Here is a 56,073-nt window from a genome sequence, read left to right as displayed (position 1 = left end):
GCGTGCTTTGCTGGCACGGTTAGAGCAGGAGCTTGCAGATCGGGGATGCCTGCAGGCTTCCTTGGAGGCCACGCATACCGCGCGCGCGTTTTATCTGCGCGATGGTTGGGCGCAGACCGGCGCACCCGAAGAATGGCATGGGATGACCCAATTCCCGATGCGCAAATCGTTGCACCACGCCAAGAAGGGTTGAGACCTGCTGGCCCCAGCGATATGTCCGCTTGGAACGTTTCGGAGTGCCAGATCATGCCCGTTTTCCTTGAGACCACATCGCCCGAGTTTGAAGCCGCCTTTCAAACTCTGCTGTCTGCCAAGCGCGAAGACAGCCCGGACGTGGACGCGGTTGTGGCCGAAATCATCGAAGATGTACGAGCGCGCGGTGATGCAGCGATCATTGAACTGACCGCCAAGTTCGACCGGTTGGACCTGACACCAGATACGCTGGCGTTCAGCGCGGCTAAGATCGCGGACGCTGTAGAACAGGTCTCTGCCGAAGATCGAGCCGCGCTGGAATTGGCTGCGGCTCGTATCCGGGCCTATCACGAGCGGCAGATGCCGTCTGATCAAAGTTGGACGGATGAAAGCGGTGCGACGCTGGGTTGGCGTTGGTCCGCGGTCTCTGCGGCGGGCCTCTATGTGCCGGGTGGGCTGGCATCCTACCCGTCATCCGTGCTGATGAACGCGATTCCGGCCAAGGTGGCGGGTGTTGATCGGTTGGCGATTGCAGTGCCCACGCCGGATGGGCAGGTCAATCCGCTTGTCCTGCTGGCTGCGCAATTGTCAGGTGTGGATGAGATCTACCGGATTGGTGGCGCACAGGCCATCGCCGCGCTGGCCTACGGGACGCAGACCATTGCTGCTGTGGACAAGATAACGGGGCCTGGAAACGCATTCGTTGCTGCCGCCAAACGGAGGGTGTTCGGCAAGGTTGGCATCGACATGATTGCGGGACCATCGGAGATTCTGGTGATCGCAGACAAGGACAATGATCCGGATTGGATCGCCTTGGACCTGCTCAGCCAAGCGGAACACGACGAAAGCGCCCAGTCGATCTTGATCACAGATGATGCCGCCTTTGGTCAGGCCGTTGCGCAGGCGGTTGAAAAACGTCTGGAAACCTTGCAGCGGCGTGAGATTGCGGGGGTCAGCTGGCGGGATTTCGGGGCTGTCATTACCGTGCGCGATTTGACTGAGGCTGCGACCTTGTCAAACCGCATCGCACCCGAACACCTTGAGCTTTGCGTGGCAGACCCGGTGGCGCTGAGCGAAAAGACCATCCACGCCGGAGCGATTTTCCTGGGGCAATACACGCCCGAAGCCATTGGCGACTATGTCGGTGGGCCGAACCACGTTTTGCCCACGGCACGCTCGGCACGGTTTTCATCGGGTCTGAGCGTCATGGACTTTCTCAAGCGAACGACGCTCAGCCAGATGACACCCGCAGCCCTGCGTGCCATCGGCCCGGCGGCTGAGCAACTGGCACAGTCTGAAAGCCTTGAGGCGCATGGGCTGTCTGTCAGCGCGCGTTTGAATCGGTTGAATGGATGAGGTGACGCAAAGGCGTATCGAAAGCGTAGCGTGGATACATTGCCGAACGATATCGCTTGTTATAGGTCTGGGCGGACGACAAGGAATGTGACCGTAAAGATGACCCGTATTTCGCATATCGAACTGGATGACCGTAACCTGCCCCCGCCGACCCCAGAGATCGAGCAGGAGCGTAAGGTTGCCATCTTTGATCTGCTGGAAGACAACAGCTTTGCCCTGCCCGCACGTGACGATCGTGCTGTTCCAGACGGACCATACCATCTGCACTTATCGATCCGTGACAAACGTCTGGTTTTCGACATCGCCACCGAAGGCAGCGAGAAAGCGGCCGAGTTCCACCTATCGCTTGGACCCTTTCGACAGGTGGTCAAAGACTACTTCCAGATCTGCGAGAGCTATTTCAACGCGGTTAAGACCTTGCCACCTAGCCAGATCGAGACCATCGACATGGCCCGGCGCGGTATCCACAACGAAGGCAGCCGCGTTTTGCAGGAGCGGCTTGAAGGTAAGGCCGATGTGGACACCGACACTGCCCGCCGCCTGTTCACGCTGATCTGCGTGTTGCATTTCGGGGGGTAACGCGTGAAGCCTCTGCCGCAGTCGGTCCTGTTTTGTTGCGACCACAACTCGGTTCGGTCCCCGATGGCCGAAGGCATCATGAAGAAATTTTACGGCACCGGCACATACGTACAATCCGCTGGGGTCTACAATGATCTGGAAATCGACGGTTTCTGCATTTCGGTCTGTCATGAGATAGATGTTGAGCTATCGCGCCATCGCTCGCGGTCGTTTGATGAGATGCAGGAATGGGGTGATGACCTCAGTTCCTTTGATCTGATTGTCGCTCTGTCGCCCGCAAGCCAGCGCAAAGCGCTGGAACTAACGCGGGTTTTTCATTTGGATGTCGATTATTGGCCAATAATGGACCCTACCGGGATGGGTGAGACGCGCGAGACCAAGCTACACCACTACCGACAGACCCGCGATCAGATCATCAAACATCTGAAGGACCGCTGGGGTGAACCTACGGAGTGACCCATGAACCAGACCGTCAAAACCTATTTCGATGCCTTCAACGCGGGGGAAGTGGACGGCATGCTCGCCTGCTTGTCCGATGATGTGGCCCATCACGTGAACGAAGGCCAAATCCGTGTGGGCAAAGAAAAGTTTGCGGCTTTCTGCGCCCATATGAATCGCTGCTACAAGGAAAACCTGACCGATATCGTGGTCTTCGAGGCCGAAGGCGGCACGCGCGCGGCGGCAGAGTTCATCGTAAACGGCACCTATCTGGAAACCGACGCAGGGTTGCCGGATGCCCACGGTCAGACCTATCGCCTGCCGGCCGGGTCGTTCTTCGATCTGAAAGACGGTAAAATCACGCGCGTCACTACTTTCTACAACCTTGCGGATTGGACCAAGCAGGTCTCGAGTGGCTGAGGTCACCGCGGTCCGCGCCCTGACCGGAGCGGCGCTTGAGGCTGCTCTGGACGACGTGGCACGCCTGCGGATCGAGGTGTTTCGGGCTTGGCCGTACTTGTACGACGGTGATCTGGAGTATGAGCGGACGTATCTGCAATCCTACCGCGACAGTGACAGGGCCATCGTTGTTGGCGCGTTTGATGAGGATCGTCTGGTTGGTGCGTCAACCGGCGCACCGTTGATGGATCACGCCGACGATTTCGCGGCGGCATTCGATGGCACGGCTCTGGACTTGTCGCAGATCTTCTATTGTGCGGAATCTGTCCTGTTATCTGACTATCGCGGGCAGGGCGTCGGGCATAAATTCTTTGATTTGCGCGAAGCTCATGCCCGGGAACTGGGCTTCGCCAAATGCGCTTTTTGTGGTGTGCAACGCCCAGCGGATCATCCGCTCAGACCCAAAAACTACCGACCGCTAGATGGGTTCTGGCGCGCGCGAGGATATGAGCCTTTGCAGGGTGTAATCGCGCAGTTTTCGTGGAAGGATATCGGGGAAGAGGGCGAAACGCTCAAGCCGTTGCAGTTTTGGATCAAACGTCTTTGAGACGATTGCGGATCACGTTTATGTCCTTGGATGATGATACGCTACCGTCCGGTATCTGGTTTCTTTTAGGATATGAGTAACAAAGCCCATGATGGGTCTGTCTCAGGTTCTTTGTCGTGTCTTTGTGCGAGAGGTTCGTAATGAAAGTCGCCACTGCTGCATATAACCTTGAATGGCTCGATAGCTGGGCGCAATACGAGGATAAGCTGGATCGTTGGGTTTCGGATGCCGCTGAGCAGGGCGCTGAGTTACTGGTGTTCCCAGAATACGGCGCGATGGAGCTGTCTACGTTGGATGGTGCGGACGTCGCCGCTGACCTCGAACGATCAATTCGCGCGGTCTCGGACCGGGTGCAAGAGGTGCAGGCCCTGCATCAGCGTCTCTCTCAGGCGTACAATACTCATATACTGGGCGCGTCAGCCCCGGTTGCGAGTAACGCAGGTCGCCCCGTGAACCGCGCGGTGCTTTATACGCCAAACGGTCGGCATGATCATCAGGACAAGCAGATCATGACCCGGTTCGAGCGCGAAGAGTGGGACATCGCCCCCGGTGGACCGCTCAAACTGTTCGATACCGCGCTGGGCAAGATCGGCATTCTGATCTGCTATGACAGTGAGTTTCCTTTGCTGGGCCGCGTCCTGAAAGAAGCGGATATTATCCTGGTCCCCTCCTGCACCGAGGCGCTTTCGGGGTACTGGCGGGTCCGCATCGGGGCGATGTCGCGTGCATTGGAAAACCAATGCGTGACGGTGATGGCCTCGTTGGTTGGTAACAATGACTGGTCCGAAGCAGTGGATATGAACACCGGCACAGGCGGCATCTTCGGCCCGCCCGACAAAGGGTTTCCGCAGACCGGCGTTCTGGCCGAGGGTACTCTGAACCAGCCCGGCTGGACCTACGCCGACATCAATCTGGGCGCCATCGCCAACGTCCGCGAGGATGGGCATGTCCTAAACCGCGCGCATTGGGACGAGCAAAACCCTCGAGCCGAAACGGTCACAATCTCAACGCTTTAATGATTCTGGCCTTGAAATAAGGCCGAAATAGGCTCATTTAGGCGCACATCCTCGCAGATTCTGCGAGTGCAACCTAACGATGGAGACAACATGGCCAAGGAAGATACGCTCGAATTTCCCGGTGTCGTGAAGGAACTCCTGCCTAATGCGACGTTTCGGGTCGAGCTGGAAAACGGCCATGAGATCATCGCACATACGGCAGGAAAGATGCGCAAGAACCGCATCCGTGTTCTGGCTGGCGACAAGGTTCAGGTCGAGATGACCCCCTATGATCTGACCAAGGGTCGGATCAATTATCGCTTCAAGTAACGCTCTAACCAATGGCGTTTATCCTCGGATCGGGCAGCCCAAGGCGGCTGGACCTGCTGGCGCAGCTTGGCGTACGGCCCGATGCGGTCAGACCACCTGATATCGATGAAACGCCGCTTAAGGGGGAACTACCTGTTCCCTATTGCCGCCGCATCGCCCGGGAAAAGGTCAACGCGGTTGCGGCGGGTGATGATGATGTCGTGCTGTGCGCTGACACAACTGTCGCCCTGGGCCGTCGCATTCTAGGCAAGCCAGAGGATGCTGGCGAGGCCGCGGCGTTTTTATATGCCCTGTCCGGTCGACGCCACCGTGTAATCACTTCTGTTGCTGTAAGGCGCGGGGATCGCGTTCTGCAACGCGATGTGGTCTCGCAGGTGCGGCTCAAGCGCCTGTCGGATATTGAAGTGAACGCCTACCTGAATACCGGGGATTGGCAAGGCAAAGCCGGTGCCTATGCTATTCAAGGACCCGCAGGCGCGTTCATCCCGTGGATCTCCGGTTCATTCACTGGCATTGTTGGACTACCCTTGGCCGAGACATCGGGATTGTTGCAAGCCATCGGATACCCGCTTTATCGAGGGACGCCATGAAGGGTCGCACGATTGTTCTAGACCATGTTGAAGGCCGCGAAGCTGCAGCCTTGATGGTGGATGGTAAGCTGGATGACTTTCTGATCGCAGGGGATGCCCCGCCACCCGGAACGATCTACCGCGCCAAGGCAGATCGCCCTGTCAAGGGGCAGGGTGGTATGTTCCTGACAACCCCCGATGGACCTGCTTTTCTACGACAGGCAAAAGGGCTGGCCCCGGGCGCTTTGCTGCTGGTTCAGGTCACCGGATATGCCGAAGAAGGCAAGGCGCTTCCGGTTACTGATCGGGTCTTGTTCAAAAGCCGATATGCAATTGTTACGCCGGATGCGCCGGGTCTGAACATTTCGCGCAGTATCCGGGATGAAGACGAGCGGGACCGGCTTCTGGAAATCGCCCATGACATGATGGGCGACAGCCCCTATGGCCTGATCCTACGCTCCTGCTGTGCCGGTGCGGATGCCGAAGAGATTGCCGAAGACATCAGTGCGATGCTGGTGCAGGCTGAGCAGATTTTGGATGATCCGAGCATTGAACCCGAAACACTGAGCGAAGGCGACAGCCCCCATGTGCTGGCCTGGCGTGATTGGACCGACCCGGCGGACGTTTTCACTGAGCCTGGAGGGTTTGAAACCCACGGCGTTCTGGATGCGCTCGACATTGCACGCGGCATTCAGGAACCGCTGGCAGGCGGAGGGTATCTGTTCATCGAGCCGACGCGGGCTTTGGTCGCGATAGACGTCAATACGGGCGCCGACACTTCGCTGGCAGCTGGCACGAAGGCGAACTTTGCATGCGCCAAACAGTTGGCCCGCGCGTTGCGGGTACGGGGTCTGGGTGGGCAGATCACGCTGGACCTTGCCCCAATGCCCAAGAAAGACCGTCGGGGTTTTGAACAAGCCCTGCGCACTGCTTTCCGCCATGACTCGGTGGAGACAACTCTTGCTGGCTGGACTCCTTTGGGCCATTTCGAGTTGCAGCGGAAAAGAGCGCGTATCCCCTTGAAAGAGGTGCTGAAATGAGCTGTCCAATCTGCGGGGAAGAAACGGTCGTAAGGTTCCGCCCATTCTGTTCCAAACGCTGTGCAGATATCGATTTAGCCAAATGGCTGAACGGATCTTATGCGGTGCCATCACAGCGGGAAGAGGACGTTGAGGCGGACGATACGGACCAAGGCGAGATCAGGCAGCGACCGCACTGAAAAAATGTAAAAAAGCCTCTGGACAGTCCCTGGCGCAAGTCATAGAACGCCTCCACCCAACGGCAAGCGCCGTTCCCGTGCCCGGGTAGCTCAGGGGTAGAGCAGTGGATTGAAAATCCTCGTGTCGGTGGTTCGATTCCGCCCCCGGGCACCATATTTGCATACAAATGTAGTTGCATTCTGCTTTCTGGTACCCTCTGTACGACCAGGTTTGATGTCTTGCAATTCCGAGTAAAGCAAGCTGTTCCAGCCAAGGCTTCCAGCTTATCGTTGGGCTATGAAGGACAGCCCCGAAACAAGCTGCTTCAGTCCCAGAGTGGCACCTGCAAAGATTGCGGCAAAGGTTACCGGCGCACTGTAGGCCAATAACGAGAAGGCCGATATGCCTTGTCCAACACTGCATCCGACCGCGATGATTGCGCCGGGGCCCATGATCGCTGCCCCCAATATTTGCCGCTTGAGTTCACGTGGGTCCTCGCATGCCTCCCAGCGGAAATGACCTTTGGACCAAGACCCGATAAACGCGCCGATCAGGACGCCGGACACTGATCCGACGGCAAAGGACAATGTGTTCCCGGACGCGGTCATGAGGTAGAGTATCGTATCACCCAATGGTGCGGCGAAGGTGTGGGTTTGGACCCTCTCAGCATCGAATCCGTATGTTGCGACCCAGTTTGTCCCAAGCCACCCAGAGACAATCGCCAACCCGACCACAGCGCCCCAAAAGACTTGCATAGGGGCTCGGCGGAAGCGATCATTTGCCAGCGCAAGCACGATCATGATCGTGCCAACAACCGATCCGAAGACCCACGCGGGAATCGAGATTAGTCGTTCTGCCAGATAACTGAGGCTCTGGGGGGCACTGAGATTCATCTCCACCGGAAAAACCCAAACCCGCAGATGGGCCAGCGGGCCCGACATCGCGATATAGGCTGAAAGGCCCATGATCAGAACGATGACGAATGATCGAAGATCGCCACCACCAAGCCGCGCCAATGCGCCATAGCCGCAATTCCCGCTGATGGCCATTCCATAGCCGAACATCAGGCCGCCTACGATCGAACCAATCGGATTCCATGTCTGCGCAAGATATCGTGTTTCGACGGGATCAAGCCATCCAAACCCCATCGCCGCATGGCTACCAAGGATTGCCACACCGATGGCGATGGCCCACATGCGCATCCGCCGGTCATCATCTGCATACAGATAATCTTCGATTGCACCCAATGTGCAGAACCGACCGATACGTGCAGCAAGACCCAAAACGATGCCACCCATCAGGCCAATCAGCGCAACGGTATTTGCGTCTCCCAATGTTTCGAGCATGGCCAGTCTCCTCCCAAAGCCGGCGGTTTCTCGAGCGGCCTCTACTTCTCCCTACAGAAAAGATCGTAGACGACTTCCAGGATTTGCGTCGATCGATCATCAGCCAGGCTGTAGTAGATTGTTTTGCCTTCGCGCCGTGTTTTGACCAGACCTTCGAACCGCAAGCGCGACAGTTGCTGTGACACGGCCGCTTGTCGGGCCGATAGCATCTCTTCCATCTGGGTCACGGATTTCTCGCCCGAGGACAGGTAACACAAGATCATCAGACGTCCCTCATGGCTAATCGCCTTCAGAAAGTTTGATGCCGTCTGGGCATTTTCCATCATTCTGTCCAGGTCGTCTGCACACATGTCCTTTGTGAACACTGGCAGTTTCGATGGTTTGTCCAACAAGATTGCCCCGCTTTCTCGGCTTCATGCATTCAAATCAGTTTATGTGATTTGTTGCTGTTTATCCAGAAGTCTCAATATCTATCCCTGCGTCATGCATCAAAGCGCCAAGCAACCCCCAGAAAAAGTCCTCGCCCGGATAACCTTCAATCCGGCCCACTTCCTGACCGTTGTCCAACAGAACAAAGGTCGGTGTATAATAAAGAGGTTTTTCCAAGGCGATGTCGCCCGGCGTTGCTTGGCGAATGTCAAGCCGTCGCAGTGGTGCTGCTTTTCCTTCGGGTGTCTTGGGGTAAATCTCAGAGATTTCATCATCCCAGCGGGCACACCACATACACCCGTCTTCTTCGACCATCAAAAGGGTCATCTCGGCCCGTGAAACCACAGGGAAAACCAGCAACGTGATTGCCAAAGACAGCAGAAACAGGTGGCGCATCTCAAGCTCCGATTGACCGCGACGATATATCTTTACTATTTTGAATGTGTGAATGATAGCCTGACAGGACCGTTTTGACCATGTTCGACATCACATTTGCAGGAGCTGTCGTCGCCGGTCTGTTGTCCTTTCTTTCCCCGTGCATTTTGCCGATTGTCCCGTTTTACCTCAGCTATCTGGCAGGGGTCGGGATGGAGCAGATCTCGGCAGGCGCTGCGATTCCCGCCAATACACGTCGCCGGGCGACACTTTCAGCAATCGCATTCGCGGCAGGAATCATCACGATCTTTATGGCGCTTGGCGCGACGGCGTCGATTTTCGGACAATTGGTTCGAGAATATTTTGATATCCTGCGCTGGATTGCTGCGGCAATCATCATCGCGATGGGCCTACATTTTCTTGGGCTCATTCGCATCGGGGTTCTGTATCGCCAGTATCGTGCGGATGTTGGCGAAACCTCGAATGTTAGCTTGATCGGGGCCTATGTGCTTGGGCTGGCCTTCGCGTTTGGCTGGACACCCTGCGTGGGGCCCGTGCTTGCCGCGATCTTGTTCACGGCAGCAGGGACCGAGACCGCGTGGCGCGGCGCGTTACTTTTGTTCGCCTATGGAGTGGGAATGACAGCCCCGTTTGTTCTGGCGGCGTTTCTGGTGCGCCCGTTCATGCAATGGATGGCGCGGTTCAGGAAGCATTTGCCTTTGATCGAAAAGGCGATGGGGTGTCTGCTGATCCTGTTCGGCGTGTTGATCGCCACCAATTCCATCAATCACATCGCGCAGTGGATGCTGGATCATATGCCGTGGCTTGCGACCATTGGTTAGTAGCGGAGGATTTTATGAAACGAGCCTTTTTAATTCTGATCTTACTTCTAGTGAGCGCCCCAGCTTCTGCCGCTGAACTGGGGGATGACGGGCTGCACAAAACGCCGTGGATGCGTGACACGTTCAAGGACCTTCGTGAGGACCTTGAAGAGGCTGCGGGGGAAGGTAAGCGGTTGGTTTTGTTCATAGAACAGCAGGGCTGCATCTATTGTAAAAAGATGCACGAGGAGGTGTTCCCACAGCCCGATCTGGCAACGTATATCGAAGAAAACTTCTTTGTCGTACAGATGGATTTGCATGGCAGCACCACGGCAACCGACTTTGACGGGCAAGAAGAAGAGCAAAGAGCCCTGATGCGCAAATGGGGGATTCTGTTCACCCCAACGCTTGTTTTTCTGCCTGAAGAGGTTGCCGAAGACGCCACAGCAATCCAGGCAGCGGTTGCTGTCATGCCGGGGGCGTTCTCAAAATCAACAACCTTGGATCTTTTCACTTGGGTTGATGAGAAACGCTACGACCTTGAGAATGGTGAAGATTTTCAACGGTATCACGCGCGGCGCATTCAGGAGCGCAACAATGTTTCGCAAGACTAGCGCCTGCCGTTACAAATAAAAAAATTCAATAAGATGAATTTAATGTTGCGAAGAGCAGTGCCCGTCGACTACGGTACACAAAAGCTTTGGGTCGCAAAGCGCCATCGGCGCGGTAGCAAATGGGAGGGATCATGAAGCTGAGACTCTTAACATTGGTCTGCACGGTGTCGGGTGTTGCCGCATTTGTAGCGGATGCAGGCCCTAAAGACGTAACCTATGATGACTATGGTGCAGTCGAGGTCTCTCTGACCGGGGTTGCTGGTGATGTTGCAAACGGCGCGCTCATCGTTGGGGATAAATCGAAAGGAAACTGTGTGGCCTGTCACGCAGTCTCGGCTTTGGCGGACATTCCATTTCATGGCGAAGTTGGGCCAATGCTGGATGGGGCGGGTGATCGCTGGTCCGAGGCCGAGCTGCGCGGGCTGGTGGCAAATGCAAAGATGACGTTCGATGGAACGGTCATGCCCGCTTTCTACAAGGATGATGGCTATATCCGCCCGGGCGATGCTTATACAGGCAAAGCGCCGACAGCGCCTTTGACGTCGATCCTGACGGCACAGGAAATTGAAGATGTGGTCGCGTTTCTCGCGACCCTGAAAGAACAATAACCGCGCCTTCTTGCGTGACTTTCCGAAGATTCAAAGGAGATTGAAAATGGAACTCTCTCGCCGCGAGACTCTGGCCCTTGGCCTGGGCGCCGCGTTCCTGACAATGATTCCGCTCCGCGCAAATGCGGCCGCTGAAGATGCGATTGCCGCGTTTACGGGTGGTGCGGATATGGTTGATGGCGGTGTCACTTTGACTGCACCGGAAATCGCCGAAAACGGAAACACCGTGCCAATCGAAGTCAGCGCACCGGGCGCAGCGTCTATTCTGATTGTCGCGGCCGGGAACCCCGAACCGGGTGTTGCAACCTTCAATTTCGGTCCGTTGGCTGCTGAACAAGCCGCATCAACTCGCATCCGTCTGGCCGGAACACAGGATGTCATCGCCGTGGCCAAGATGGCCGATGGCAGCTTCGCCAAGGCATCCGCGACCGTAAAAGTGACAATTGGCGGCTGCGGCGGCTGATCGCCACGCGCCCTGAAGAACAGGAGAGTACCCAATGGCATCCGGTGTAAAACCCCGCGTCAAGGTTCCAAAGACAGCCGCGGCTGGTGAAACCATCACGATCAAAACCCTGATCAGCCACAAGATGGAAAGCGGCCAACGCAAGGACAAAGAAGGCAATGTCATCCCGCGTTCGATCATCAACCGTTTCACCTGCGAGTTTAATGGCGAAATGGTGGTTGATGTGACGATGGAGCCGGCGATTTCGACCAACCCGTATTTCCAGTTTGAAGCCGTCGTGCCCGAAGCCGGTGAGTTCGTCTTCACCTGGTACGACGATGACGGTTCTGTTTACGACGAGAAAAAATCGATCGAGATCGCCTGACGGCTCGACACTAAGGCAGATCAGCGCTGGTCCAAGAAGCTGGCGCTGATCCACCAAGGGAGGAACGTAATGAATACCAAGGCATTGACGGCGATCGCGGCAATTCTGGCTTTCCCAGTGGCAGCAATGGCCGGACCGGATGAAGACAGTCTTGTGATCAATGATGAGCTGGACATGACCTCGGTGACCGAGGCCCCGGCACATCTGGAAAATCTGGATACGATCTATTCGGGCTGGCACTTCCGCACGGATGAGACGCAAGCGCTACAAGTTGATGACTTTGACAATCCGGCGATGATCTTTGTCGATCAGGCTATCGACCTGTTCGAGGCGGTTGATGGCGCCGCCGGTGAAAGCTGTGCGTCCTGCCACGATGGGGTAGAGAGCTTTGAAGGGCTTCACGCGTCTATGCCCAAGGTTGATGCTGAAAGCGGCAAGCTGGTTGTCATGGAAGACCTGATCAACAAATGTCGCACGGACCGTATGGAAGCGGATGCCTGGAAATGGTCCGGAGGCGATATGCAGGGGATGGTCGCTCTGATCGGTTTGCAGTCGCGCGGAATGCCAATGAATGTGGCGATCGATGGCGATGCCGCCCCGTATTGGAAGCAGGGCAAGGACATGTACTACACCCGCTACGGCCAGCTAGAGCTAAGCTGCGCAAATTGTCACGAAGACAACTGGGGCAACATGATCCGTGCCGACCACCTGAGCCAGGGTATGATCAACGGGTTCCCGACCTATCGCCTGAAACAGGCCAAACTGATTTCGCGCCATAATCGGTTCCGCGGCTGCATTCGCGATACGCGGGCAGAAACTTTTGCCGAAGGGTCAGACGAGTTCCGCGCCTTGGAGCTGTATGTAGCATCCCGAGGCAATGGGCTTTCAGTCGAAACCCCGGCTGTGCGCCAGTAACAACGGCCCCGCGCAAGCAATGCTTTGCGCGGGTTTTTAGCAGAAATAACATTCACATATTTATATGTGAAATAGGAAAGCTGATTGATGATCTCCCGACGTGACTTCTTACAGGTTTCAATGGCGGCCTCGTCGCTCTATGGGGCGTCCGGTTTCGGCAATTGGGCCAGACTTGCCGCACAGCAAAGCCTGACACAGGATCAACTGTTGGAGTTCGAGACTTTTGGCAACATCAGCCTGATCCATGTCACTGACATCCATGCGCAGCTCAAACCGATCTACTTCCGTGAACCCGAGATCAACCTTGGTATCGGCGATGCGCGAGGGCAGATGCCACATGTCACCGGGGCGGCGTTCCGCAAGGCCTACGGGATCGAAGATGGAAGCCCGTCGGCCTATGTGCTGACCTACAACGATTTCTCTGCGCTAGCGAAGGCCTACGGTCGGGTCGGTGGATTGGACCGCGTCTCAACTGTCATCAACGCCATTCGTGCTGACCGTCCCGATGCGCTTCTATTGGATGGAGGCGACACCTGGCACGGGTCTTACACCTGCTATCAGACGGCGGGTCAGGATATGGTCAATGTCATGAACGCGCTGAAACCCGATGCGATGACGTTCCATTGGGAGTTCACGTTGGGCAGCGACCGCGTGAATGAAATTGTCGAAGGTTTGCCCTTTGCGGCCTTGGGTCAGAACATCTTTGACGCCGAATGGGATGAACCTGCTGAGCTGTTCCAGCCCTACAAGTTCTTTGACCGAGGCGGCGCAAAGGTCGCCGTGATCGGCCAGGCCTTTCCCTACATGCCCATTGCGAACCCGGGCTGGATGTTCCCCGAATACTCGTTCGGTATCAGGGATGAGAACATGCAGGCCATGGTCGATGAGGTGCGTGCCGCCGGTGCCGATGTTGTCGTTGTCCTCAGCCATAACGGCTTTGACGTCGACAAGAAGATGGCGGGCCGGGTGCAGGGGATCGACGTGATCCTCAGCGGCCACACTCATGATGCACTGCCGGAACCTGTTCTCGTGGGAAAAACGCATATCATCGCGTCTGGCTCGAACGGAAAATTCGTCAGCCGCGTCGATCTCGACGTGAGGGACGGGCAGATGATGGGGCTGAAGCACAAGCTGATCCCGATCTTCTCTGACGTCATCGCTCCTGATCCTGCGATCACCGCTCTGATAAATGATCAGCGCGCGCCGTACGAGGCTGCGCTGAGCGAGGTGATTGGAAAAACGGATTCGTTGCTCTATCGCCGCGGCAACTTTAACGGCACCTGGGATGACCTGATTTGCGATGCCCTGATCAATGAGCGTGAGGCAGACATCGCGATGTCGCCTGGCGTCCGTTGGGGACCCTCAATCCTGCCGGGACAAGATATCACGCGCGAGGACATCTGGAACGTCACATCGATGTCATATCCCAATGCCTATCGCACAGAAATGACAGGCGAATTCATCCATGTGATCCTCGAAGATGTCGGTGACAACCTGTTCAATCCCGACCCTTACTACCAGCAGGGCGGTGACATGGTGCGCGTGGGTGGTCTTGGCTACCGCATCGATGTGACCAAGCCGCAAGGGCAGCGGATCAGCGAAATGACTCTGCTCAAAACGGGTGAAGCGATTGATCCATCAAAAACCTACGTCGTGGCCGGTTGGGCCAGCGTCAACGAAGGCACCGAAGGTCCGCCGATCTGGGATGTCGTCGAAAAACACATTCGCAACCTTGGCACCGTCACGGTGCAAGAGAACACCAGCGTCGATGTTGTGGGCGCTTAAGAAACCAATGGAGACCTTAAGAGATATGGATGACGCGTTCAAACCGTCCCGCCGGGCCTTCCTGAAAGGCAGTGTTGCGGTCGCCGCAGGGTCAGTTGCGGGTGCGGCAGTGGCTGACACGCCCGATCCACTGATAACCGAGCTGCAGGATTGGGCGTCCTACACGGGTGCCGGTGTCGATGAGTCACCTTATGGCATGCCGATCAGCTTCGAATCTCATGTCGTTCGGCGCAACGTGGAATGGCTGACCGCCTCTCCTATTTCGTCGATCAACTTCACTCCGATCCATGCGCTTGAAGGCACGATCACGCCGCAAGGCTGCGCCTTTGAACGCCACCACTCGGGCGCGATCGAGCTGCGTAAGGAAGACTATCGCCTGATGATCAACGGGCTGGTCGATCGCCCGCTGGTCTTCACCTATGACGATATCGAACGTTTCCCTCGCGAAAACCACGTGTATTTCTGCGAATGCGCGGCGAACACAGGGATGGAATGGGCCGGTGCGCAGCTCAACGGTGTTCAATTCACCCATGGCATGATCCACAACATGGAATACACCGGTGTTCCTCTGCGCACGCTGCTGCAGGAAGCAGGCGCCGATATCTCACCCGACAAATGGGTCTACGTCGAAGGCGCAGACGCGTCATCCAATGGTCGCTCCATCCCGATGGAAAAAGCGCTGGATGACGTGCTGGTGGCTTTCAAGGCAAATGGTGAAGCACTGCGCATGGAACATGGATACCCCGTGCGACTGGTCGTGCCGGGTTGGGAAGGCAACATGTGGGTCAAGTGGCTGCGCCGGATCGAGGTCGTCGATATGGCGGTCGAAAGCCGCGAAGAAACCTCAAAATACACCGATGTTTACGAGGACGGTACAGCCCAGAAGTGGACCTGGGTGATGGACGCCAAATCCGTCATCACCTCACCCAGTCCGCAAATGCCGATCAAACACGGGCCGGGTCCGCTGGTCATTTCCGGGCTTGCATGGTCAGGCCACGGACAAATTACGCGGGTCGATGTGTCCAAGGACGGTGGGATTACTTGGGAGACGGCGCGTCTTGGCAAGCAGGGGGAAAGCAAGGCTTTGACGCGTTTCTATCTCGACACGAACTGGGACGGAGCACCAATGCTTTTGCAGGCCCGGGCGATAGATGAGACCGGTTATGTGCAGCCAACCAAAGACCAACTGCGCGAAAAGCGCGGAGAGAACTCGGTCTACCACAACAACTGTATCCAGACTTGGTACGTGAGCGCAGAAGGGATCGCCGAGAATGTCGAAGTCTCTTAGTCATGTTTTCTTGCCCGTATTCGGCGGCACTGCGTTGGTGCTTGCGGCGGCAGTGGCTATTGCGAACCGGAACTACGGCCAATCGCAGATAGAAACCTTGGAAACCCGGATCAGTCAAGTTGAGGCGCACGCAGCTACAGCCCAGGAAAGCGCGCAAGCAGAAGCCAGCCGGGCAGCCGAACTGGCGGCCAAGGTCGAAGAAATCCAGACCGCAGCGGCCGAGCGGGTCGCAAACGGGATGAACCTGACCGCGCCTGCGCCCAGCAGCGAAAGCACATATGGGCTTGGGCGCCCCGCGCTGGAGCAAGAGATCGCGGCCTGGGACGTTGACGTCTTGCCCGACGGCCGTGGCTTGCCCGTTGGATCAGGCGATGTGTGGAGCGGAGAAGAGGTATTTGTCGACCGCTGCGCCTCTTGCCATGGGGAATTTGCCGAAGGGGCCGCCAATTGGCCTGTTCTGGCCGGTGGTTTCGATACGCTCGCTGACGAAGATCCAGTGAAAACTGTTGGCTCTTATTGGCCGCATCTGTCGACTGCTTGGGATTATATTTCCCGCTCTATGCCCTTTGGCGAAGCAGGTACGCTGACCGCGGATGAAACCTATGCGATCGTCGCCTACATCTTGTATTCGAACGATCTTGTGGATGACGACTTCGAGCTCAACCACGACAACTTCGCCGACTTTGAAATGTACAACATGAACGGCTTTGTCGTCGATGTACGTCCTGAAACTGAGTACGCCGAGTGGCGGCAAGAGCCATGCATGGAGAATTGCAAGTCAGAAGCCGCCGTCACGATGCGCTCTGTCTTTTTGGTGGAGACGCCGCCCGAAGGTGGTTCAAACTCGGTCATGAACGACGCCAGCGCGGACGAATTGCCAAAGTTTACGGCAGAAGGTCCTTCGTTCATTCCGACTGCGGCGTCAAAGCCTGAGGACGAAGCTGCTGCAACGCCAACCATTCAGGAATCCAGCGATACGGACGGAACGAAAGAAGTGTTTGCCGCTGGCGAGAAAGTCTTCAAGAAATGCAAAGCCTGTCATCAGGTCGGCGAAAGTGCAAAAAACAGTACAGGGCCCGTATTGAACGGGATCATCGGTGCCAATGCAGCCTCAGTCGAAGGGTTCAAATACTCCAAGGCCTTGAACGCTGCTGCTGAGGAGGGGCTTGTCTGGACCGACCAGGAAATGGCGGCCTTCCTGACGAAACCCAAAGAGTACATGAAAGGCACGCGGATGTCTTTTGCGGGGCTTAGAAAACCTGACGATATCGAGGCTGTGATCGTCTATCTCAAGTCGTTCGGAAACTGATCATGCGCTGGTCGGCTATACTGACCCATGCGGCGGTCGCTATAGCGACCACCTCGTCGGTCAGCGCAACCGAAGACCTGGGCGACGCCGAAGCCGGAAAAGTGGTGTTTGCCAAATGCAAAGGATGTCATCAGGTCGGTGAGGGTGCCAAAAACAAAATCGGCCCGCATCTGAATGGCGTTTTTGGACGCAAAGCGGCAGGCCTTGACGGGTTCAATTACTCCAAGAGCCTTGAGCGTGCTGGAAATTCGGGCCTGGAATGGCACGCTGATACACTATCGGCCTATATTGAAAATCCACGTGCATTTGCATCTGGAACACGGATGAGTTTTCGGGGCCTGAAAGACCCCGAGGACCGCGCCAACATCATCGCCTTTTTGCGCGGATTCTCTGATAATCCGCAGGACATCCCCGAAGCGGATCCAACGGCCAGGGGCACGGATCATTCTGTTGATCCGGCGATACTGGCTATTCAGGGCGACCCGGAATATGGCGCCTATCTCAGCAGCGAATGTACAACCTGCCATCAGATCGAAGGGGGCGACGCTGGCATCCCGTCAATCGTCTACTGGCCAGACGAAGATTTCGTGGTCGCGATGCATGCTTACAAAGACAAACAGCGCCCTCATCCGGTCATGCAGATGATTGCCGGACGGCTGAGCAATGACGAGATCGCGGCATTGGCGGCCTATTTCAATAATCCAGAATAACAGCGCAATACGGGAGGAAACGCGATGACATTCAACAGACGAACATTCTTGGGGGCCGCAGGTGTTGTGGCAGCTGGGCTATCGGCGCCGATGGTGCTGGCGCAAGGCAAACCCCGTGTCGTTGTTGTTGGTGGTGGCGCGGGTGGCGCAACCGCCGCGCGCTACATCGCCAAAGACAGCAAAGGTGAGATTGATGTAACTCTGATCGAGCCATCGCGGACCTACTATACCTGCTTTTTCTCAAACCTCTATCTGGCAGGGTTTCAAGAGCTTTCGGATATCGCGCACAGCTATGGTGCTCTGGCGGCGAACTACGGGATCAACGTGGTCCATGATTGGGCCGTTGGTGTTGATCGTGATGCCAAGACGGTGTCCTTGGCTGGGGGCGGGTCCGTTCCCTACGACAAGCTGATCCTGAGCCCGGGTATCGACTTTGTCGATGGTGCGGTCGAAGGCTGGGATGTTTCAGCGCAGAATAAGATGCCGCACGCCTACAAGGCCGGATCGCAGACCGAGCTTTTGAAAGCACAGGTTATGGCAATGCCTGAAGGCGGGACTTATGCAATGGTTGCGCCGCCAAACCCATACCGGTGCCCACCAGGGCCTTATGAGCGTATTTCCATGGTGGCCCATGTTCTAAAAGAGAATAATCCAACTGCAAAAATCATCGTCGCCGACCCCAAGCCGAAATTCTCGAAAATGGCTTTGTTTCAGGAAGGCTGGGCAAACCACTACGAAGGTATGGTCGATTGGATCGGAGAGGACTTTGGCGGTGGCAATGTTTCCGTGAACCCGGACGCAATGACCGTGACGATCGACGGTGAAGAAACCAAGGTTGATGTCTGCAACGTCATCCCGGCGATGAAGGCCGGACGTATTGCGGAAATGGCCGGTGTGACCGATGGCAATTGGGCGCCGGTGAATGCGGCTGACATGTCCTCGAAGGCGGATCCGGATATCTATGTTCTTGGCGATGCGAGCCAGCAGGGCGACATGCCGAAATCCGGTTTTTCGGCCAACAGTCAGGCGAAGGTCTGTGCGAATGCCGTGCGCGGTGCATTGACCGGGTCCAAAGTGTTCCCGGCCAAGTTCTCGAACACATGCTGGTCGCTGATCGACACCAATGATGGTGTGAAGGTTGGCGCGACCTATGAGGCGACGCCAGAGAAGATTGCCAAGGTGGACGGCTTTATCAGCCAAACCGGTGAAGATGCCGATCTGAGGAAAGCAACCTACGAGGAATCGCTGGGTTGGTATGCGGGTATTACCTCGGACATGTTCAGCTAAGGGCTGCGGGGGATTTGACCGGTGTCAAAGCCCCCGACAGACAATCTGCGAAAATGCGGTTCAGGAGGAGTGTAAAGACCATGAAACACATTATTGCTGCGGCCGTATTTTCCACCGTTCTCACAGGTCAGGCTCTGGCCCAAGAGGTCATCACCACCCCTTTTGACGGCAGTTTCGACGATGCCACATTCGCCGTTGAATCCGCGATAGTCGGGCAGGGGCTGGTCATCGATTATGTAAGCCATGTCGGCGAGATGCTGAATCGGACAGGTGCGGATGTTGGCAGCGACAAACAGATATTCGCGGCCGCTGATATCTTCATTTTCTGCTCAGCAAAACTCTCGCGCGAGGTGATGGAAGCTGATCCGATGAACATCGGCTTTTGTCCCTATGGGATTTTCGTGGCCGAAGACGACAATGGCGTGACGGTGGGATACCGAAGCTATCCCGAGGGACCGATGCAAAAGGTCCAGACCCTGTTGTCCGAGATCGTGGAAGAGGCCGTCGGGGATTGAGATGAACTATCAGCAGTACTTTCGTGATCAATTGGACCCGCTGCAAGAAGACGGAAACTACCGGATTTTTGCAGACCTCGAACGTCAGTGCGGCGCGTTTCCAAAGGCGCGCAGCTACACCGGGAATGGACCCGAAAACGTCACGGTCTGGTGCTCAAATGACTATCTCGGTATGGGGCAGCATCCAAAGGTACTTGCCGCCATGCACGCCGCAATCGACCAAAGCGGTGCTGGCGCGGGGGGCACAAGAAACATCTCTGGGACAACTCACCAGCACGTTTTGCTCGAACAAGAACTTGCGGATCTGCACGATAAAGATGCGGCTTTGCTGTTTACATCCGGATATGTGTCGAACTGGGCCGCGCTGGGCACTTTGGCATCGCGCATCCCCGGCATCACGGTTTTGTCGGATGAGCTAAACCACGCCTCGATGATCGAAGGCATCCGCCACAGCCGTTGTCAGAAGCGGATTTGGAAACATAACGATGTTGCGGACCTTGAACGGCATCTTGCTGATCTGCCCGCCAATGCGCCCAAGCTGATAGCGTTCGAAAGTGTCTATTCCATGGACGGTGACATCGCGCCGATTGCAGACATCTGTGATCTGGCGGATCGTTATTGCGCGATGACCTATTTGGATGAGGTTCACGCGGTTGGGCTTTACGGTCCGCGCGGCGGTGGTATTGCCGAGCGTGAAGGCCTGATGGATCGACTGACCGTCATCGAAGGGACATTGGGCAAAGCCTTCGGTGTTGTCGGCGGATACATCGCGGCATCGCACGAACTTGTCGATTTTGTCCGGTCTTTTGCCAGCGGGTTTATCTTTACCACCGCACTACCGCCAGCCGTCGCCGCAGCGGCTGCGGCTTCGGTTCGGTATCTGAAGCACGGCAATGCTGAACGACATCTGCACCAGCAGCGCGTGCGCGAGGTTCGGGACAGGCTGGACGATCTGGGCATTCCGCATACGCCGAACCCAAGTCACATCATCCCGGTCATGGTCGGCGATCCGGTCAAGTGCCGCTTCATCTCGGATGTTCTGATGCGCGACTACGGGATCTATATCCAACCCATCAACTACCCGACCGTCCCGAAAGGAACGGAACGTCTACGGATAACGCCGTCGCCCGTGCATTCTAATGAAGACGTGGATCGTCTGGTTTCTGCATTGGCTGAGTTGTGGACGCAATGCCAATTGGCGCGTAGGCCGATGGCCGCGCAATGACAACTTGACCGAAGACAAAGACGCAACCGCAACGGTGTGAGAGTTTCCGCGGATGGAAAAGCTCATTGATTTCCTGGGTGACCAAGGCGCTTTGGCATGCGCCGGAATGCTTGTTGGCATCCTGTTCGGTGCGACGGCTCAAAAGTCTCATTTCTGCCTACGGGCATCGACCGTCGAAGTCGCCGAGGGTGCGTTTGGTCCGCGTTTGGCGGTTTGGCTGGTCGCCTTCACCACGGCTCTGACCATGGTACAGGGGCTTGTCGTTTTTGATCAGTTGGACCTGTCTGAGACACGTGCAATCGCCTCGACCGGTAGCCTGAGCGGCGCCATCCTCGGTGGCGCGATGTTTGGTGCGGGTATGATACTGGCACGCGGTTGTGCATCGCGCCTGTTGGTTTTGGCATCCTGCGGAAATCTACGCGCTCTGGTGACCGGGCTGGTCCTGACATTGGTGGCCCAGGCGGCTTACACAGGTGTTCTTAGCCCCGCCCGTGAAACGCTTTTTGGCCTCTGGACGATTTCGGGTGGCGCATCGCGCGATCTGTCAGAGTTGCTTGGATTGTCGCCAAAGGCTTACACAGCTATCGCAACGCTGGGTTTGGTTCTGGCAACCGCATTCGCGGTCTACCGGCGTGTCGCGCCTATACGGATCGTGTCTGCCGCAGGCGTTGGGATGGCGGTCGCGTTCGGCTGGTTGATGACCTTCGCAATTGCGCAGACTTCTTTCGAAGTCGTGCCCGTGTCTTCGATTACCTTCACCGGTCCGGCCACAGATACTTTGATGGCTTTGGTCGCCAAACCAAACGTTGCATTGTCCTTTGGTATCGGCCTGGTTCCGGGTGTTGCCTTCGGGGCTGCGGCTTCAGCTATTTATGCCGGAGAATGGAAGATCGAACGGTTCGGCAATGACACCCCGATGGAACGCTACCTTGTTGGCGCTGCCCTTATGGGATTTGGAGCCATGCTGGCAGGCGGTTGCGCCGTGGGGGCAGGGCTGTCCGGAGGGTCCGCCCTGTCCCTGACCGCTTGGCTTGCGGTGTTCTTTATGTGGGTCGGGGCGATAGCTACACATCGCTTCGCAACGCGACTGCCTGCCCTGCAGCGATCCTGAACTATTCAAATTCCATTTGTTCAAAAACGCGCCCGGCATTTTTGGTCGCCAGTTCTTCGAACGTGTCCAGATGGGCATAAGGGGATTGATCGACATAGTAGGCTTCGGCCAGATCGCCGCCTGCATCCATATGCTCCTGCACTTTGCCACGCAGGTATATCAGATAGTCGCGCGTGTAGCGGCGCACCTGATCCATGTTTGTCGGGTGGCCGTGACCGGGTATCACATACGTAGCGCCCAAAGGCTCGAACGCGTTGTCCCAGGTTTCCAGCCAATCCGCTGTATAGGTCTCCTGAAAGATCGGCAGCATACGTTCGTGAAATGCCATATCTCCGGCGATGACAAGGCTTTGATTTGGCAACCAGATTGAGATATCGCCAGGGCTGTGGGCAGGTCCGAGGTATTTGGCCTCAATCCGAAAATCGCCCATCTCAACCACATATTCGTCATCGAATGTCTCGGTCGGACCAGCCAAAAAGGTTCCTTCTGCCTTGTCGCGATTGTATCGCTGCATGCCCTCCAGAATCTGGGGGCCATATTCCTCAAATTCCGCGGCCGCATCCGAATGCGCCACGATTGGAATGCCAAGTTCCGACCAGTAGGCGTTGCCGAGCATCGCGTGCCCCTGACCATTCTCGTTGAAGACAAGCTTGACCGGCTGATCCGTGATCGCCTGAATTTCCTGATGTAGCGCTTGCGCCAACACATAGGCGGCTCCGCCGTTTACAACAACCACGCCTTCTGTGGTGACGATGAAGCTGAGGTTGTTGTTGTGGCCTGCGTTTTCGTAGGTCGGTGGCGCGGTTGCGCCAATGGCAGAATAGACGCCGGGGATGTATTCGACTGGCTTGGAGTAGAGAGCGCTTTGCGGATATTTATCAGCGATGTCTTCGCTGGCCCAGGCGGGTGCGGCTATGGCGAAGATAGTCAAAAGTGATCGTATCATGACGGCTCTCCTATGAATCGATATGCCGAGCCTGTCTTTTCGACCCGGCCAATCCCACCATCTGGCAGATGAAACCCAATAACTTTCATCTGTTCTTCAGCAAGCTGATCCAGCAGAAGGCTGCGTGTGGCGGCAGCGGTCTGAGGGTCCTGATCCGCGCCGCTGTACCAGTCCGGGCGTTCAAAGGCGACATGGGGATTGCCAAGCGCGTCGCCCACAACCATTACCGAGTCACTGCCTTCGCGAATTTCAAACGCCATATGTCCGGGTGTGTGCCCAAGGCTGGCGCGCGCGGCGATACCCGGCAGGATTTCTTGCCCGTCATCGAAGAACATGACCTGATCCTCGATCGCTCCCATGCGCCGCTTCGCGCCGACTGCAAACGCGGCGCGATCTTCGCCAATCGTTTCAACCGTTGCGGGGTTCCACCAATAGTCCCATTCGGTGCGACCGAAGTAATGCGTGGCGTTGGCGAACAGCATGTCGTCAAAGTCGTCCAGAACGCCCCAGATATGGTCAGGATGCGCATGGGTGAAGACCACATGGGTAACGTCTTCGGGGGTGAGATTCACGGCGGAAAGAGTATCCAGCAGCTTGCCAGATGTTGGCATAAAATCTGGTCCTCCACCGACATCGAAGAGTACGGTGTTCGTGCCATCTCGGTAGAGCGTCACGTTACACTCTGGCTCGTACCTTGTCGCGTCTATCTGTCTGTGCTTCAGAAACGGCGTCAGCTCATCCTGCGGCATCGATCCAAAGACCATTTCTGGCGGTATGGTCAGATATCCATCAGATAATGTTTGCAACCTGCCAGATGAGCCGATTTGCAATTCCGCCAGTACCACCTTGGATTGAGCTCCGAGTGCTGCAAGGCAGGTAGCATTACGTAAAAAAATACGCCGGGAAAGCTGGATTTTTCTCATACACAATCATTAAAATGAATGTATTAATTTGTAAACATCGAAAGACTTTAGATCGACTGTGTTTTAGCGCGACCAGGGTGATACTTGTGTCTTTGAGAGCAGTCTCAGGAGTTGCCCAGCGTTTGGATGTCGACATTGGTTTTGTTTGTAAATCTGCTTGGCGACGTTCTAAAATCTTCATTCTCCGGTTTAGTGTGCCGTTGACCGATTGACATGCCGACGCAGTTGGTATGCTATCCTCGATTTTAGCGTTAACAGAAATTTGCGACTTAGTATCGCGAATTCAATGCAGCTAAGCAGCTGCAGATAAGGGAGAAAACAATGAAGAAACCAATGTTCGCGCTGGCGATGTTGATGGCCTCAACAACGCTGGCCCAAGCTGAGACATTGCGCTGGGCGCGCTCGGGGGATGCTTTGACGCTCGATCCTCATTCGCAAAACGAGGGGCCTACACATACCGTCCGCCATCAGATGTATGAACCGCTGATCATTCGCGATACTACGGGTGCGTTCGAAGCCGCGCTGGCCACGGATTGGGCGCCAAGCGCAGATGATCCGAACGTCTGGGTATTCAATCTGCGTCAGGGCGTGAAGTTCCACGATGGGGCCGATTTTACTGCCGAGGATGTGGTGTTTAGCATCAACCGGGCGAAGCAGCCGAACTCGGACATGAAAGAGTTGATCAACTCGATCGTCGAAGTGCGGGCCGTGGACGATCATACGGTTGAAATCGTGACCGATGGCCCGAACCCGATCCTGCCCGCAAACCTCACTGACCTGTTCATCATGGACAAGGGCTGGACCGAGGCAAACAATGCGGTTGCCGTTCAGGATTTCGAAGGGGGTGAGATCACCTTTGCGACCACCAATGTGAATGGCACGGGCCCCTACAAGCTGGTCAGCCGTGAACCGGACGTGAAAACCGTGATGGAGCGAAACGAAGACTATTGGGGCCGCGATCAGTTCCCGATGGCGATCAGCGAGATCATCTATACGCCAATCCAGAACGATGCGACCCGAGTCGCAGCGATGCTGTCGGGCGAGGTGAACTTCCTGCAAGATATGCCGGTGCAGGACCTTGATCGGGTCAATTCTGCAGACGGTCTGGTTGTCAAACAGGCACCCCAGAACCGGGTTATCTTCTTCGGGATGAACCAAGGCGCGGACGACATCGAAGCCGACAATGTGGACGGCAAGAACCCCTTGGCCGATGTACGTGTGCGTCAGGCGATGTCCAAGGCGATCAACCGGGATGCCATCAAGCAGGTGGTCATGCGCGGGCAGTCGCAGCCTGCGGGCATGATTGCTCCGCCCTTCGTGAACGGTTGGACCGCAGAGATGGATGCCGAAAGCAGCACGGATGTCGAACGCGCAAAGGCTCTGTTGGCCGAAGCGGGCTATCCTGATGGGTTCTCGATCCGCCTCGATTGCCCCAACGACCGCTACATCAACGACGAAGGCATCTGTCAGGCCGCAGTTGGAATGTTGGGTCAGATCGGCATCACGGTGAACCTGGATGCAAAGCCCAAGGCGCAGCATTTCCCGCTGATCACCGACGGTAAGACCGATTTCTACATGCTGGGATGGGGTGTGCCGACCTACGATTCGGAATACATCTTCAACTTCTTGGTCCACGGTCGTGAAAGCGATATCGGCACCTGGAATGGCACTGGTTTCGACAGTGATGATCTGGATGCCAAGATCAAGTCACTGGCCTCGAACACCGACCTGGATGCACGCAATCAGGACATCGCCGATATTTGGCGGGTGGTGCAGGACGAACAGCTGTATATCCCGATCCACCACCAGGTGCTGAATTGGGGTATGGCCGAAAATCTGGGCATCGAGGTTGATCCAGAAGATCAACCCATGGTCAAACATTTTGGCCTGAACTAAAGCCTTGTTGCCGGGTTCTGGCCTGCAGAGCCCGGCCACTTTTGAAGTGGGAGCTATCATGAAACGTCTGACCACTGCCGCGCTGCTGGGCGCGCTTGCCATGCCGGTTGCGGCTGAAGAGTTTACCTTTGCCGTGACCACCGATCCGCAAACCATGGACCCTCATGCGGTCAACTCCGCCCCTGTTCTCGGGTTTTTGAATAACGTCTATGAAGGGCTGGTGCGGCGCGGCAAGGACATGACCATCGAACCGGCGCTTGCAACCAGTTGGGAGCCGATTGAGGGTGGCGCAGGCTGGCGGTTCAAGCTGCGCGAAGGTGTGACGTTTCATGATGGGTCCGAATTCAACGCTGATGACGTGATCTTTTCGTATCAGCGCGCGTCCGACGAAAGTTCAGACACGCGCAGCTGGTTCGCCCCCGTCGCCGAGGTTGTGAAAGTCGATGATTATACCGTCGACGTGATGACCAATGCGCCCAACCCGATCTTCCCCGATAGCATCGCCAACTGGATGATCATGGATAGCGGCTGGGCCGAGGCAAATGATACCGTCCTGCCTGACAAAGAGGCCGGAAACTATGCGACACTGAACGCAAACGGGACTGGCGCCTTTCAAATCACCGCCCGAGAACCAGGCCTGCGCACTGTGCTGGAGCCGTTTGACGGCTGGTGGGGCGATGCAGAGCACAACCTGACCCGGGCTGAATTGGTGCCGATCCAAAACCCTGCGACCGCGTTAGCAGCGTTGTTGTCGGGTGATGTTGATTTCATTAATCCGGTGCCGATTCAGGATGTTGCGCGCTTGCAGGACAACCCAGAAGTAAAGGTTATCCAAGGCATCGAAGCGCGCGTTATCATGCTGGGCTTCGACCAGAAACAGGGCGCAAGCGAGGTCGGGCAGGGCGGCTCTGATCTGTTCCTCGATCCGCGTGTCCGTGAGGCGGTTGCAAAAGCGGTCAATGTACCGGCCATCCTTCAAACCATCATGCGCGGCAACGCCGAAGTCGCTAGCCAGCTGGTCAGCCCTGCAATGCGCGGGTATTCGGCAGCGAACGCGGACCCTTATGGCTATGATCTGGAGGGCGCAAAGGCGCTGCTGGCCGAATCTGGGGCCAAGGGGGCTGAGGTTAGCTTCAAATGTTCCAACAACCGCTACCTGAACGACGAATCTGTTTGCCAGGCGATTACTGCCATGCTGACACAGGCAGGGTTGAATGTGACACTGGATGCAATGCCGGTTCAGAACTACTGGCCCGAGTTGCGGGCCGACAATTTCGACATGTATCTGCTGGGCTGGTCGCCGGGCACGTTTGATGCCGAACACCCCGTGCGCTTTCTTGCGTCGACCCCTAACGAGGAAAAGAAGTTGGGATCGTGGAATTTCGGCGGATACTCCAACGCGCGTGTGGATGAGTTGCTGCCGATGATCCAGTCCGAGATTGACGAGCCAACGCGCCAAGCCATGTTGGATGAGGTCACAGCCATCCTTCAGGATGAGGTCGCCTATGTCCCCCTCTATGTCCAGCCTCTGGTCTGGGGTGCTCGTAGCAATATCGAGTTGACGCAACGGCCCGACAATTTCTTCCTTCTGCGTTGGGTCACGGTCAACTAAATGCTGTCATACATTATCAGGCGCGTAGCCCAGTCGGCGCTGGTTCTTTTCGTCGTGGGCCTCGTTGCCTTTTCCATGTTCCGTTTTGTCGGCGACCCGATCGACAACATGCTGGGGCAGGAGCGGACCATGGAAGACGTGGAACGGTTGCGCAGCCAGTTGGGCCTCGATCAACCCTTCCCGGTGCAATATGTGAAGTTCCTGCGCGAGGCGGTGCAGGGCAATTTCGGCGTTAGTTTCCGTCAGGGTCGGCCCGTCGCAGAGATTCTGGCCGAACGCGCGCCGGCGACACTGGAACTGGCTCTGGTCTCAGCTATGCTTGCAATTGCCCTGGGCATCGCATTGGGCGTCTTCACTGCGATCCGACGAGATGGGTTCGCAGCAAACTTCATCATGTCGGCCTCGCTGATCGGGGTTTCGCTGCCCACTTTCCTGATCGGCATTCTGCTGATCTATGTCTTCTCGGTTGAACTGGGCTGGCTGCCCAGTTTCGGGCGCGGTGAGGTTGTGGATCTTGGTTGGTGGAACACCGGTCTATTGACCAGTAGTGGGCTAAAGGCCCTGATCCTTCCAGCGATCACTCTGGGCCTGTATCAGATGACTTTGATCATGCGGTTGGTCCGGTCTGAAATGCTGGAGGTACTGCGGCAGGATTATATCCGCTTCGCCCGTGCGCGCGGCCTGAGTGATCGGACCATCAACTTTCGCCACGCCCTGAAGAACACCATGGTGCCCGTGATAACCATCATCGGCCTGCAATTAGGGGCCATCATCGCCTTTGCCATCATCACTGAGACGGTGTTCCAGTGGCCGGGTCTTGGCCTGCTGTTTATCAACGCAATCCAGTTCGTGGATATCCCAGTCATGGCAGCCTACCTGATGATGATCTCGGTCATCTTCGTCACGATTAACCTTGCGGTCGACATCCTTTACGCCTTCATCGACCCACGTCTGAGGGTCAGCGCATGAGCCGCCTGCAACGAATTCTGGACAGCGATCAGTTCTACGCGTTTCGTCGATCTCCGGTGGCCATGGTTTCGGCTGCTGTTGCCTCGCTGCTGATCCTGGTCACGCTCTTCGCACCGCTGATTGCGCCGACAAACCCGTTCGACCCATCCAGCCTGAACCTCATGAACGGGTTCACCCCGCCGATGGAACCAAATGCCTTTACAGGTGAAAGCTTTGTGATGGGCACTGACGATCAAGGGCGGGATGTGTTCTCGACCATCCTCTACGGGATGCGCATTTCCTTGTTTGTCGGTGTCGCAGCTGTTTTGTTTGCCATGGTTCTGGGGATCATTCTTGGTCTGCTGTCGGGGTATTTCGGCGGTTGGACCGAAACCATCATCATGCGTACGGCGGATGTGCAACTGACCTTCCCTTCGATCCTTCTGGCCATGCTGATCTTCGGTATCGCAAAGGGGGTTACGCCTGTTGAGTATCGTGATCAGATGGCGATCTGGGTATTGATCCTAGCGATTGGCCTGTCTGATTGGGTGCAGTTCGCAAGGGTCGTTCGCGGTGCTACGCTGGTCGAGAAGAACAAAGACTACGTGGCGGCTGCGCGGATCATTGGGCAAAATCCGTTGACGATCATGCTGCGCCATATCCTGCCGAATGTATTGTCACCCGTGCTGGTTATTGCAACGATTTCACTTGCACTGGCGATCATCGCCGAGGCGACTCTTAGCTTTCTGGGTGTCGGTGCGCCACCCACCCAACCGTCGCTGGGCACGCTGATCCGCATCGGGCAGGGGTTCCTGTTCTCGGGGGAGTGGTGGATTCTGTTCTTCCCCGCTTGCACGCTTCTGGCGCTGGCCCTGAGTGTAAACCTGCTGGGCGACTGGCTGCGCGATGCTTTGAACCCGAGGCTGAAATGACCGATCCCGTTCTCTCGATCCGCAACCTAACGGTAGAAATCCCAACCCGCCACGGCATTTTCAAACCGGTGGAGCATGTGACCTACGACCTGCATCCTGGTGAAATCCGGGGGGTCGTGGGCGAAAGTGGTGCGGGCAAATCGATGACCGGAAACGCCGTGATCGGTCTGTTGGACCCACCGGCCCATGTGTCCGAGGGTGAGGTCTGGCTGAACGGTCGGCGTATCGACGAACTGGACGCCGAGGACAAACGCAGGATCCGAGGCAAAGAGATCGGAATGATCTTTCAGGATCCGCTGACCTCGCTGAACCCGCTGTTCACAGTGGGTGAGCAATTGGTCGAGACGATCCAGCTTCATCTTGGCTTGTCCGCATCTGAGGCCAAGAAACGTGCGATTGCTTTGCTGGATCGCGTGTCCATCCCGGACCCCGCGGACCGGTTCAACCAGTACCCGCATCAGTTTTCCGGCGGGATGCGTCAGCGCGTGGTGATCGCCTTGGCGCTGTGCACGGAACCCAGCGTGTTGATCGCGGATGAACCCACCACAGCCTTGGACGTATCCGTCCAAGCGCAGGTACTGGATCTGATCAAGGAACTGGCCAAAGAGCGTCAGGTCGGCGTGATCCTCGTGACCCATGACATGGGGGTTATTGCCGATACCACCGATACCGTTACCGTCATGTATTCCGGCCATGTGGTTGAAAGCGGCACCACCGATCAAATCCTTGGCGCGCCAACACATGAGTATACCAAATCCCTGATCGCCGCCGTGCCACGGCCACACAGCAAGGTCGAACGGTTCCCGGTGGTCAGCTATGGCGAACGGGAAAGAACCTTCAAGATCGATGATCTGGCAGCCCACTGGGACAAGACCGATTTGTCAAAATCCGGCAAGCTGCTGGAGGTAGAGAACATCACCAAGACCTTCCTTCAAAAGGGCGGTCTACTGCCATCGCAACGCAAGTACTTTACCGCCGTTGATCAGGTAAGCTTCGACATTCGCGACGGTGAGGTTTTCGGCCTTGTCGGCGAAAGTGGCTCGGGCAAATCCACGGTCGCTCGGATGATCGGCACGCTCTATTCGGTGGACGGAGGCCGCGTTGTCTTTGACGGGCAGGATGTGACGGCGATGGGGGCAGAGGCTTTGCAAGGCTATCGCCGCCAGATTCAGATGATCTTTCAGGATCCGTTCTCAAGCCTGAACCCGAGGATGAAGGTTGGCGACCTTGTTGCAGAACCGATCCTGCACCATCGCATCCTTCCCAAATCCCAGGTTGAACCGCGTGTCAGGGAACTTCTGGACTGGGTCGGGTTGGCGAAAGACGCCTGGCGCAAATACCCGCACGAATTCTCTGGCGGTCAGCGCCAGCGCATCTGTATTGCCCGCGCACTGGCCACACAGCCCCGATTCCTGATTTGCGATGAGCCGACCAGCGCCCTGGATGTGTCGATCCAGGCGCAAATCCTGAACATACTCAAAGACCTGCAGGATCATCTGGGGCTGACCATGCTGTTCATTAGTCATGACCTGCCGGTTGTGCGTCAGATGTGTGATCGGGTGGGTGTGATGCGACAGGGGAAACTGGTCGAGGTGCAGAACACTGACGCTCTGTTTTCGGCACCCCAGCATCCCTACACCAAAGAGCTTTTGGATTTAATGCCCCGGTTGAAGCAATTGGAAGCCGCAGGTTAACCAAAACGCGGTTTTGGTGTTCTTAAGGAAGGTCCATCTATCAATGGGCCGTCTCAAGCTCTGCCCAGATGTTGGACATGACTTTTCCCATCGGATTGTCCCTGCGCCGGATCGCGAAAATCTCGGTGTGGCGTGTGGGGTAACCATCAACGCGCAGCGGAATCAGGGCTCCGGTCCTCAGCTCATTCTTCATCATGTGTTCGGGCAGGCCACCCCAGCCCAGCCCGGCTTTGAGAATGGTTTTCTTCGCTTCGAAATCAGAGACCGTCCAACGATGTCCACCTGATAGAACATCGCGACTTTGATCGAAATCCTGCCCGCCGGTGCCTGAAACGATAACTTGCGTATAAGCCTGCATCTCCCGCCTCGATCGGATGCCGCGGCGTTGTGCGGCCGGGAAGTCTGGGCTTGCGACGGGTCGTATCGTGATGGTTCCGAAGGGGAGCGTTTCGACATCGTCAATTGGAACGCCCTCAAGACCCGCGATGATCATATCTGCGCTGCCTTCCATCAGCCGTGCCAACGGTCCGCCCATCATTTCCGACGCCACATGGATGTTGGTTCCCGGATATCTCTCTCGGATAGTGCCCAGCAGGCTCAGTACCGGGTCCAGCGAGGTTGTGGCCGTTACCGCAATCGATATCGAGGGCTCTTGTTCACTGCGCAACCCAGCCGCGACGGCTTGCAGCCTGTGCACTTGTTCCAGAACACGCGCCGCTTCGCGAAAGTAAACCTGACCCTCGGGTGTCAGACTAGGCCGGTAGGTCTCGCGTGTGAACAGATCAAACTTCAGTTCAGCCTCCAGCTTTCGGATTTGATGGCTGACGGCAGATTGCGCTTTGTTCAAACGCTCAGAGGCCGCCCGAAAGGTTCCAGTGGCAACAATCGCGTCCAAAGCGATGAGTTGGTCTAAGGTCATATCGCATCACAAATGATCTGAATATAAGATCATTATGGTGAAAACACGATATTATCAATCGCTTTACTTGATTGCTATCTCTGGCCTGCACTCATGAAAAGGAGGTTGAGATGAAACTGTACTACAAAGCCGGAGCCTGTTCGTTGGCCAGCCATATCATGCTGAATGAGGTTGGTGAGACATTTGAGATCGAGGCTGTTGACACCGCCAAGGGGCAAACGGAAAGCGGAAGAAATTATAAGGAAATCAATGCGAACGGCTATGTACCAACGCTTGAAGTTGAGGATGGTGTGTATTTGAGCGAAGGCGTAGCCATTCTTCAGTACATTGCAGATACCCATGCCGATCAAGCCTATTCTCCGCCGCTTGGAAGTATTGAGCGTGCACGGTTACAACAATTCCTGAACTACGCTGCGGCCGAGTTGCACAAGGCCTGGGGGCCGCTCTTTTCCGACAGCTCAACATATGCGGAAAAGGCAGCAGCAGAGGCGAAGGTTCGGTCGAAATTCGACTATATCGAGAAGGTTCTGTCTGACGGGCGATCCTACTTGGTCGCCGGCACGTTTTCGGTTGCGGATGCTTACACATTCGTTCTGATCTACTGGGCTAACTTCAAGGCCATCGACCTGTCAGCCTGGCCTAACATCGCCGCCTACGCCGATCGCATCGCCGATCGCGAGTCGGTCAACGCGGCCTTTATTGCAGAGGGATTGGCGTGATGCAGCTTCACAAAGACTATGAAATCCAGAGCGTGATGAAACGTTATTTTGACGGGCTTTACCATTCAAACAGCGATGTGTTGCGCACGGTGTTCCATCAGGATCTGGTCTACGTGAACGGCACCCTCGGCACCTACGAAGTCATGGGGTTAGAGGCCTATATGGACCGGATCGACGCCCGCACGCCGCCCGCCTCGCGCGGCGATCCGCGCAAGGAAGTTATCGAACGGATCACTCTTAAAGGCGACCGGATCGGCCTCGTCGAGGCGCGCATGACCATGATGGGGCGTAACTATCAGGATTTGCTGACAGTGATCAATTCAAAGGACGGTTGGCGCGTGCTGACCAAGGTGTTCTCATTCGTTGAGAGAAAGGACTAGGACGATGCCTTACGTAAATATCAAGGTAACACAAGAGGGCGGACCTGAAGGTACAGGTCCGTCACCCGAAGAAAAGGCGCAGTTGATTTCTGGTGTGACCGACCTGTTGCACAAAGTGCTCAACAAAAACCCCGCAACGACATTCGTTGTGATTGACGAGGTGCCACTGGAAAATTGGGGAATCGCGGGTCGGAGGGTCAGTGATATCCGCGCGGAGGGCGACTGAGACTCTCGGACGAAACGCCCTCATTCAAAGAGGCGCACTTAGCACTAAAGTGTTGCGATGGTGGGTGATGAGAGACTCGAACTCCCGACATCTTCGGTGTAAACGAAGCGCTCTATCCCAATCCGCACACGCTGCAAGGTGCTGTTTTACACTGCCACCACCAGTACCCCAATGCAAAGATATCTCGTGTTGTCAGTGGGTTGAGAGTCTCACACTTAACATCAAAGCGCAAGTCTAGACGCGTGCATTACTCACAAAACGCCCAGCAATGCAGCGAGAATTGCAGCGCATGTGCAGCGGAGGTGCAGCGGAAGTCGTTAGCCACTAGGGGGGTATGGGGGCAACTGGTTGAGCAGAATAGTTAGATGATTGCTCGAAAAAATGTGCCGCAAATTCCCGTTCGCCCATGACCCAGCCCTTGAGGTTGCTTCAATCGCTGATGTGTCTGGCTTAATCTGTCTCGCAGTCGACTTCGCTCTGCGTCTTGCGTGGCTTACCTCAAATGGCATTGCCAGATTGTGCTCTAGCCATGCGTTGACTATGATCTCCAACTTTGTTTCTTTGAGCTTCAGTATAGCAATTATAAAGGGGCAAGCTTGGCACTCGACCAAATGCTGCCCAGAAATTGGGGGCGGTATGCGGTGGCGGGTGTCCACACTTCATCGACGTGCCGAGAGCGGCAGAGCTCGCCCTCCTATGGTTGAACTGGTAAATGACAACGGCGACTCGATCGAGGCTTATCTAAAATCTCCCGAGTTGCACGAAGCAAAATCGCCTTACTGTCTGGAAAGGGAGTGGATAGCAACCCGTTTGGCTAAAGACCTAGGATTGCCTTGCGCCCCGGTGGTTCCAGTCGAAGTCACACAGCAACTCGTTCAGATGGCGAATGCAATTTATGGCCGTGATAGTAATCAAAACACCGCCGATGCATCACTCTCCCTTCGCCTGCAAGATGGTCCAGGACTATTGATTGGGTCAGTCTCATTGGGTCCAGGATGGTCCGAATGGACCCAGGCTGCGCCCGTTACTAAAGCCCAACTTGATACGGCCTCACAAATTTACTTCTTTGACACGATGATCCAGAACTGGGACCGCGTCATACCAAACCCCAATCTTTTGATAAAGAATGACGCGTATGGCATGATTGACCACGAAGAGAGCTTCGTCGAAGCCGCTGGGACTGATCCAGAGCGCGATATAACACCCAAACCATGGGAGGATGGAGGTGTGATTAATGACGTCGGAGAGATTGGTGAACACCCCCTATGGCGCGGAATTAAGGGGAACAGAAACTCACACTTCGGCGCTATCGTGGATCGCTGGAAGTCCTTGTCAGAAGCTACGATCAGAGGATATGCGAATGAAACTGTTTTTGAGGACTGGTCGCGCCATGTTGCGAACAAAATAGCCGACTATGTACTTGAGGCGATCGAAAATATCGAAGCGGTCCACATGCAGATTGAAGCGAACAGATGCAATTGAGAGAGACACTTTTTACGTTTTCAGTACTCCAGTATCGTCACGATGCATGGATAGGTGAAGCGTTGAACGTCGGTGTTCTGCTGTCCGCTCCAGACCATGGGTTCTTGAAAATGAGGGTGCGCACTGCGAGTCCGCGACTGACCCAAGCCTACCCTGAGTTGGGGGCGAATGGATTTCGGTTGCTGGTTCGGGCAATCGAGTCCAAGGTTGCGTCCTTCGGGCAAAAAATTGAGCAAGGCTCACTCTTCGAAAACACGCTGACATCTGACGAAGTTGCTCGCAAAATACTTCCCGAGGACGATAGCGCGCTTCGTTGGCTTGAGCCCGGAGCTGGTGTCACCGCATCACCCAAGGAAGAACTTGATCGTCTTTTCGCTCGCTATGTCAGCCGCTGGGACGCAGTTTCTGGTCGCGAGGTTCGGTCGGACGAGGACGTGTATTCCGTTTTTCATCGGAAACTACAGGCAGCACCCGTCAATCTCACACTTGAAGAAAAAACGATCAAGACACCGCGGTTTGGAGAAGTTCGATTCAAACATGCCTACCAAAATGGTCGCTTGCACGTAGTCCAGCCGATTTCTCTTGATATGGCGAACGCCGATACCTTGTTCGGTAAGGCTTCACGGTTAGTAGGAACTCTGACGCGTCTGAGAGAAAATCCCGAGGTCTGCCCCTACGTTGTAGCTGGTGCGCCCAGAAACAAAGGTCTACGGAGCGACTACAAGGGCGCACTAGAGTTGTTGCGAGAAGCCAATGTGGCTGAAGCCATAGTCGATGAAAATGACAGTCAAGTCGTCGCAGATGCGCTTATCAATGCGGCTAGCACTGCTCACTAAGCCGCTATTGCCCCTTACATACTGACGGCACAGCAAGACCAGACATCTGGAAAGGCTATGCCCAGGCGTACACGGGCAGTAAGTCCGAGAATTCCAGACCCCGCATAGCGTAGGTCCTGCCGTTTGATTGTGGCTGTCCGAATTCTTAGAAACGCGTTAACGCGGGTAGGCCGAGCAAAAAAACTGTGAAAACGTTTCTCGACTCAATGAGGCTACTAGAACTTACGACGAATTGACGCCATAGGTTGTTGCGCGCCAGCAGGAATACTACAAAACCCTGTGTCAGAAATTCGAAGGTCCTCATTCGGTGTCAATCGAGCAGAACTACAATATCGCGTTCGTTGCTGAGCTTGCTTTAAGAGAGAAGCAAATCCAGCAGAACTACCGACCGATTATCGCGGTGCACAAGTGGTTCGCTCGCCGACCAGGCACTCTTTTTCGCGCTTTGACTCTTTCTGAGTTCTCGGATCGACCTGTACCAGAAACGTTCTTTATGCAGAATGATTTTCCGGGCAAGAGGGTCGCAGACCCATTTATGGGCGGCGGAACGCCATTGATCGAAGCCAATCGTGTTGGTTGTGATGTCCAAGGCTACGACATCAATCCAATGTCTGCTTGGATTGTGAAAGAAGAGATCGAGCACCTTGACTTGACCGCCTATCGCAAAGCCGCCGATGGTCTGCTTAGTTCTCTTAGGGTCGAACTTGACCGCTTCTATCGCACGGATTGTCCTATTTATGGTGACGTTGACGTGCCAGTGAAGTACTTCATCTGGGTCAAAGAGATAGATTGTGACCAATGCGGTGCGGAAGTGCCGCTATTTCCCAGCTATCGCATCGCTGATGATACACGTCACCCAGCCCATGTTGTTGTCTGCAGCAAGTGTAAGAGCCTCAACGAATGCAGTTCAAAGGATGATCTTGGCGCTTGCTGGAGTTGCAACGCGGATCTTGTGTTACAAGGCCCGGCTAAGCGCAATCGTTGTGCTTGTCCATCCTGCGGCCACATTAACAAGTATCCCCGATCCGAAGAAGGTCCGCTACGCCATCGCCTGGTCGCCATTGAATACTACAATCCCGAGCGCAAGAAACAGCACAAGGGCCGCTTCTTCAAGGCACCGGATGAAAAGGACTTGGAACGCGTAAAGGAGATTGAAGATCTTCGGAGCAAGCTTGTAGAAAAATACCTGCCCGAGCAGGAAATCCTTCCCGGCGACGAGACGGACAGGCTTCATCGGTGGGGCTACAAACGCTACCGTGATCTCTTCAACGCTCGCCAGCAATATGGCTTGGAAAAAAGCGCGTCACTAATAGCAGCAGTCCGTGATGAACGTGTACGACATGCGCTTGCAACAAACCTGTCTGACTTACTGCGATATCAAAATATGCTTTGCCGCTACGATACGATGGCGCTCAAGTCCCTTGATGTCTTTTCAGTACATGGCTTTCCAGTCGGACTTATGCAGGTCGAATCCAATCTGCTTGGTATTGTAAATGGCGGCGGAACCAATGTCGGTTCTGGCGGTTGGTCAAACATAATAGCCAAGTACGAAAAGGCTAAGCGCTATTGCAGTGCACCTTTTGAGACGCGAAGGCAAGGAAAGAAAAACGTTCAGGTCCCCGTTCACGGTGAGTGGATTGGCGAGCAGATGGATGGCCGCCGCAAACGTGAGGTAGGGATTCACTGTACCAGCGCAACGGACATCGATGTCCGCCCAGCAAGTCTGGATGCCGTTTTTACTGACCCCCCTTACTTCGGCAATGTCCAGTACGGTGAGTTGATGGATTTCTGCTATGTTTGGCTGCGTTCTCTACTCGGAAAGAACACGAGAGGTTTCGAGCGAGCTTCCAGTCGAGATCCCGGGGAATTGACCGGCAATCAAACTGCAGGCCGAACCATCGAACACTTCACGGAAGGGCTTGCAGCAGTCTATTCTAAAATGGCGAAGGCGCTGAAACCCGGCTCACCTCTCGCGTTCACTTATCACCACAACAAGCTTGAAGCCTATGAAGCGATTGGTGTGGCAATTCTTGATTCGGGCTTAACTTGTTCGGCGACTATTCCCTGCCCCGCAGAAATGGGCGGATCAATTCACATCAGTGGAACTAGCTCATCTATTGTCGACACTGTCTTTGTGAGTCGGTCAGTCGGCAGCACATCTAAAGAAACGATCTGCAACTCGGCGGAGCAGCTAGCGAAGCTGGTTTCTGGTGAACTTTCACAACTGGTTGAAGCAGGAATGAAACCTCGTAAAGGCGATATTCGCTGCATTACCTTTGGGCATTTGACTCGGCTCGCGATCTGGAACCTTCGCAGTAGTTGGGATTCGAGTCTACCAACCACTAACAAATTGGCTCTTGTGGCAAAGCAGCTCAACGCACTCGGTGATCCAGAAGAAATAGCTACTTTGGCTGAAAACATGGATGCGCCACGGACCGCAAATGCTGCGTTAGTTGGATACACAAGTAGTATTGAAAGAGAACACGATGCCATCGCCTTTTGAAGTTCCCTACTCAAGTATCGAAGCGGACGTCGAAACCTATGTCGACGAGGTCTTTGCAACTCTTAAATCTGGGTTCATGACTTTGCCAAAGGGCGATGGCTTCATTGACTACCCTGTCTTTGAAAACGGCTATGAAGCACTAAAAAAGACCACAAACGGTTTCAATGATCTCAACGCGATCGATGTTGAACTGCTGGTTTTTCGGATGCCGATCATTATGGTTGTGCTACGAGCGATGCTTGGTTTCACGCCATCAGAGTGGGCTGAAGCTGCCAACGAACTTACAGATGTCAAAGTGACACAGGGATCCGCCCGAACCATTGACCGCAATGTCCGACTATCGCCTAACAAGCCACTCAAAAGTACTGGCATAACTGGAGATCGTGTAAGAGCGCTTGTTACTTCAGCATGTGAGCTCTTGACCAACGGGCCAGACAATCACAATCCGGCAATGATTCATCGGCTCGACAAGGCAGATACCTACTCAGGCCTAGCAAGCGTTGCGCCGCTTGCCGATATCGGTGTTCCATACGCTATGCTGCTATATGAGCGCTTCCTTGGAAGACCATTTGCAGGACATCGGGATTCAGTTAGTGAACTTGTCGGCGATCTGGTCGAAACCGCTATTGAGAAGTTGCTATTAAAGCATGGAATCAGCTACCGCAAAACCAAACGAGCGGAAAGCATCCGGGGATTCGAGCAAGCCCCAGACTTTATCATTCCAGATGAGTTCAATCCGCAGATTATCATCGAAGCAAAACTTGCCGAAGATGATGGCACCGCGCGGGATAAAGTCACGCGTGTCCAACACCTTCATACGATGAGCACACGTGACCGCACGCCAGAGCAAGGGCCGCGCTACGAGGTGATCGCTTGTATTGCCGGACGTGGCTTTAAGCAGCGCCGCAATGATATGAAGAAACTGCTCGAAGCTACCCAGGGCAAGGTCTTTACGCTGCAAACCATCCCGGAAATGGTTAAAAACTCTCGACTTCGCGAATTTGTCGTCAAGCCTTGAAGCCAACCAATAATGGTAGGTTGCAGTAACTGATAAAACCGTACCATTGGCTCGGATTGTGCAGTTCGTAGAACTCGCTTGCCAAAGAAGACAGATGCCACTCCGCAGGGGCGAGGCTTACGCCCCGCCCTTTGCTAGGTTATCCCGCTTCCAAAGAGGTTGCAGGTTGCTGTAGTGGCAAAGTTCGATGAGGTGCTCTAAACACCGTGCAGCCGAGAGTGGGGTTATGTGGTCCACCTCCCATTGACCGTACCTATCCCACGTCATGCCGTCTGTGAAGCGTGCCTCCATGTACCGCTTTAAGGCTGCATGCGAGCAACCGACTGCCCGAGACGGGCTGGCCTCGCCCCTCAATACCTGACCTGACCGGTTTTGTACCGACCTGAACATACGATAGGAAGGATCGGCTGCTCGACACTGCCGATCTCGTTCCACCGTTTTCTCGGCGTTGCACTGAACGCACTGGCGATTACTGACGTAGCGCTCAGCCAGGTGCCCAAACTTGCACGGACGACCCGTCCAGAAACGAGAAAGGCCGCGCAGAGCGGCCTCTTTACGAGTTAGGAACGTCTGTTCCGCTTCTATGTCAAACGGCATTAGGCTACTGCCGCCACCTGACGACCCTCCAACCGGGCAAGCAACTCAACCTGTCTCTGGCCTTTTGTGCGAACCGGCCCACTGTTGACGTCGCCTGACAGCAGCCAGTTCAGCAGTAGGTTCCGCATTCTCTGAGATGGCATGTAGAGCGTTACCCGACGCCTTGGCGTGTGAGCGTGTCCCGTACCGTTTAAGCCACCGACACGTATTGCGGACCGGAACAGCCACTGCACCAGTTCGGTCAACGCATAGGCATCCGAGAACCTATGAGCCTCCTTGCCGTCGCGTTTCATGCGTAGGAAGGTCAACAGTTGTGGGTTGGGGTGTTGATCATATAGGTACACCGCTGTTGTGCACCCGATATGGTCATTGGTCCCGCGTGTAGTGTTGGGAACAAAGCTGACACCGTTTGTGGTCCACTCCTCGTCAAAGGTCTCCGTGTCCTTGTTGTACACGTCTTCCTTCATTGCGCGACCGAACAGCCGTGTATGCTTTGATAGCCTGCCTGCCTTTGGCTTTTGGCCTGTTACTGCCCCATGCCACAGGTCACGTGCACACGTCAGCATAACGGTTTTGAGGTTTACTCCATACAGTTCTCTGTCTTTGAACTTGCGTAGCTTCTGACCAATCGAAGAGCACTCCCGATGCGTTTTGATCGACTTTAGCTGTGCGCAATGTGTCCACTTGTGGTTCGCTATCTCTGGCATGGGTAGAACCGTTAGCGCGTTAGCAACATCTTCTCGCCATGCTGCCTCATCTACTGCATCCAGACGCTCCACCTCCAGTGTGAAGCATTCGGGGAGGTCTTTCCGCAGCTTTTGCAGGTACTGCAGCAGCACCGATCCTTCCGAAAGGTACGTGTAAATCGTCACGGACTTGGGCTTGAGCAAGAGTTCTTTGGGAATGGCGAGCACGAACAGCTTCTCGCTTATGCGATACAGTGCACCCGACTTGGCCTTTTCATATAGTGATCGGCTAAGTGTCTTGTCCCCTATGCGGTATAGCTCATCCCACTTTTCTGTTGGAACAATACGTCCGTCAGGCTCCTCTTCTGCCATGCCAAGACCGAGGTAAACTGCATCAAAGTCAATCTTTCGGATTGTCTGGTCCACCTCGAAGGGGTTTACGACCTCGTCGATGATGAGATTGTATCCACTAAGCAAGTGATCGACTTCGATGGTCGGTTTGCCGTGGCTATCGAACTCAGTACATCTCGCAACCCCGGTGTCTTGGGTTGCCAGAGTTCCTAGCCGGTAGAATAGTTGATGAGTACAAGCGATTGACTTACCCGCCCGGATCAACTTTTCGCAGTGATCGCGTTTGTTGCCACCGTTGCAAATAGGCTGTGTCAGAATGAAATCGGAATTTTTTCGGGCATCTTCGATAAACCTGTCTACCTCACTCAAGTAAGGGACAACGGCGATATACTTCTCCGACTTTTTGAAGCTGCGGTTTATTTGTGTGGATTTGCCATAGCCACATGGCAAGTCGACAACACGAATGTGGGACATGAAAGTCTCCTGTGTTTGGTCCATTGGACCCATTTCTTGGAAAACGCTCTGACTGATGCCGAGCAGATGGAATTGCCCCGTTGGGGCGGATGGGAGAAAATCCCGGTGAACACGCAATGGCAAAACTAGAGGGATCAATAGCCCTCTATTCAGCACCTTTGCTTACAGGTTTGCGTGATTTAGTGTTTACTTATAAACACTTAGGTGGCTCTTACTCCACTCGCATTGGAGCGAAAAAAGTCCATGTCCGTAACGCGACCCGATCAACACCAAGAAAGCAAAGCCTATTTGCTCACATGACGGAGGGGTTTTGCTCCACTGAGAGACGGGCGACGCCTGTACGTTCATAAGAGGGAGGGATAACGCCTGTATGTTCATTGGAGGAAGGGCTAGAGCCCTTGCCAAATCTGAGAAGGGCAGAAGGACAGCCAAAAGGCAAAAGGGCACTTCTGCCACTAGATAGGGATTAGGGCGGTCCAAGCTGGCGCATTTTGGAGACTGCGACCACCCTGCAATTTTTCAAGTCGATTTAAGCAAGTTCAACAGCTGCCAGCTTTGCCACGATGTCATCGGTCTGCAGGTGGGTGTAACGCATCAACATCCGCAAATCCCGATGCCCGCTGATCATTTGGACCTGCGCCAGCGATAACCCGCTTTCCACAAAGCGGGACACCGCCTCGTGCCGAATGTCATGAAATGTAAGATCAACCACGCCCGCCCGTTGCCTGAGGCGGTCAAAGGCTAGTCGCACAGAGTTGCCAGTCAGAGGCAAGCACCTGTCGTCAACGCGCGGCAGGTTCATCAATACAGTGACGGCATTTGGGCTGAGTGGAACTGTACGGGCGCGACCATTTTTTGATTGAGGCAAGAACACTGTCCGACGCTCAAGGTCTACGTGCTTCCATTGCATTGATAACAATTCCCCGCGTCGCATCCCGGTTGCCAAGGCCAGCGTCAACAACGGTATCATCAGTGGAGACCGGGCTTGATTTACGGCTTCCAACAAAGCCTGCCATTCTCCTTGCTGCAATCGTCTCTCGCGGCGGTTATCGATCTTGGGTCGCCGGACAGGCTTGACCGGGTTCCCATGTGGCAGGGTCTGCCCCCAATCCTCACAGGCGACATCGAGGGCGTGCTGCAACCAACCCAATTCCCTCACGACAGTCGCCGCCTTCATGGATTTAATACGCTGGTCACGATAGTGGACAAAGTCAGCGGATCGCAGCTTGCCGACCTTCCTGCTGGCTAACTTGGAGCATTTACGCAGGAACCCGTTGATTGCATAACTTTCGTTGTCCGCGCACCGTTTCTTGCTCGTGAAGTTATCTCGGTATTTTCGCAGCACCTCACCAAGTGTCATCTGGGCGACGCCCACACTGATGGCGGGGGTGAGCAATCCTCTGTCCGCGCTCAACTCCGTCTCTCGCGCCCACTTCGCCGCATCAGCACGCTTTAGAAATGACTTGGATCGGGATTGCCCGTCCTTCCGAACCGTCGCCTGCCACTTTCCACTAGGTCGTTTTACGATTGTTGCCATAGCCCATATCTCCTGTGTTGGAGACATCTTTTCTGTCTAAGTGCAGCGGAGGCGCAGCGGACACAGTTTCATGCGCAGCACAGCAAAAGGTGCTAGTCGCGTAAGACCTTGATACATCGCGGAGTAAGGATGGTGGGTGATGAGAGACTCGAACTCCCGACATCTTCGGTGTAAACGAAGCGCTCTACCAACTGAGCTAATCACCCGTAGCGCTGCATTTAGCCAAGCCTGTGGGCGGGTGCAAGAGGGTTCAGTGGATTTTATCGGATTGTTTTACTCTGATCTGTGAAACCGTCTGTACTGTTACCGGGTCTGAGGCCGGAGGGCAGGTAGTCGCCCACATTCGCAAGCGAGGTATGGCAGATATCACAAACACCACTTGATCGTGGGAAACATGCTTGCGGGTGACCCATTGCCTCCGATATTCCAGAACCAGACGGTCGTTTCCCGGCCCGGAGTTTGGATGGCTTTCTTAATGACCCGCCGTGCGGTTGTGGCGGTTTTGGTACTGGCTACGCTCATTCTGGCTCCGATCCGGGCCGGGGCCGATGGTGTTTTGGTGTTTGCCGCTGCCAGCCTGAAAACGGCGCTGGATGAGCTTGCGACTGGCTACAACGCACAAACTGGTGTGAGCATTACGGTCTCCTATGCAGCTTCATCCGTACTAGCCCGCCAGATTCAGGCGGGTGCACCTGCGGATATTTTCATTTCGGCAAATTCCAATTGGATGGATTTGCTGCAGGATCAAGCGCTGATTGATCCGGCTTCGCGTGTGGATTTGCTAAGTAACGGGTTGGTTCTGATTGGGGCATCAGAGCGGGCACCGGTCGAACACATTGGTTCAGACTATGACATCGTGACTGAGCTGGCAGGCGGTTACCTGGCCATGGCGCTGGTCGACGCGGTGCCTGCAGGGATCTATGGCAAGTCAGCGCTGGAAAATCTTGGGCTTTGGGGCGCGGTTCAAGGGCAGGTGGCGCAGACGGATAATGTGCGCGCTGCGCTTGCGCTTGTGGCAACCGAGGCGGCACCCTTAGGCGTAGTTTATCGTTCGGACGCGATAGCGGACCCACGGGTGAGTGTTGTTAGTAAAATACCAGCCGAGATGCATCCCCCCATTGTCTACCCTGCAGCCTTGATGCGGGTTTCAACGCCTGAAGCTGCTTCATTTCTAGAGTTTCTTCAAACCAATGACGCTATGTCTGTTTTCCTGAGGCAGGGGTTTTCCCTGCCGGACAGGTGATCGGGATGGAGTGGTTGGGCCCGGCTGAACTGGAAGCGCTTCGGCTGTCGCTGCGCGTGTCGGTATGGGCCACTCTGGCAACTTTGCCATTCGGGATATTTGTGGCTTATGCGCTGGCACGATGGCGGTTTCCGGGACGCCAGGTTTTGAACGGTTTGGTGCATCTGCCGCTTATTTTGCCACCCGTTGTCACGGGGTACTTGCTGCTGCTGACATTTGGCATTCAGGGGCCCATGGGGCGGTTTCTGGCTGAATTTGGAATTGTCGTTGCCTTTCGTTGGACCGGCGCCGCGCTGGCTGCTGGGATCATGGCGTTTCCCCTGATGGTACGCGCCATACGATTGTCGATTGAGGCCGTGGATCCAAAGCTGGAACAGGCGGGTTCGACCCTTGGGGCATCGCGGCTGATGGTGTTTGCGACTGTGACCCTGCCGATGATCCTGCCGGGGATCATCGCCGGATCGATCCTGGCCTTTGCCAAAGCGATGGGAGAGTTCGGGGCGACGATTACGTTCGTGTCAAATATTCCCGGACAAACCCAGACGTTGCCATCGGCCGTTTATGCTTTCCTACAAGTGCCAGGGGGCGAAGCTGCTGCCACCCGATTGGTCGTGATCTCGATCATCATCGCCATGGGGGCTTTGCTTCTATCTGAATATGTGGGGCGCCGTGCGGCTGCAAGGGTGGCCGGGTCATGAGCTTATCTGTGCGCCTGAAACACCATTTGTCGGGCATTGATCTTGATCTGACCTTTGACGCGCCGCAGGGGGTAACTGTGCTGTTTGGGCGTTCGGGATCAGGCAAAACTACGGTTGTGAACGCAGTGGCAGGCCTGTTGCGGCCCGAAGCGGGGCGGGTGGTCGTGGATGACTGGGTTCTGTTTGATACCGAAGCACAGCACTGGCTGCCGCCCCATAAGCGTCGCCTGGGTTACATCTTTCAGGAGGGGAGGCTTTTCCCACACCTGACCGTTCGCCAGAATCTGTCCTACGGTCGCTGGTTTGCGCCGCGTGGTGCGCAGCAAGAAAACCCTGATCGGATCATCGAGATGCTGGGCATCGGCCATTTGCTGAGCCGCCGACCGGCCCTGTTATCGGGTGGGGAAAAGCAGCGTGTGGCGATCGGGCGCGCTTTGCTGGCCAGCCCCCGTCTGATCCTTGCAGATGAACCCTTGGCGGCACTGGATGAGGCCCGAAAAGCCGAGATACTGCCCTATTTCGAGCGGCTTAGGGATGAGGTTTCGGTTCCAATCTTGTATGTCACCCATTCGGCCGCCGAAGTGGCGCGGCTTGCGACATCCGTTGTGGCTTTGCAGGATGGTAAAGTTGCTGGCCAGGGTCCGGCCTCCGATGTCTTGTCTGATCCGTCAGTTGCACCTGCTGGCGTGCGCGCAATAGGTGCGGTCTTGCAGGTGCGGGTCAAAGAACATCACTCGGATGGGTTGACCGAGCTGGATGCCGGCGGGGAACGCCTGTTTCTACCCCGCATCGCACATCAGGTCGGTGAGAACTTGCGCATCCGTATCCCGGCGCAGGAGGTCATTCTATCAAGCCAGCCACCACAGGGGCTGTCGGCTTTGAATGTGCTCAGTGGACAGGTTGAAACGATCCGGTCAGGCGATGGCCCGGGCGCGATTGTCTCGGTTAAAACACCTGCCGGAGTTGTTCTGGCGCGGGTGACACGACGCTCGGTCAACGCATTGGGATTGCAGACTGGAGCGACGTGTTACGCGGTGATCAAAACCGTGGCCTTGGCGCCGCAGGATGTCGGGGGACGCATCTTGTGACGCGGCCCAAACGGCATCACACAAAGGGTCACATCGCTGTTGGTCGGCTTTACTCGGAGCTTCGATTATCTATTTTTAGAAACAGACACGGATTCTGGTTAGGAGCGTCTGCTATGTCAGTGTTCAGAATATGTGCGTTTGGCGCGACTCTTTTGGCCCCGAGTTTGACAGGGGCCGTTGGATTTGGATTGAATGTCACCCCGCAGTTTCGGACGGACATTACACCTCTGAAAGACGGAACATATGAGGTCAAAGCAATCGGTTCCTCCGCGCCGGTCAACTATTGGTGTGGAATCGGGGATTATGCGGTGCGTACACTTGGCGTGCCAAGTAACCAGAGAATATACATCTCCAAGGCTTATGAGCCCGGCGTACGAACGGTTCAGTTCTCGCTGACGCCACCGCCCGGCGCGGATACGGACCCGGGATACTCGATTACGGTTAAGCGCGTGGGCGAGAATATGTCGGCCTCTTCGGCGCAGAACTACTGCTACGACAACTTCATCGACTTTGGTTTTTGAGGCTCAGACCCATTTCGCCATAGGCGGCAGGCTCATCAAAACGGCGTCAGGGTCGTGTCCTGTTTCAAGGCCGAACTTCGTGCCGCGATCATAGACCAGATTGTACTCGGCATAGAGGCCGCGATGCACCAGCTGGGTGTTCTTTTCATTATCCCCAAAGGCCTGAACCCGACGCTTTTCAACAAGCGGGACAAAGGCGGGTAGAAATGCGCGGCCAATATCCTGTGTCAGTGCGAAATCGGTGTTCCAATCCCCGGTGCAGTGATCATCCATGAAGATGCCCCCGACGCCCCGGGCGCGTTTTCGGTGTGGGATATAGAAGTACTCATCCGCCCAATCTTTTAACCGCGGATAGTGTTCCGTGCCATGTGGGTCCAGATGCGCCTTTTGGGTCGCGTGGAAATGCGAGGTATCTTCATCATATTCGATGCACGGGTTCAGGTCAGACCCGCCACCAAACCACCAGGCATAAGGGGTCCAGAACATGCGTGTGTTCATATGGACTGCTGGGACATGCGGGTTCTGCATATGCGCGACGAGGCTGATGCCCGAGGCCCAAAAACGGGGATCGTCCTTCATACCCGGGATACCTTTGCGTGCAGCCATTGCCTGCTGCGCCCGTGCGCCCAAAGTGCCGTACACTGTTGAGACGTTGACGCCCACCTTCTCAAACACACGCCCGCCGCGCATCACCGACATCAGACCGCCACCGGCGTTAGAGCCATCGTCGGATTGACGCTTGGTTTCCTTGACCTTGAACCGCCCTGGATCGGCATCCGAGAACGGTCCGGTGTCGTGACTGTCTTCCAGTGCCTCAAACGCGGCGACAATGTCGTCACGCAATTGACGGAACCATGCGGATGCGGTGGTTTTTTCCGTTTCGAACATGAGTGTTAATGAGCCGGGGCTGCAACCGGGTCCAACAGGGTCCGGCCGCCATCGATTGTCAGGATCTGACCTGTGATAAAGCCAGCGGCGTCGGATGCCAGGAACTGGGCGGTCTCGGTCAGTTCAGTTGGGGCGGCGATGCGGGCCAGCGGCGTGTGCTTTTCGATATCGTCGCGAAAATCCCGGTTTTCCTTAAGCGTTGACTGGAGCGATGCACTCATCACCGACCCCAAGGCAATTGAATTCACGCGAATCCGATTGGGGGCCAGCGCCACGGCCAGTGATCGTGTCATCTGGTCCAACGCTGCCGTCGAAACCGAATAGGCCATCAAGTCGGGATGGGTTCGTCGTGCGGCGATGGATGATAGGTTGATTATCGAGCCTGCCGGATTTTCGTCATCATCATTCTCTGATTGCTTGATCATACGCTTTGCCACCAGCTGGCTCAGCCGCAGTGCAGGCATCAGGTTCTGATTCAGCAACGTGCGAACGGAATCATCATCAGGGTCCAGCGGATCAGATGGGATGACCTGCCTTGCGCCGTTGATCAGAATATCGACCTGATCGAACGCGTCCAAAGTGGCTGACAGCAGGTTGGCAATGGTCAGCTTTTCGCGCAGATCCCCCGCGAAATATCGAATATTGCTGTCGTCGGCTTGTTCGCCCAGCTCCTCGACCAGTCGCTTTTCGTCCATGTCTGCAAAGACAACATTGGCCCCGGCATCGGCAAAATGACGACCGATGGCCAATCCGATCCCGTTGGCCCCGCCAGTCACGATTGCTGTCTTGCCAGCTATGGAAAAGGACATCCGAATCCTCCTGATTAGGTGGGCAGGTTAGCGGGCCTCAGCGTCGAGGGCGAGAGGCATGAAACACCTTGAACCGATTATCACCGGCGACTTCATCAACCTTGATGAAATGCTCGGTCAACGCGGCTTCATAAGGCAGGTGGCGGTTGGCAACCATCCAAAGATCGCCATTGCGGGTCAGGTTGCGGGCGGCAGAGGCGATAAAGCCCTGACCAAGGGTCGGGTCGGCGCTGCGCGACGTATGAAACGGCGGGTTCATGATGATTGTATCCCTGGGATCGGCGGCAACCCACGTGACCGCATCGGCCCAGTGAAACATGGCCCGGTCGTCTTTAACATTAGCCCGCGCGCAGTTGAGCGCCGCGTGATCTGCTTCGACAAGATCCAGTGTTTCGATCTGGTCGCGTTTCAAAAGTTCGGCGGAAAGATATCCCCATCCGGCGCCAAGGTCTGCGATGTGCCCCCCCAGTTTGGCAGGCAAGCTTTGCATCAACAGCGCCGAGGCGGGGTCCACACCATCTGCCGAGAACACGCCGGGTGCGGTTTGATATCCATCGACACTCTGAGTTTCCGGCGCGGCCCAATCAGCAAATGCTGCGGGATCAGACTGAAACCAGAATATCTTGCCATGTGCTTTCGAAAGGGGCCCTTCAACAGCGACGCGCTTGCGTATGTCCTTCAGCACACCGTCAATACCGTAGGTCTTTGCGCCATCGACAACAATAACGCCAGTGGCTTGACTGCAGGCGCGATGGATCAAGGCACGGGCCAGCGCCTTGGCGCGAGGCAGGTGGACAATTGCATCCTCACAGGGCCCGATGGCCTCGGGCACGGCGGTGAACCCAAGCGCCGCAAAACAATCGTGGAACGGTTTGAATGGTTGGACGATTTGCGTTTCACGAGACAAATCCGACAAATCATCATCTGGCGTCGGGCCAAATACGGTCAGCGGCTGTGACAGCGTCAAACCGCTTTGCAGGGCAAGGTTTAGGCGAGGTGACATGGCCGAATATGTTGAACAGCAGCGCGGGGCTTACTCTTCTCGTTCCATAGTGCATTGCAAAGGGTGCTGGTGCCTGCGGGCAAAATCCATGACCTGGCCCACCTTGGTTTCGGCGATCTCATGGCTGAACACACCCACGACAGCCACGCCTTTCTTGTGCACGGTCAACATGATCTCGAACGCTTGCGCATGGGTCATGCCAAAGAACCGCTCCAGCACGTGAACGACAAATTCCATCGGCGTGTAATCGTCGTTCAGCAGCAGCACCTTGTACAAAGGCGGGCGCTTGGTTTTTGGGCGCGTCTGGACCAGAACGGACGCATCACCGTCGTCGTCCGACTTGTCAGACATCATCCATTGGTTTTCCAGCATCGCGCGCAACTGTCCGATTCAGGGATTGGGTTTACTTCTGCGCTTATATAACGTCGTTCCCGTCAGAGGAAAGAGGCAGCAGGCGTATTCGGGATGACGCAAAAACTCACCACCATAGGCTTCGATGCTGACGACACCTTGTGGCATAACGAACGGTTCTTTCAGCTAACGCAGGCACATTTTACATCGCTTTTGTCCGATCATGCCGACCATGACCATCTAATGGAGCGTCTTCTGGAGGCGGAAAAGCGCAATATCCAGCACTATGGCTATGGTATCAAAGGCTTTGTTCTGTCGATGATCGAAACAGCTATTGAAGTGACTGAAGATCGCGTTCCCGCCTCGGTGATCCGTCAACTGATTGAAACGGGGCAGGAGATGCTGGCCCATCCGATCGAGCTTTTGCCGCATGCTCAGCACGCCATCGAAGAAGCTGCAAAAGCCCATCGCGTGGTGTTGATCACCAAGGGCGATCTGATTGATCAGGAGCGCAAACTGGCCCAGTCAGGCCTGGGTGAATTGTTCGATGCGGTTGAGATTGTGTCGGAAAAGACCTCGGACACCTACCGTGCGATCTTTGAGGCCCATGGTGATGGCCCGGCTGCGGCGATGATGATCGGGAACTCGATGCGGTCCGATGTGGTGGCTCCGATACAGGCTGGTTGCTGGGGCGTTTACGTGCCGCATGGTCTGGTTTGGGAGGTCGAGCATGCGGATGCCCCCGTCGACGCCAAGAGATTCCGAGAACTGCGTGATTTAGGCGGTCTGAGTGATTTGCTTAGCGCGATCTCTTGATGTTGCTGTTACGCCTCAGTCAAAGAAAAATCCGCGAGTGGATTGCGGCGTTCCCTGAGATGCCCCTGATCTAGTGTTCAGGACGCATCGCACAGCTAGATATAGCGCTCTTTTTACACCGCAACGAAACCGCAAAAACCACAGCTTTCGGTTTATTTCAAAAGGCCTCTGTGTTAGCCTTGCCGCTAAGCAGAATAAAATCTAGCTGACCGGGAAAACCCGGCGGCGCGAGGCAGACAGAGGCAAAGATCGTGCAGGTTCGGCGGACAGTTCCGGCCCGAATGGGCTTATTTCTCATTGTATTGATGATGGTGCTTTCTTTTGCGCCGTTTAAATCTTTCGCCGCGCCGTATGCGGCCATGGTGATTGATGCCCGGACCGGAGAGGTCCTTCATTCGCGCAACGCCGATACTCGGCTGCATCCGGCGTCACTGACCAAAATGATGACGCTGTATATAGCGTTTGAAGCGGTCCGGAATGGCGAGATCACGCTGGACACGCCGGTTCGTATCACCAAGGCAGCGGCAGCCGAGCCGCCGTCGAAGCTTGGGTTACGCTCGGGCCAGACGATCGCGTTTCGGTATCTGATCCGTGCGGCGGCTGTGAAATCGGCCAATGACGCAGCCACTGCCATTGGTATCGCGCTGAGCGGATCCGAGGCCGCGTTTGCGCGTCGCATGACCCGCACCGCAAAGGCAATGGGGATGAGCCGCACGACCTTCAAGAACGCTCATGGTCTGACCGAGGCGGGGCATTTGTCTACCGCGCGCGATATGACCACTTTGGGGCGTCACCTGCTGTATGATTACCCGCAGTACTACAACCTGTTCTCGCGCCAATCGACCCACGCCGGGATCAAGACTGTTCCGAACACGAACCGCCGCCTGCTTGCCGCGTATCGCGGTGCGGACGGGATCAAGACGGGATATACCCGCGCTGCAGGCTTCAACCTCGTTGCGTCGGCTAAGCGCAAGGATGAGCGCATCATCGCAACCGTATTTGGTGGCAAGTCGGGCGCGTCTCGGAACGCGAAGGTTGCCGAGCTGTTGGATATGGGCTTCCGTCGCGCCCCGTCGCGTGCGCCCATTCGCAAACCCGGACGACCTGCTTATGCGGGCAACACGGGTCTTGGCGGCTCGACCCAGGTGGCGGCTGTCAGCGGTGCGCCCAAAGCAAGCCTGCGCCCAGTTGTTCGCCCGGTGGCCACACAGGTCGCCAGCGCCGTTGTTGAAACCGCGAACCAGAACCGGGATCGCATCCAGAACGGTATTGCCGCAGCAATCGCTGAGGCCGATATAGCGCCAACAGCCCCTCCGGTCGAAAGCTCGGACACGCGCCCAGCCTTGCGGCCTGAGAACTTGACCGTGGCACAAGCTGAGCCCGCTGAGCAGCCGGAACCCGAACAAGAGGTTGTGACCCGTCTGTCCACATCTGGCGGGCATCTATGGGGCGTGAATGTGGGCCGCTACACCACGCGTTATGAGGCCGAGAAGATCCTGCTGAAAACGGCGCTGTCGGAAATGACCACTTTGGAAGGCACGCTGCGCAAGGTCAGCCAAAGCTCGAAAGGGTTCGAGGCAACGTTTCAGGGCATGACCCGGGAACAGGCCGATCTGGCCTGCCGTCGCCTTCAGGCGCGCAATGTCACCTGTTTCATGATCGGGCCGTCATAAGACCCGACATTCTCTCTCCTGATGGATATGGGCTGCGATGTGTCGCAGCCCTTTTTTCATCTCAGGCCCTTAGTCGAATACGTGACCATGCTCGTATTGTTCATCCTGCCCCGCCGCTGCGGTCAGGGCTGCCACGTTATCCTTGGTGAAAAACCCGTCATAATGGTGGCAGCGTTCGATATATTCGGTGATCAGCAGCGTGTATTGCGAATGCTTCGAGAATATCTGTTTCAGGTTCGGATCGTCTTTGCATTCCCCCACCACGTGCGCCAGGAACGGCACGCCCTTGTCCTTGAGCGTATTGACGACGAAATCGACATTCTTTTCACCCGCGCCATGGTCGCCATCCTGAATCTCGACGGCCATATGATGTAGGCGGCGGCCAAAATTGCGCACAAAGTCTTCGGTCGGCATAGGCAGCTTCGCAAAAGAATTCACGAAAGACGGCGTGTTGTTTGCGGTGAACACTTTGGCCGGGGATTTCTTGTCGTCATCCACATTGGCGTTGCGGTTCACATTGGTCGAGGAATTCATGTCAAAGATGTTGTACGCGCCCCAAAAATAGTAGGGCACCATCGTCAGAAATTCGAGGATCGCATCTTCGCGTTCACCCGCCAGAACCCGCGTGGCAAGGTGGTCAATGCCCAGCATCAATGGCGCGATACTACTATCAGTGCCGAATGCGGCTGCTTCCTCAAGCTTTGCCTTTTCAGCATCGCTGAGTAGCACCCGATCCCCAAGGCCAAGGCTGTCGGGGTCGTTGAAATCCAGCGTGGAGTATCCAACGCGATTGCAGGTGAAATCCGAAGGTGTGGTGAAACGGAACCCATCCAGCGTGTAGAACGGGTTTTCGGTGTCGCCGGAGTACTCAAAGCGGATGTTTTGATCTTCGAGCGTTTTGGTCAGCGTGCTAAGATCTCTTGCCGCGAAAACCTCTCCGACATAGCGGGTTTGTGGGGATTTGCGGGCCAGCGGGTACATGCGGTTGATCCGGGGAATGAAGTCTACAAAACTTTCGCTCAGCGGGGCCATCAGGATCAGCGCCGGATAGTCGGCATGCGAATGCAGGACCGAGAACTTATGTGTCCGGCCCAGATAGCTGGCTGAATGGCGATAGGGGGTCATGATATAAAGTTCGAGCATCGTATCGAACAAGGCGGTGGTTTCGACCTGAATGACAATCGCCCGCATCGGACCGACCTGATCTGCGATGCCCGAGCTGGTTCGCCGCTCGTAGATCATTGGCAGATATTCATGAAAGAAGTCCGAGTTCTTCTTGTCGCCTCGCGGTTCGTAAGACATCAGATCAAAAGACATGCGCGCCTCCTTGCGGGGTATCCGGCTGCAAGCGCAATGGCCGGGCCAAATTGGCTGGAATAACAGTATTCAGAACATGCACTTGGATGCATGCTAGGCGCTGAACCCCGTTCGGGCAACATCCAGACTTTAGGTCTTCCGGATTACGCCCAGATGTCTATCGAGTGAATTTTGTCACCTCGACCCCGCCCGCGATCAGATTTCCGCGGACTGAACGGGCGATCTGCACTGCCGTTGGCCCGTCGCCGTGCAGACAGATCGTATCGATTGAGGTCTCAAGGTGTTTTCCAGATTCGGTGATAATCGCCCCTTCGCGGACCATGTTCAGGATGCGCGACCCGGCGATCTCGGGGTCATGAATCACCGCGCCGGGCAGGCTGCGATCGACCAGAGTGCCATCGTCGTTATAGGCACGGTCGGCGAAGATCTCGCCCACCCATTTGCAGCCAAGTTCGCGCACCGCCTCTTCCTGTTTCGTGACCGCCAGCACCATGATGATGATGTCAGGCTCCACGTCCAGCGCCCCCTGATAGCAGGCCCGCGCCATGTCGATATCGACCGAGCACATATTGGCAAGTGCACCGTGTAGTTTCAGGTGCCGTATCTTAGTGCCAATCGCAGCTGCCAAACCCATCGCCGCACCCAACTGGTAGCGCACCAGATTGCGAAGGCTGTCATGAGGCAACTTCATATTGCGGCGGCCAAAGCCCTGAAGATCGGGAAAGCCCGGATGCGCGCCGATACCCACACCGTTTTCGGCGGCCAATGTCATCGTACTGGCCATCACATCCCAGTCGCCTGCATGAAACCCGCAGGCGATGTTGGCCGAGGTGATGACCTTTAGCAGGCTTTCATCATCACCCATGTTCCATGGGCCAAAGCTTTCACCCATATCGGCATTCAGATCCACGCGGGGCATCAACACATCTCCTTAGTCGGTGGCAGAGATCACTCCGCCGATCAATTGGTAGGACAGCAGGTCCGAAATATCATGCGGGTCGCGGATAAGCGGTTCGATACGCCCCGGCAATCGGGCCAAATCGGACCGAAAGGCCGCATCCAGCTCTATCGCCTGATCCAGTGTCACAAGCTCGAACCGGATCTTCCCGCCCGCTGGAGTTTGTGCTGCTCTTGGCATGTCGCAGGGAAGAACAGTAGCGATCCGAGGGTAACCGCCGGTCGTCTGGCATTCGGGCAGCAGGATGAACGGGTTGCCGGTCCCTGTCATCTGTATATCGCCGGGGGTTATGACCTCGGACAGGATGTTCAGCTGATCCTTGGCAGCGAACCCTTCGCCGGCGCATTCCAATTGCATTCCCATGCGGTTGGCACGGGGTCCCCGTTTGAATTCGGTTCGAGTGAACCGGGTCAGGGTTTCCGGATCAAAGAGAGGGGTCTGAAAGCTGGCAAGAACGCGTAGCGTACCGCCATCAAACCGATCTGCAGGGGGCAGTTTAAATCCGGTCTCGCCCGTGTCTGGCCCGGCAGGCAGGGTATCGCCTGCCGCGACCGCGCGACCGATCTTGGCGGTCAGATGGGTTGAACGCGAACCGAGAAACATTTCAGTGTCGATCCCACCTCCCAGATGCAGGTAGCCATAGCTGCCCTGCAATGCCGCGCCAACTGTCAGGCGCTGCCCCGGTTCCAGATGGTGCGATGCATTCCAGACAATCGCAGCCCCGTCGATACTGGCCTGCATTGGCGCACCAGTTAGCGCAATCCGCACGGGTTGGGTGGCTTCGAATTCGCCACCCATGCCCGCCATTTCCAAGGCCGCAAAATCTGGGCTTTGACCCAGTAACGCCGCCCCTTCATGCAGCGCTAATATGTCAGCCACCCCGGATCGCGAAAGCCCTTGATCAAGATACCCTACGCGCCCTTGATCCTGAATGGTGCAGGCGGGGCCGATGCGCCGGACGATCAGGCTCATGAAGTGATCTCTTGGAAGGTCGCGCCCCCAAGCCCATCGTCATTGTCGGCGCGGATGCACTCCAGATCATCACGCGATATCGGTTCGAACAGCAACTCATCTCCGGGTGTTAGAGTGAACGTCTCTGTCATATCGGGTCGAAAACATCGGAAAGCCGTCTGACCGATATGCCGCCATCCGGTTGGCGTGGGACCGGAAAACAGAACGAACTGAGATATGGCCAGTACCAGAGCGCCTTCGGGGACCATGGGTGTCAAGTCTTGCAGTCTTGGGATGTTGAACTCGGGCGCAAGTGGCCCGAGATAGGGCTGGCCCGGCGCGAACCCGATTGTTAAAACACGTACCTTAGAATGACTTAGTCGTCGCACCGCTTCTGCAGGGCTCAGACCGGCCGCCCGTGCCGCATCCTCGAGTTGTGGGGCAAGGTCCGTGCCATAGACCGTCGGCACCCGCCATAGCTTTCGCCCTGAGGGTAGGGGCGTAGTGTACCAGTCTCTTGTCTTCAGCAGCTCCTTGAGGGTGCCCGCCATATCCGCGTGGGTCACCCGGACCGGATCAAACCGAAGATAAGCGGACCCAAGCGTGGCTGATGTCTCCAACACCCCATCGAGGTCCAGCCGCTCGATCTCGGCCCGGAACGCCAGGGCCGCACGGTTCGCGGGATCTGACATGGTTTCGGCAAAGGTGACCAGTACACCATCAAAGCCGACATTGCGTACCATCGGATAAGAAAGGGTGAGGGTCATATGCACCACGTCTTGAATTGCACCTGTTTAGGCAGGAGCAGACCGTATCAGGCGATAATGCGCAAGGTCTGTTCATATGCTGACCATCGTATGGGGTTTTGCGGAGTATTTTTCGTGTACCCATCGAGCGAGATCGATCTTTTTTGTGTGGGGCTTGTGATGAATCGGTGGTTCATAGAGTTTCGACTCGGTGTTTCGAGCCGCACCGCCTTGGGCCCGGATGCCGCTGAGCCCCAATATGTTGTGCTAGGCCATTGGCAAACAAAAGGACTGTTCATGGTTCGAGGCGACATACCCCTGGATTATGCCTGTATTCCTGTATGTAGATTGATGTTAACTATCTGTTATTTATCATTTATTGCTGAATATGCAAAAAAATGCGCCAAGATGTAATTTTCTGCTTGCGGCCCTGATCGCTAGACCTTAGAACCCCCTTCACCGGCGCAGCTGAGGTTGTTGTTGGGACGCTAGAGATGGCGGAG

General features: G+C 55.8%; 59 protein-coding genes and 2 tRNA genes (1 of these 61 only partly in view). 44 read left to right on the top strand and 17 right to left on the bottom strand.

The window, feature by feature from the left end:
• The 12 genes from ACR0JE_RS16760 to ACR0JE_RS16705 all read left to right on the top strand — a co-directional run.
• Window positions 1-193, top strand: partial view of a GNAT family N-acetyltransferase gene (locus ACR0JE_RS16760; protein ID WP_480828203.1) — the end only. 302 nt of this gene lie to the left of the window's left edge; the window shows 193 of its 495 coding nt (coding positions 303-495); its start codon lies off the left edge, out of view; the stop codon is at window positions 191-193.
• A gap of 53 nt (window positions 194-246) precedes the next feature.
• Entirely contained in the window at window positions 247-1,548 is a 1,302-nt protein-coding gene (hisD, locus tag ACR0JE_RS16755; RefSeq protein ID WP_480864989.1) for a histidinol dehydrogenase, read from the top strand.
• Window positions 1,549-1,647: 99 nt separating this feature from the next.
• Complete coding sequence (locus ACR0JE_RS16750; protein ID WP_480545088.1) at window positions 1,648-2,127, top strand: UPF0262 family protein; 480 nt, start codon at window positions 1,648-1,650, stop codon at window positions 2,125-2,127.
• 3 nt (window positions 2,128-2,130) lie between these two features.
• Window positions 2,131-2,583 carry an arsenate-mycothiol transferase ArsC gene (locus ACR0JE_RS16745; protein ID WP_170536457.1) on the top strand — a complete coding sequence of 151 codons (453 nt, stop codon included), beginning with the start codon at window positions 2,131-2,133 and terminating at the stop codon, window positions 2,581-2,583.
• Between the two features lie 3 nt (window positions 2,584-2,586).
• On the top strand, window positions 2,587-2,985 hold the full coding sequence (locus tag ACR0JE_RS16740) for a ketosteroid isomerase-related protein (RefSeq protein WP_480864988.1): 399 nt from the start codon (window positions 2,587-2,589) through the stop codon (window positions 2,983-2,985).
• On the top strand, window positions 2,978-3,571 hold the full coding sequence (locus ACR0JE_RS16735) for a GNAT family N-acetyltransferase (RefSeq protein WP_480864987.1): 594 nt from the start codon (window positions 2,978-2,980) through the stop codon (window positions 3,569-3,571). Before ACR0JE_RS16740 ends, ACR0JE_RS16735 begins: the two co-directional genes overlap by 8 nt.
• Before the next feature lie 140 nt (window positions 3,572-3,711).
• Window positions 3,712-4,587, top strand: coding sequence for a carbon-nitrogen hydrolase family protein (locus ACR0JE_RS16730; RefSeq protein ID WP_480864986.1), 876 nt, complete (start codon window positions 3,712-3,714; stop codon window positions 4,585-4,587).
• 90 nt (window positions 4,588-4,677) lie between these two features.
• On the top strand, window positions 4,678-4,896 hold the full coding sequence (gene infA, locus ACR0JE_RS16725) for a translation initiation factor IF-1 (RefSeq protein ID WP_005978431.1): 219 nt from the start codon (window positions 4,678-4,680) through the stop codon (window positions 4,894-4,896).
• Between the two features lie 11 nt (window positions 4,897-4,907).
• A complete protein-coding gene (locus ACR0JE_RS16720) occupies window positions 4,908-5,486 on the top strand; it encodes a Maf family protein (protein ID WP_480864985.1) in 579 nt (192 codons plus the stop codon).
• Window positions 5,483-6,505, top strand: coding sequence for a ribonuclease E/G (locus ACR0JE_RS16715; RefSeq protein ID WP_480864984.1), 1,023 nt, complete (start codon window positions 5,483-5,485; stop codon window positions 6,503-6,505). Before ACR0JE_RS16720 ends, ACR0JE_RS16715 begins: the two co-directional genes overlap by 4 nt.
• On the top strand, window positions 6,502-6,684 hold the full coding sequence (locus tag ACR0JE_RS16710; RefSeq protein WP_480551313.1) for a DNA gyrase inhibitor YacG: 183 nt from the start codon (window positions 6,502-6,504) through the stop codon (window positions 6,682-6,684). The genes ACR0JE_RS16715 and ACR0JE_RS16710 overlap by 4 nt, the downstream gene beginning before the upstream one ends.
• 79 nt (window positions 6,685-6,763) lie before the next feature.
• Window positions 6,764-6,838: transfer RNA gene (locus ACR0JE_RS16705), tRNA-Phe, on the top strand.
• Window positions 6,839-6,948: 110 nt separating this feature from the next.
• On the opposite strand, the gene ACR0JE_RS16700 is transcribed toward ACR0JE_RS16705, so the two are convergent.
• The 3 genes from ACR0JE_RS16700 to ACR0JE_RS16690 form a co-directional block, all read right to left on the bottom strand.
• The gene (locus ACR0JE_RS16700; protein ID WP_480864983.1) at window positions 6,949-8,010 is read right to left on the bottom strand and encodes a YeeE/YedE family protein; all 1,062 of its coding nucleotides are present in this window, start codon (window positions 8,008-8,010) and stop codon (window positions 6,949-6,951) included.
• 41 nt (window positions 8,011-8,051) lie between these two features.
• Window positions 8,052-8,360: a metalloregulator ArsR/SmtB family transcription factor gene (locus ACR0JE_RS16695; protein ID WP_170536475.1), complete on the bottom strand. Its 309-nt coding sequence runs from the start codon at window positions 8,358-8,360 to the stop codon at window positions 8,052-8,054.
• A gap of 100 nt (window positions 8,361-8,460) precedes the next feature.
• On the bottom strand, window positions 8,461-8,835 hold the full coding sequence (locus tag ACR0JE_RS16690) for a hypothetical protein (RefSeq protein ID WP_480545097.1): 375 nt from the start codon (window positions 8,833-8,835) through the stop codon (window positions 8,461-8,463).
• 80 nt (window positions 8,836-8,915) lie between these two features.
• On the opposite strand from ACR0JE_RS16690, the gene ACR0JE_RS16685 reads away from it, so the two are divergent.
• The 14 genes from ACR0JE_RS16685 (at window position 8,916) to ACR0JE_RS16620 (ending at window position 21,829) form a co-directional block, all read left to right on the top strand.
• Complete coding sequence (locus ACR0JE_RS16685) at window positions 8,916-9,656, top strand: cytochrome c biogenesis CcdA family protein (RefSeq protein ID WP_480864982.1); 741 nt, start codon at window positions 8,916-8,918, stop codon at window positions 9,654-9,656.
• Window positions 9,657-9,670: 14 nt separating this feature from the next.
• Window positions 9,671-10,249: a thioredoxin family protein gene (locus tag ACR0JE_RS16680; RefSeq protein WP_480545099.1), complete on the top strand. Its 579-nt coding sequence runs from the start codon at window positions 9,671-9,673 to the stop codon at window positions 10,247-10,249.
• Window positions 10,250-10,380: 131 nt separating this feature from the next.
• Entirely contained in the window at window positions 10,381-10,857 is a 477-nt protein-coding gene (gene soxX, locus ACR0JE_RS16675) for a sulfur oxidation c-type cytochrome SoxX (RefSeq protein ID WP_480864981.1), read from the top strand.
• Between the two features lie 46 nt (window positions 10,858-10,903).
• A complete protein-coding gene (gene soxY / locus ACR0JE_RS16670) occupies window positions 10,904-11,320 on the top strand; it encodes a thiosulfate oxidation carrier protein SoxY (RefSeq protein WP_480864980.1) in 417 nt (138 codons plus the stop codon).
• A 34-nt stretch (window positions 11,321-11,354) separates the two neighbouring features.
• Window positions 11,355-11,684: a thiosulfate oxidation carrier complex protein SoxZ gene (soxZ, locus tag ACR0JE_RS16665; RefSeq protein WP_353010669.1), complete on the top strand. Its 330-nt coding sequence runs from the start codon at window positions 11,355-11,357 to the stop codon at window positions 11,682-11,684.
• 69 nt (window positions 11,685-11,753) lie between these two features.
• The gene (gene soxA / locus ACR0JE_RS16660) at window positions 11,754-12,599 is read left to right on the top strand and encodes a sulfur oxidation c-type cytochrome SoxA (RefSeq protein WP_480864979.1); all 846 of its coding nucleotides are present in this window, start codon (window positions 11,754-11,756) and stop codon (window positions 12,597-12,599) included.
• Window positions 12,600-12,686: 87 nt separating this feature from the next.
• Entirely contained in the window at window positions 12,687-14,384 is a 1,698-nt protein-coding gene (soxB, locus tag ACR0JE_RS16655; RefSeq protein ID WP_480864978.1) for a thiosulfohydrolase SoxB, read from the top strand.
• Window positions 14,385-14,409: 25 nt separating this feature from the next.
• Window positions 14,410-15,672 carry a sulfite dehydrogenase gene (soxC, locus tag ACR0JE_RS16650; RefSeq protein WP_480865010.1) on the top strand — a complete coding sequence of 421 codons (1,263 nt, stop codon included), beginning with the start codon at window positions 14,410-14,412 and terminating at the stop codon, window positions 15,670-15,672.
• Window positions 15,656-16,981, top strand: coding sequence for a c-type cytochrome (locus tag ACR0JE_RS16645; protein ID WP_480864977.1), 1,326 nt, complete (start codon window positions 15,656-15,658; stop codon window positions 16,979-16,981). The genes soxC and ACR0JE_RS16645 overlap by 17 nt, the downstream gene beginning before the upstream one ends.
• Before the next feature lie 2 nt (window positions 16,982-16,983).
• On the top strand, window positions 16,984-17,691 hold the full coding sequence (locus tag ACR0JE_RS16640; protein WP_480545106.1) for a c-type cytochrome: 708 nt from the start codon (window positions 16,984-16,986) through the stop codon (window positions 17,689-17,691).
• Window positions 17,692-17,715: 24 nt separating this feature from the next.
• A complete protein-coding gene (locus tag ACR0JE_RS16635; protein ID WP_480551333.1) occupies window positions 17,716-18,978 on the top strand; it encodes an FCSD flavin-binding domain-containing protein in 1,263 nt (420 codons plus the stop codon).
• Between the two features lie 80 nt (window positions 18,979-19,058).
• Entirely contained in the window at window positions 19,059-19,493 is a 435-nt protein-coding gene (locus ACR0JE_RS16630) for a DUF302 domain-containing protein (protein WP_480499491.1), read from the top strand.
• Window position 19,494: 1 nt separating this feature from the next.
• The gene (hemA, locus tag ACR0JE_RS16625; RefSeq protein ID WP_480864976.1) at window positions 19,495-20,718 is read left to right on the top strand and encodes a 5-aminolevulinate synthase; all 1,224 of its coding nucleotides are present in this window, start codon (window positions 19,495-19,497) and stop codon (window positions 20,716-20,718) included.
• Window positions 20,719-20,770: 52 nt separating this feature from the next.
• Window positions 20,771-21,829, top strand: a complete 1,059-nt coding sequence (locus ACR0JE_RS16620; RefSeq protein ID WP_480864975.1) for a YeeE/YedE family protein — start codon at window positions 20,771-20,773, stop codon at window positions 21,827-21,829.
• Between the two features lies 1 nt (window position 21,830).
• Here the strand turns inward: ACR0JE_RS16620 and ACR0JE_RS16615 are convergent, their stop codons facing one another.
• The gene (locus ACR0JE_RS16615; RefSeq protein ID WP_480864974.1) at window positions 21,831-22,775 is read right to left on the bottom strand and encodes an MBL fold metallo-hydrolase; all 945 of its coding nucleotides are present in this window, start codon (window positions 22,773-22,775) and stop codon (window positions 21,831-21,833) included.
• A complete protein-coding gene (locus ACR0JE_RS16610) occupies window positions 22,772-23,620 on the bottom strand; it encodes an MBL fold metallo-hydrolase (protein WP_480864973.1) in 849 nt (282 codons plus the stop codon). Before ACR0JE_RS16610 ends, ACR0JE_RS16615 begins: the two co-directional genes overlap by 4 nt.
• Window positions 23,621-24,019: 399 nt before the next feature.
• Here ACR0JE_RS16610 and ACR0JE_RS16605 point away from each other — a divergent pair, with 399 nt between their 5' ends.
• From ACR0JE_RS16605 to ACR0JE_RS16585, 5 genes are read left to right on the top strand one after another with little or no spacing between them, the layout of a single operon-like run.
• Complete coding sequence (locus ACR0JE_RS16605; RefSeq protein WP_480864972.1) at window positions 24,020-25,594, top strand: ABC transporter substrate-binding protein; 1,575 nt, start codon at window positions 24,020-24,022, stop codon at window positions 25,592-25,594.
• 58 nt (window positions 25,595-25,652) lie between these two features.
• Window positions 25,653-27,206 carry an ABC transporter substrate-binding protein gene (locus ACR0JE_RS16600; protein ID WP_480864971.1) on the top strand — a complete coding sequence of 518 codons (1,554 nt, stop codon included), beginning with the start codon at window positions 25,653-25,655 and terminating at the stop codon, window positions 27,204-27,206.
• The gene (locus tag ACR0JE_RS16595; RefSeq protein ID WP_480545114.1) at window positions 27,207-28,175 is read left to right on the top strand and encodes an ABC transporter permease; all 969 of its coding nucleotides are present in this window, start codon (window positions 27,207-27,209) and stop codon (window positions 28,173-28,175) included. It begins immediately after the preceding gene.
• On the top strand, window positions 28,172-29,086 hold the full coding sequence (locus ACR0JE_RS16590; protein ID WP_480545115.1) for an ABC transporter permease: 915 nt from the start codon (window positions 28,172-28,174) through the stop codon (window positions 29,084-29,086). Before ACR0JE_RS16595 ends, ACR0JE_RS16590 begins: the two co-directional genes overlap by 4 nt.
• Window positions 29,083-30,780 (top strand): ABC transporter ATP-binding protein, encoded by a 1,698-nt coding sequence (locus ACR0JE_RS16585; RefSeq protein ID WP_480864970.1) that lies wholly within the window; start codon window positions 29,083-29,085, stop codon window positions 30,778-30,780. The genes ACR0JE_RS16590 and ACR0JE_RS16585 overlap by 4 nt, the downstream gene beginning before the upstream one ends.
• 40 nt (window positions 30,781-30,820) lie before the next feature.
• On the opposite strand, the gene ACR0JE_RS16580 is transcribed toward ACR0JE_RS16585, so the two are convergent.
• On the bottom strand, window positions 30,821-31,699 hold the full coding sequence (locus tag ACR0JE_RS16580) for a LysR family transcriptional regulator (RefSeq protein ID WP_480864969.1): 879 nt from the start codon (window positions 31,697-31,699) through the stop codon (window positions 30,821-30,823).
• Between the two features lie 110 nt (window positions 31,700-31,809).
• On the opposite strand from ACR0JE_RS16580, the gene gstA reads away from it, so the two are divergent.
• From gstA to ACR0JE_RS16545, 7 genes are all read left to right on the top strand, one after another.
• A complete protein-coding gene (gene gstA / locus ACR0JE_RS16575; protein WP_480545118.1) occupies window positions 31,810-32,418 on the top strand; it encodes a glutathione transferase GstA in 609 nt (202 codons plus the stop codon).
• Window positions 32,418-32,798 (top strand): nuclear transport factor 2 family protein, encoded by a 381-nt coding sequence (locus ACR0JE_RS16570; RefSeq protein WP_480864968.1) that lies wholly within the window; start codon window positions 32,418-32,420, stop codon window positions 32,796-32,798. Before gstA ends, ACR0JE_RS16570 begins: the two co-directional genes overlap by 1 nt.
• A gap of 4 nt (window positions 32,799-32,802) precedes the next feature.
• On the top strand, window positions 32,803-33,024 hold the full coding sequence (locus ACR0JE_RS16565) for a tautomerase family protein (RefSeq protein WP_480499478.1): 222 nt from the start codon (window positions 32,803-32,805) through the stop codon (window positions 33,022-33,024).
• A 696-nt stretch (window positions 33,025-33,720) separates the two neighbouring features.
• Window positions 33,721-34,506 (top strand): HipA family kinase, encoded by a 786-nt coding sequence (locus ACR0JE_RS16560; RefSeq protein WP_480864967.1) that lies wholly within the window; start codon window positions 33,721-33,723, stop codon window positions 34,504-34,506.
• Complete coding sequence (locus ACR0JE_RS16555) at window positions 34,497-35,342, top strand: DUF3037 domain-containing protein (protein WP_480864966.1); 846 nt, start codon at window positions 34,497-34,499, stop codon at window positions 35,340-35,342. The genes ACR0JE_RS16560 and ACR0JE_RS16555 overlap by 10 nt, the downstream gene beginning before the upstream one ends.
• Before the next feature lie 307 nt (window positions 35,343-35,649).
• Window positions 35,650-37,845 carry a DUF1156 domain-containing protein gene (locus ACR0JE_RS16550; protein ID WP_480864965.1) on the top strand — a complete coding sequence of 732 codons (2,196 nt, stop codon included), beginning with the start codon at window positions 35,650-35,652 and terminating at the stop codon, window positions 37,843-37,845.
• Window positions 37,829-38,863 carry a hypothetical protein gene (locus ACR0JE_RS16545; RefSeq protein ID WP_480864964.1) on the top strand — a complete coding sequence of 345 codons (1,035 nt, stop codon included), beginning with the start codon at window positions 37,829-37,831 and terminating at the stop codon, window positions 38,861-38,863. The genes ACR0JE_RS16550 and ACR0JE_RS16545 overlap by 17 nt, the downstream gene beginning before the upstream one ends.
• A gap of 596 nt (window positions 38,864-39,459) precedes the next feature.
• Here the strand turns inward: ACR0JE_RS16545 and ACR0JE_RS16540 are convergent.
• From ACR0JE_RS16540 to ACR0JE_RS16530, 3 genes are all read right to left on the bottom strand, one after another.
• Window positions 39,460-40,971 carry a hypothetical protein gene (locus tag ACR0JE_RS16540; protein WP_480864963.1) on the bottom strand — a complete coding sequence of 504 codons (1,512 nt, stop codon included), beginning with the start codon at window positions 40,969-40,971 and terminating at the stop codon, window positions 39,460-39,462.
• 529 nt (window positions 40,972-41,500) lie between these two features.
• A complete protein-coding gene (locus ACR0JE_RS16535) occupies window positions 41,501-42,508 on the bottom strand; it encodes a tyrosine-type recombinase/integrase (RefSeq protein ID WP_480864962.1) in 1,008 nt (335 codons plus the stop codon).
• Window positions 42,509-42,638: 130 nt separating this feature from the next.
• A tRNA-Val gene (locus ACR0JE_RS16530) sits at window positions 42,639-42,714 on the bottom strand.
• A 257-nt stretch (window positions 42,715-42,971) separates the two neighbouring features.
• On the opposite strand from ACR0JE_RS16530, the gene modA reads away from it, so the two are divergent.
• From modA to ACR0JE_RS16510, 4 genes are all read left to right on the top strand, one after another.
• A complete protein-coding gene (gene modA / locus ACR0JE_RS16525) occupies window positions 42,972-43,751 on the top strand; it encodes a molybdate ABC transporter substrate-binding protein (protein ID WP_480864961.1) in 780 nt (259 codons plus the stop codon).
• Window positions 43,752-43,756: 5 nt separating this feature from the next.
• Window positions 43,757-44,449, top strand: coding sequence for a molybdate ABC transporter permease subunit (modB, locus tag ACR0JE_RS16520; protein WP_480864960.1), 693 nt, complete (start codon window positions 43,757-43,759; stop codon window positions 44,447-44,449).
• Entirely contained in the window at window positions 44,446-45,537 is a 1,092-nt protein-coding gene (gene modC / locus ACR0JE_RS16515; protein WP_480864959.1) for a molybdenum ABC transporter ATP-binding protein, read from the top strand. Before modB ends, modC begins: the two co-directional genes overlap by 4 nt.
• A 113-nt stretch (window positions 45,538-45,650) precedes the next feature.
• Window positions 45,651-46,058, top strand: a complete 408-nt coding sequence (locus ACR0JE_RS16510; RefSeq protein WP_480864958.1) for a hypothetical protein — start codon at window positions 45,651-45,653, stop codon at window positions 46,056-46,058.
• A gap of 3 nt (window positions 46,059-46,061) precedes the next feature.
• Here ACR0JE_RS16510 and hemF read toward each other — a convergent pair whose 3' ends face one another.
• From hemF to clpS, 4 genes are read right to left on the bottom strand one after another with little or no spacing between them, the layout of a single operon-like run.
• A complete protein-coding gene (gene hemF, locus ACR0JE_RS16505) occupies window positions 46,062-46,946 on the bottom strand; it encodes an oxygen-dependent coproporphyrinogen oxidase (RefSeq protein WP_480864956.1) in 885 nt (294 codons plus the stop codon).
• 5 nt (window positions 46,947-46,951) lie between these two features.
• On the bottom strand, window positions 46,952-47,755 hold the full coding sequence (locus ACR0JE_RS16500; RefSeq protein ID WP_480545135.1) for an SDR family NAD(P)-dependent oxidoreductase: 804 nt from the start codon (window positions 47,753-47,755) through the stop codon (window positions 46,952-46,954).
• Between the two features lie 37 nt (window positions 47,756-47,792).
• A complete protein-coding gene (locus tag ACR0JE_RS16495) occupies window positions 47,793-48,758 on the bottom strand; it encodes a class I SAM-dependent methyltransferase (protein WP_480864955.1) in 966 nt (321 codons plus the stop codon).
• A 30-nt stretch (window positions 48,759-48,788) separates the two neighbouring features.
• The gene (gene clpS / locus ACR0JE_RS16490) at window positions 48,789-49,130 is read right to left on the bottom strand and encodes an ATP-dependent Clp protease adapter ClpS (RefSeq protein WP_170536540.1); all 342 of its coding nucleotides are present in this window, start codon (window positions 49,128-49,130) and stop codon (window positions 48,789-48,791) included.
• Between the two features lie 93 nt (window positions 49,131-49,223).
• On the opposite strand from clpS, the gene ACR0JE_RS16485 reads away from it, so the two are divergent.
• Together ACR0JE_RS16485 and ACR0JE_RS16480 are read left to right on the top strand one after the other, a co-directional pair.
• A complete protein-coding gene (locus tag ACR0JE_RS16485) occupies window positions 49,224-49,925 on the top strand; it encodes an HAD family hydrolase (protein WP_480864954.1) in 702 nt (233 codons plus the stop codon).
• 281 nt (window positions 49,926-50,206) lie between these two features.
• Window positions 50,207-51,598 (top strand): D-alanyl-D-alanine carboxypeptidase family protein, encoded by a 1,392-nt coding sequence (locus ACR0JE_RS16480; protein WP_480864952.1) that lies wholly within the window; start codon window positions 50,207-50,209, stop codon window positions 51,596-51,598.
• Between the two features lie 69 nt (window positions 51,599-51,667).
• Here the strand turns inward: ACR0JE_RS16480 and ACR0JE_RS16475 are convergent, their stop codons facing one another.
• From ACR0JE_RS16475 to ACR0JE_RS16460, 4 genes are all read right to left on the bottom strand, one after another.
• The gene (locus tag ACR0JE_RS16475) at window positions 51,668-52,915 is read right to left on the bottom strand and encodes a hypothetical protein (protein ID WP_480864951.1); all 1,248 of its coding nucleotides are present in this window, start codon (window positions 52,913-52,915) and stop codon (window positions 51,668-51,670) included.
• Window positions 52,916-53,072: 157 nt separating this feature from the next.
• Window positions 53,073-53,834 carry a LamB/YcsF family protein gene (locus ACR0JE_RS16470; RefSeq protein WP_480864950.1) on the bottom strand — a complete coding sequence of 254 codons (762 nt, stop codon included), beginning with the start codon at window positions 53,832-53,834 and terminating at the stop codon, window positions 53,073-53,075.
• Between the two features lie 12 nt (window positions 53,835-53,846).
• A complete protein-coding gene (locus tag ACR0JE_RS16465) occupies window positions 53,847-54,845 on the bottom strand; it encodes a 5-oxoprolinase subunit C family protein (RefSeq protein ID WP_480864949.1) in 999 nt (332 codons plus the stop codon).
• Window positions 54,842-55,591 carry a 5-oxoprolinase subunit B family protein gene (locus ACR0JE_RS16460; protein WP_480864948.1) on the bottom strand — a complete coding sequence of 250 codons (750 nt, stop codon included), beginning with the start codon at window positions 55,589-55,591 and terminating at the stop codon, window positions 54,842-54,844. The genes ACR0JE_RS16465 and ACR0JE_RS16460 overlap by 4 nt, the downstream gene beginning before the upstream one ends.
• Window positions 55,592-56,073: the final 482 nt, after the last annotated feature.

The organism is Ruegeria sp. H3, from assembly GCF_056533095.1.
This window is presented reverse-complemented; position numbering and strand designations above follow the sequence as displayed.

Coding starts and splice junctions, on each gene's coding strand:
- hisD (WP_480864989.1), top strand. CDS start 247: ATGCCCGTTTTCCTTGAGACCACATCGCCCGAGTTTGAAGCCGCCTTT.
- ACR0JE_RS16750 (WP_480545088.1), top strand. CDS start 1,648: ATGACCCGTATTTCGCATATCGAACTGGATGACCGTAACCTGCCCCCG.
- ACR0JE_RS16740 (WP_480864988.1), top strand. CDS start 2,587: ATGAACCAGACCGTCAAAACCTATTTCGATGCCTTCAACGCGGGGGAA.
- ACR0JE_RS16730 (WP_480864986.1), top strand. CDS start 3,712: ATGAAAGTCGCCACTGCTGCATATAACCTTGAATGGCTCGATAGCTGG.
- infA (WP_005978431.1), top strand. CDS start 4,678: ATGGCCAAGGAAGATACGCTCGAATTTCCCGGTGTCGTGAAGGAACTC.
- ACR0JE_RS16720 (WP_480864985.1), top strand. CDS start 4,908: ATGGCGTTTATCCTCGGATCGGGCAGCCCAAGGCGGCTGGACCTGCTG.
- ACR0JE_RS16715 (WP_480864984.1), top strand. CDS start 5,483: ATGAAGGGTCGCACGATTGTTCTAGACCATGTTGAAGGCCGCGAAGCT.
- ACR0JE_RS16710 (WP_480551313.1), top strand. CDS start 6,502: ATGAGCTGTCCAATCTGCGGGGAAGAAACGGTCGTAAGGTTCCGCCCA.
- ACR0JE_RS16700 (WP_480864983.1), bottom strand. CDS start 8,010: ATGCTCGAAACATTGGGAGACGCAAATACCGTTGCGCTGATTGGCCTG.
- ACR0JE_RS16695 (WP_170536475.1), bottom strand. CDS start 8,360: ATGTGTGCAGACGACCTGGACAGAATGATGGAAAATGCCCAGACGGCA.
- ACR0JE_RS16690 (WP_480545097.1), bottom strand. CDS start 8,835: ATGCGCCACCTGTTTCTGCTGTCTTTGGCAATCACGTTGCTGGTTTTC.
- ACR0JE_RS16685 (WP_480864982.1), top strand. CDS start 8,916: ATGTTCGACATCACATTTGCAGGAGCTGTCGTCGCCGGTCTGTTGTCC.
- ACR0JE_RS16680 (WP_480545099.1), top strand. CDS start 9,671: ATGAAACGAGCCTTTTTAATTCTGATCTTACTTCTAGTGAGCGCCCCA.
- soxX (WP_480864981.1), top strand. CDS start 10,381: ATGAAGCTGAGACTCTTAACATTGGTCTGCACGGTGTCGGGTGTTGCC.
- soxY (WP_480864980.1), top strand. CDS start 10,904: ATGGAACTCTCTCGCCGCGAGACTCTGGCCCTTGGCCTGGGCGCCGCG.
- soxZ (WP_353010669.1), top strand. CDS start 11,355: ATGGCATCCGGTGTAAAACCCCGCGTCAAGGTTCCAAAGACAGCCGCG.
- soxA (WP_480864979.1), top strand. CDS start 11,754: ATGAATACCAAGGCATTGACGGCGATCGCGGCAATTCTGGCTTTCCCA.
- soxB (WP_480864978.1), top strand. CDS start 12,687: ATGATCTCCCGACGTGACTTCTTACAGGTTTCAATGGCGGCCTCGTCG.
- soxC (WP_480865010.1), top strand. CDS start 14,410: ATGGATGACGCGTTCAAACCGTCCCGCCGGGCCTTCCTGAAAGGCAGT.
- ACR0JE_RS16645 (WP_480864977.1), top strand. CDS start 15,656: ATGTCGAAGTCTCTTAGTCATGTTTTCTTGCCCGTATTCGGCGGCACT.
- ACR0JE_RS16640 (WP_480545106.1), top strand. CDS start 16,984: ATGCGCTGGTCGGCTATACTGACCCATGCGGCGGTCGCTATAGCGACC.
- ACR0JE_RS16635 (WP_480551333.1), top strand. CDS start 17,716: ATGACATTCAACAGACGAACATTCTTGGGGGCCGCAGGTGTTGTGGCA.
- ACR0JE_RS16630 (WP_480499491.1), top strand. CDS start 19,059: ATGAAACACATTATTGCTGCGGCCGTATTTTCCACCGTTCTCACAGGT.
- hemA (WP_480864976.1), top strand. CDS start 19,495: ATGAACTATCAGCAGTACTTTCGTGATCAATTGGACCCGCTGCAAGAA.
- ACR0JE_RS16620 (WP_480864975.1), top strand. CDS start 20,771: ATGGAAAAGCTCATTGATTTCCTGGGTGACCAAGGCGCTTTGGCATGC.
- ACR0JE_RS16615 (WP_480864974.1), bottom strand. CDS start 22,775: ATGATACGATCACTTTTGACTATCTTCGCCATAGCCGCACCCGCCTGG.
- ACR0JE_RS16605 (WP_480864972.1), top strand. CDS start 24,020: ATGAAGAAACCAATGTTCGCGCTGGCGATGTTGATGGCCTCAACAACG.
- ACR0JE_RS16600 (WP_480864971.1), top strand. CDS start 25,653: ATGAAACGTCTGACCACTGCCGCGCTGCTGGGCGCGCTTGCCATGCCG.
- ACR0JE_RS16595 (WP_480545114.1), top strand. CDS start 27,207: ATGCTGTCATACATTATCAGGCGCGTAGCCCAGTCGGCGCTGGTTCTT.
- ACR0JE_RS16590 (WP_480545115.1), top strand. CDS start 28,172: ATGAGCCGCCTGCAACGAATTCTGGACAGCGATCAGTTCTACGCGTTT.
- ACR0JE_RS16585 (WP_480864970.1), top strand. CDS start 29,083: ATGACCGATCCCGTTCTCTCGATCCGCAACCTAACGGTAGAAATCCCA.
- ACR0JE_RS16580 (WP_480864969.1), bottom strand. CDS start 31,699: ATGACCTTAGACCAACTCATCGCTTTGGACGCGATTGTTGCCACTGGA.
- gstA (WP_480545118.1), top strand. CDS start 31,810: ATGAAACTGTACTACAAAGCCGGAGCCTGTTCGTTGGCCAGCCATATC.
- ACR0JE_RS16570 (WP_480864968.1), top strand. CDS start 32,418: ATGCAGCTTCACAAAGACTATGAAATCCAGAGCGTGATGAAACGTTAT.
- ACR0JE_RS16565 (WP_480499478.1), top strand. CDS start 32,803: ATGCCTTACGTAAATATCAAGGTAACACAAGAGGGCGGACCTGAAGGT.
- ACR0JE_RS16560 (WP_480864967.1), top strand. CDS start 33,721: ATGGTTGAACTGGTAAATGACAACGGCGACTCGATCGAGGCTTATCTA.
- ACR0JE_RS16555 (WP_480864966.1), top strand. CDS start 34,497: ATGCAATTGAGAGAGACACTTTTTACGTTTTCAGTACTCCAGTATCGT.
- ACR0JE_RS16545 (WP_480864964.1), top strand. CDS start 37,829: ATGCCATCGCCTTTTGAAGTTCCCTACTCAAGTATCGAAGCGGACGTC.
- ACR0JE_RS16540 (WP_480864963.1), bottom strand. CDS start 40,971: ATGTCCCACATTCGTGTTGTCGACTTGCCATGTGGCTATGGCAAATCC.
- ACR0JE_RS16535 (WP_480864962.1), bottom strand. CDS start 42,508: ATGGCAACAATCGTAAAACGACCTAGTGGAAAGTGGCAGGCGACGGTT.
- modA (WP_480864961.1), top strand. CDS start 42,972: ATGGCTTTCTTAATGACCCGCCGTGCGGTTGTGGCGGTTTTGGTACTG.
- modB (WP_480864960.1), top strand. CDS start 43,757: ATGGAGTGGTTGGGCCCGGCTGAACTGGAAGCGCTTCGGCTGTCGCTG.
- modC (WP_480864959.1), top strand. CDS start 44,446: ATGAGCTTATCTGTGCGCCTGAAACACCATTTGTCGGGCATTGATCTT.
- ACR0JE_RS16510 (WP_480864958.1), top strand. CDS start 45,651: ATGTCAGTGTTCAGAATATGTGCGTTTGGCGCGACTCTTTTGGCCCCG.
- hemF (WP_480864956.1), bottom strand. CDS start 46,946: ATGTTCGAAACGGAAAAAACCACCGCATCCGCATGGTTCCGTCAATTG.
- ACR0JE_RS16500 (WP_480545135.1), bottom strand. CDS start 47,755: ATGTCCTTTTCCATAGCTGGCAAGACAGCAATCGTGACTGGCGGGGCC.
- ACR0JE_RS16495 (WP_480864955.1), bottom strand. CDS start 48,758: ATGTCACCTCGCCTAAACCTTGCCCTGCAAAGCGGTTTGACGCTGTCA.
- clpS (WP_170536540.1), bottom strand. CDS start 49,130: ATGCTGGAAAACCAATGGATGATGTCTGACAAGTCGGACGACGACGGT.
- ACR0JE_RS16485 (WP_480864954.1), top strand. CDS start 49,224: ATGACGCAAAAACTCACCACCATAGGCTTCGATGCTGACGACACCTTG.
- ACR0JE_RS16480 (WP_480864952.1), top strand. CDS start 50,207: ATGGGCTTATTTCTCATTGTATTGATGATGGTGCTTTCTTTTGCGCCG.
- ACR0JE_RS16475 (WP_480864951.1), bottom strand. CDS start 52,915: ATGTCTTTTGATCTGATGTCTTACGAACCGCGAGGCGACAAGAAGAAC.
- ACR0JE_RS16470 (WP_480864950.1), bottom strand. CDS start 53,834: ATGCCCCGCGTGGATCTGAATGCCGATATGGGTGAAAGCTTTGGCCCA.
- ACR0JE_RS16465 (WP_480864949.1), bottom strand. CDS start 54,845: ATGAGCCTGATCGTCCGGCGCATCGGCCCCGCCTGCACCATTCAGGAT.
- ACR0JE_RS16460 (WP_480864948.1), bottom strand. CDS start 55,591: ATGACCCTCACCCTTTCTTATCCGATGGTACGCAATGTCGGCTTTGAT.